The sequence below is a fragment of the Streptomyces sp. NPDC048664 genome, from assembly GCF_040650555.1.
GTDB lineage: Bacteria > Actinomycetota > Actinomycetes > Streptomycetales > Streptomycetaceae > Streptomyces.
Window position 1 is genome coordinate 1 of sequence record NZ_JBEZHK010000024.1, and the last position, 56071, is coordinate 56071.

The following is a 56071-nucleotide window of genomic DNA, read 5'->3' on the forward strand; positions in this document are numbered from 1 at the left end:
GTACTTCGACTCCGTGGTGCGGGAACGCACCTACGACGCGGCCGTGGCGGCCGCCGTCGCCGGCGGCCGGGGCCCCAGGTGCCTCTCTCCCCACTCCCGAACGCGCCACGCTGGTGACACGCGGGTGTTCGGCGAAGGCTTAGTGTGGTGCCCGGGTACGCCGATCAGGGCTACCCGGACCGGAACCCCGGCCCGATTCCGGCGGGCCGGGGGTCCCGTTCTGCACGTCACTTCACGAGGTGCGACTCGGGGGCTCAGTCGTCCCAGTTGCCGCCGCCGTTGTCGCCGCCTCCCCAGCCGCCGCCACCGCCGCCACCGCCGTGGCCGCCACGGCCGCCGCCGTAGCCGCCACCACCGTTGTAACCCCAGTGGTCACGGACGACGCGGAAGCTGCCCACCACACCGTGCCTGACCTTCACACCGCCGCGGACGTGGCGGGGGAAGAGGCCGTTGCTGGAGCTGTGGGGACCGACAGTGGCGATCGGCGCACCGTTGTCGCAGGTGGCGCCGTTGAAGACCTCGACGGTCTTCCAGCTGTCGTTGCGGACGTTGAGGCTGTTGGACCCGAGGCCGCTGACCACGGTGATGCAGCCACCCGGAGCGGCGGAGTAGTCGCGCTCGTTGATGTGGATGCGACCGTAGTCGTAGTCGTAACCGCGGTCACCGCCACGGTCACCGCCGCGGTCACCACCCTCGTTGCCCTTGCCGTTGTCGTTGTTGTTGTAGCCGTTGTTGTTGTTGCCGTTGTTGTTGCTGTTGCCGCTGTTGCCCTCCGGAGCGGCGGCAGGGGCGACCGGGGCGGCGGCGACCTGCTGGGCCACCGGAGCCGCCTGCGCCGGCTCGGAGGCCGCGGAGGCGTACGTGATACCCGTGGCCACCAGGGCCGCGCCAGCCGCGAACGCGGCGGTTACAGCGATGGAACGCGTTGCCATGTCACTTCTCCTGTCTCAGACACGTCGGCTGTGATGAGCCGATGCGAGATTGAACGTACAGACGATCTCTAAATCCGTCATGTCGGACATGCCGACAATATGAAGAAGCATCCATTCGGAGCAGCCTCGGCATTGACGCCGTGTCATCGTCGGCCCCATGACCTGCGCGGATGTCCGCGCCACCCGGCCTGACACACCGTCCGGCACCGACACGCCGGCATCCGGACGGCGTGTCGCCCGACGTCCGGACGCGACGGCGCGCGCCGCACGCGAAGAACGCGCCCGAGGCGGCCGAGCCCAACTCCCCTCCCCCGCAGGACCCAGGAAGCGACGCAGCCCGGAGCACGAGTCGAATCACCTTGCTCCATAAGGGAGTTGACGGCGCATCGACGCCGGGACCGCCGTTCGGCCGTCTCCGGTGGCGCGCCCCGGGCGATGCGGGCTTGCTGGTACCAGGAGGCCGAGGGCCCCGAGGATCCCGAGGAGGAGGGAGCCGCGCATGAGGAGCGCACGGCAGGGGCGGCAGGCACTGGAGACCCCGCGCGCCGCCGGGCTGGCCGGCGTCGTCTTCGCCCTGCTGGTCGCGGCGGCCATCGTCCTGATCCGCCTGGGGATCCCCCAGGACGCCGCCGCCGTCGGCGCCGGCGCCTTCACCGACTCCGTACGGCGCGGGGCGGTACGGACGGCGCTCGCGCTGGTGCCGTTCGCCGGCATCTTCTTCCTGTGGTTCGTGGGGGTGATGCGGGCCCATGTCGGTGAGGCCGAGGACAAGTTCCTCGCCACCGTCCTGCTCGGCAGCGGACTGGTCTTCGTGGCCACGATGTTCGGGGCCGCCGCCGCGGCGAGCGCCGTGCTGGCCACGGCGCGGACCCCCGGCACCACCCCGGGCCTGCCCGCCTGGGACTTCGGCAGGCACTTCGCGTACTCGCTGATGATCGGCTACGCCATGCGGATGGCGGCGGTGTTCACCTGTTCGATGTCGGTCATCGGCCACCGTCTCGCGATCCTGCCGCGATGGCTGACCCTGCTGGGTTTTCTCAGCGCCGTGACGCTGCTGTTCGTCTCGCCCAAGGTCCCCTGGTCGGAACTGGTCTTCCCCGCATGGTCGCTGCTCATCAGCCTCCACATCCTCGCGGTGAGCGGCCGTCCGCGCCCCGGCACCGCGTCCGGCCCCTGACCCCGTCACCGTTCACTCGTTCGGCGCCCCTGGGCGAGCGCCGCGCCCCCGCTCGGCCGAGGCTTGCCGAGGGAGAGGATGTCCGCCGTCCGGAGGTGGCCGCCCAGCGGGCGGCGCCCCTGCGGACCTGGCCGCCGAAGGGGCCGAGCGCCGATGAGACTTGTCGTCGATCTCAACAAGTGCCAGGGATACGCGCAGTGCGCGTTCCTCGCGCCGGACGTCTTCGCCATGCACGGCGAGGAGTCGCTGGTCTACGACCCGCGCGCCGACGACGGGCAACGGGAGGAGGTGGCGCGCGCCGTCGCGGCCTGCCCGGTCCAGGCGATCACCGCCGAAGGGCTCAGGCCCCCCGAGGCCGCGGGCGCCGCCGCCCGGACGGGGGCGTCCGATGCCCGCTGAGGACTTCCTCGGATGGCTCAGGAGCGAGGGCCGCATCGTGGTCGTGGGTGCCTCCCTCGCCGGCCTCAGAGCCGCCGAGACGCTGCGCGCGGAGGGGTTCACCGGCTCCCTCACCATGATCGGTGACGAGCCCTACGAGCCGTACGACCGGCCGCCGCTGTCCAAGGGGGTACTGCTCGGGAAGGCCGACCCCCGCCACACCGACCTGCCCCGCCGCCGGGACATCGACGCCAAGTGGCGCCTCGGTGTCGCGGCGACCGGCCTCGACATGGCGGCCAAGCGGGTGCGGCTGGCCGACGGGGACGAGGTGGAGTACGACCGGCTGCTGATCACGACCGGCGTGCGGGCCAGGCCCTGGCCGAAGGAGGAGGAGGCGCGGCTCGACGGGGTCTTCGTGCTGCGCACCCGCGACGACGCGATCCACCTGGAACGGCGGCTGAAGGGCTCGCCGCGCCGGGTGTTCGTCATCGGCGCGGGCTTCACCGGTTCGGAGATCGCCTCGGCCTGCCGGGAGCGGAACATCGCGGTCACCGTCGCGGAGCGCGCGGGCGCGCCACTGGTGGGCGCCCTCGGCGGGGTGGTCGGGGCCGTGGCGGCCGAGATGCACCGGGAGAACGGGGTGGACCTGCGCACCGGTGTCGGCGTCACCGCTCTGGAGGGCGACACGGTGGGCCGGGTGCGCGCGGTGCATCTGTCCGACGGCAGCGTCGTGGAGGCGGACGTCGTGGTCGTCTGCCTCGGGGCGACCCGCAACACCGAGTGGCTCGCGGACTCCGGGCTCGGTGCGGGGCCGCGCGGCATCGCCTGCGACGCCGGCTGCCGCGCCTTCGACGTACGGGGCATCGTCACCGACGACGTGTTCGTGGCCGGAGACGTCGCCCGCTCCCCGCACCCCCTGTTCAGCTACCAGTTCCTCTCCCTGGAGCACTGGGGCAACGCCGTCGCCCAGGCCGAGGTCGCCGCCCACAACATGATCAGCGCCGGCACCGACCGCCGTCCGCATCTGTGGGTGCCGGCCTTCTGGTCGTCGCAGTTCGGGGTGAACATCAAGTCGGTCGGCGTGCCGTCCATGGCGGACCAGGTCATGGTCACCCAGGGGTCGCTGGCCGAGCGCCGGTTCGCCGCCGCCTACGGCTTCCAGGGCCGCGTCATCGCGGCCGTGACGTTCGACAACACCCGGTGGCTGCAGTTCTACGAGCGCCTGATCGAGACCGCCGCGCCCTTCCCGGTGGAGTTCCCGACGGTGGACCGCCGCCCCGAGGGCAGGCAGCCGGTCCCGGCCGACTTCCCCGACCCGTCCCTGCCGAGCCACGGCCCGACCGTGACGCTCAGCGGCTACTCGCCGTCCGACCGGCGCCTGGTCTTCAACCCCGCCCGCCACTGACCCGGCGGGAGCGCCCCACGCCCACCGAACGCCGAACGCATCGAGGACCCTTCATGACGACACAGACCAAGACACTCCTGCGTCAGATCACCGACTACGCCAACCGCGCCGACCCGTATCCGCTCTACCACCGCCTGCGCGAGACGCCGGTGCTGCACGAGGAGGAGGACGGCCCCTACCTCGTCGGCTCGTACCACGACATCCTCAGCCTGCTGCACGACCCGCGGATCAGCTCCGACGCGACCAACCTCGCCGCGGCGGGCGACGACGAGCTGAGCGGCCCGGAGAGCACGGGGCTGCCGCCGAGCTTCATCCGGCTCGACCCTCCCGAACACGACCGGCTGCGCAGGATCGCCAACCGCCCCTTCGGGCCGCCGCACAGCCCGAACCGGGTCAACTCGATGCGCGGTGACATGGAGCAGATCGTCGCCGAGCTGATCGACGGCTTCGGGGACGCCCGCGAGATCGACCTGGTCGACCAGTTCGCCTACCCCTTCCCCGTGACCGTCATCTGCCGGCTGCTGGGCGTGCCGCGCGAGGACGAGCCGCGCTTTCGCGCCTGGGTCGACCCGCTGGTCGCCAGCCTGGATCCGGACACCCGCGGAGGCGACTCCTCGCATCAGGAGGCGGCGCAGCAGGCGCGGCTGCAACTGGGCATGTACCTCAACGGGCTGGTGGAGCAGCGCGCCAAGGACCCCCAGGACGACATGCTGTCCGAGCTGGTGACGAGCAAGGGCCCGGACGGCGCCATGACGACGATGGAGGTGCTGAGCACCGCGGTGCTGCTGCTGATCGCCGGTCACGAGACGACGGTCAACCTGATCACCAACGGCATGCTCACCCTGCTGCGCCACCCCGAGTACCTGGACGAGCTGCGCGAGGACCCCGGCCTGTCGGTCGACATCGTGGAGGAACTGCTGCGGTTCGAGCCGCCGGTGCAGCTCGTCCCGCAGCGCACCTGCATCGCGGACATCGAGGTCCACGGCGTCACCATCCCCAAGGGGGCGCGGATCTGGCTCGTGCTCGGCGCGGGCAACCGCGACCCCGAGCGCTTCGAGGACCCCGACCGGTTCGACCCCCACCGCGGGGACATCCAGCACCTCGGTTTCGGCAGTGGCGTCCACAGCTGCTTCGGCGCGCCACTGGCCCGCCTGGAGGCGCAGATCGCGCTGACCGAACTCGCCCGCCGGTTGGGGAGTCCGCGTCTGGTCGAGGACCCGCCGCCGTACCGGCAGAACGCGGTCCTGCGCGGCCCGCGCCATCTCAGGATCGCCTTCGACCAGCTGCTCCCGTAGGACGTGCCGCAGGCCCCGGCTCGGGTCCGCTCCCGCGTCACGCGGCCTGCCTGCCCACCGGGGTTCCGGCGCCGGAACCCCCCGTTCAGGAGGCGAAACGATGGTCCGCAGCGTTGTCGTGGGCATCAACGGATCCCCGGAGAGCCGCGCCGCCGGCGACTGGGCGGCACGGGCGGCCGAGGCCCGTGGCCTGCCGCTGACGGTGGTGCAGGTCCGGGAGCCCTTGCCGGACCTGATGGCCCGCGCCCCCATGCTCGGTGCCGAGACGGAGCAGCACTTCAGTGAGCGCGGGCCCCGTGCGACGGCGGAGGACCTGCGCGGGCGCCACCCGGGCCTGAAGATCGTCGAGGAGCAGGTGACGGGCCGCCCCGCCACGGCGCTGGTGGAGGCCTCCGAGGGCGCCGACCTGCTGGTCCTGGGGTCCCGGGGGCTGGGCGGGCTCGGCGGGTTCCTGGTCGGGTCGGCGAGCCTGGGCGTGATCGCCCGCACCGAGGTCCCGGTGGTGCTGGTCCGCGCCGGATCGACCACGGCGCCGCGGCAGGACGGGCCGGCGGCGGACCCGGCCGGTGCCGTGGTGCTCGGGCTCGACGTCACCAGCCCCGACGACTCGGTGATCGCGTTCGCCTTCGAGGAGGCCGACCGCCGTGCCCGCCCGCTGCAGGTCGTCCACTCCTGGAACCTGCCCTCCTTCTACGCCCAGCGCCTGCCGGGAGGCCGGGCCTCCTGCGAGGAGATGGCACGGGAGCAGACGGAGGCGCTCACCGGCGTGCTCGGCCCCTGGCGGCTGCGGTTCCCCGGCGTCGAGGTGGCGGCCGAGTCCCGTCCCGGCGGGGCGGCGGACCGCCTGGTCGACACCTCGCGGGAGGCCTCGCTGGTCGTGGTCGGCCGCCGGGTCCGGCGCAGCGCCCTGGGCCCCCATATCGGGTCCGTCACCCACGCGGTGCTGCATCACGCCGCGGCCCCCGTCGCCGTCGTCGCCCACGACTGACGCTTCCCGGGCCCGGCGGCCGACGGGCCCGTCCCCCGGTCCGCACCGCCGACGTCCCGCCGGTCCCGGCCCCCTTCGCCCCGCAGCCTCAGGAGCATCCGCATGAAAGCCGCCGTCGTCCGGGCGTTCGGCCAGCCCCTGGTCCTGGAGGACCGCCCGGACCCCCAGCCCGGCCCCGGTCAGATCCGTGTCCGTGTGGAGGCCTGCGGTCTGTGCCACACCGACATCCACGCCGCTCTCGGCGACTGGCCCGCGCAGCCCCTGCCGCCCTTCGTCCCCGGCCACGAGGGCGTGGGCATCGTCGAGGAGTGCGGCGCCGGAGTCACCCACCTCACGTCGGGGCGGCGGGTCGCCGTGCCCTGGCTGGGCTGGGCCTGCGGACGCTGCGAACACTGCCTGGGCGGCTGGGAGTCGCTGTGCCCCCGGCAGGTGAACACCGGCTACGGCTGCGACGGCGCCTACGCCGAGAAGATGCTCGCCCACGCCGACTTCGCCCTGCCCGTGCCCGACGGCCTGTCCGCCGTGGAGGCGGCCCCCCTCGTCTGCGCCGGTGTCACCGCCTACAAGGCGCTCAAGGTCGCCGGCGTCCGCCCGGCACATCTCGTGGCGGTCTGCGGCATCGGAGGGCTGGGGCACCTGGCCGTGCAGTACGCCAAGATCGCCGGAGCCCGGGTCGCGGCGATCGACGTCGTGGACGACAAGCTCGAACTCGCCAGCGAACTCGGTGCCGACCTGGTCATCGACGCCCGCACCCAGGATGTCGCCCACGTCCTGCGCGGCCAGGGCGGCGCCCACTGCGCCCTCGCCCTCGCCGCCGACGACACCGCCTTCGAGGCCCTGCACGCGGGACTGCGCCGCGGCGGCACCCTGGTCATGGTCGCGCTGCCCGCCCACGGGTCCCTGCGGGTCCCGGTCTTCGACACCGTACTCAAGGGCATCTCGGTCACCGGATCCATCGTCGGCACCCGCCAGGACCTGGCCGAGGTGCTCGGGCTGCACGCCGCGGGCCGTACCCGTGTCGTCTTCGAGACCCGCCCCCTGACCTCCGTGAACGAGTCCCTCCACGACGTCAGGACCGGGCAGGTGAAGGCCCGCGTCGTCTTCGACCTCGGCGCGGCGCGGTGAGCGGCGCGGGCGGCCTGCCGCTGGTCGTCGGTGTCGACGGCACCGAGGCCGGCCTGCGCGCCGTGGACTGGGCGGCGGACGAGGCGAGCCTGCGCGGTGTGCCGCTGCGCCTCGTCCACGCCTCCGTCTGGGAGCACTACGAGGGTGTCTCGCTCGCGCAGGGCGCGGCCCGGCCCGTCGAGCAGGTGATGGCCGAGGCACGCGTGGACGCCGCGGCCCGGCGCGCGCGCGAGCGGCGCCCCCGGCTGGAGGTGTCGGCGGCGGTGCTGGCCGAGGAGCCCGCCCGGGCGCTGCTGCGGGAGGGCCAGTACGCGTCCGCGCTCGTCCTCGGCTCCCCCGACCGGGGCGGCGTCGCGGGGCTGCTGCGCGGTTCGATCGGGGTGGCGGTCGCCGGGCACGCCCCCTGCCCGGTCGTCGTGCTGCGCGGCGGGAACCGTGCGACGGCACCCGGGGGGTCCGCGGCGCGGGGACGCGTCGTGCTGGGCGTCGGCGCCGGTCCGGCGGGGTCGGCGGCGGTGCGGTTCGCCCTGGCGGAGGCGGGTCTGCGGCGGGTGCCGCTGGAGGCGGTCCGCGCCTGGCGCGCCCGCCGGCCCGCCGGTGCGGGGGCCGGGCGGTCGGGTCAGGCCGTGCGGGTGCTGGAGGAGGCGCTGCACGACGCCCCGTCCGGGATCGAGGTGCGTCTGCGGGCCGTCGAGGGTTCGGCGCCCAGGGCCCTGGTGCACGCCTCGCACGAGGCCGGCCTGCTGGTGGTGGGCGCCCGGCGCCGCCGTGGCGGCTCCCGGCTGCGGCCGGGGCGGGTCGACCACACCGTGCTGCACCGTTCCGCGTGCCCGGTCGCCGTGGTGCCCGAGAACGCCCCCGGCACGTGGCCCGCCGAGGACGAGGACGGGTGAACCGCTGGGCAGGAGGGCCCGAACCGTCGCGGTCGGCACCGCTCCTGACGGTCCGACCGGGGTCCCGCGCGAGCCGATCGCGGTCGGCACGAAACCTCCGTCCCCGTTCCGCCATCTCCTGAAGGGGACCCGCGGGGTCCCTCGCACCGGCTGCCACCGTCCGGTGGGATCGGGAGCCGAAGGGAAGGCGCGTGCCCGTCATCAGTCAGCGGGTTCATCTGGTGCTGCTCGGTGCCTGGACGATCATCTGGTTCGCCGTGGTCGAACGGCACGGCGGCTTCTCCTGGCACTATCTGCGGGTGGGCGGGCAGCTCATCTACCAGAACCCCTCGCGTGAGGGCGACGGCGGCCTCAACCTGTACGCCCACCACCCCGAGTTGCAGATGGGGCCCGTGAGCTTCCTGGTGGCGGGGCTGTTCAACCCGTTCCACGAGGGCGTGGGCCAGTTCCTGGCCGCCGCCCTGATGTCGTTCCTCGGCCTGGTGGTCCTGGTCCTGGCCGGGCGCAGCGCCGCCTGGTACTTCCTGGGCACCGGAACCAACCACCAGCGGCTGCGTCAGCGGGTGCTGATCGCGGGACTGGCCTTCATCCCGATGTGGATCGAGGTCTCGGTGCGCTTCGGCCATCTCGACGACGTGCTGGCACTGTTCTTCACCGCGCTGGCCGTGCACTCCCTGACCCGGGGCAACGCCGCCGGGACCGGTGTCTTCCTGGCCCTGGCCATGGATTCCAAGCCGACCGCGCTGGCCTTCCTGCCGCTGCTGCTCGCCCTGCCGAGGGGCCAGTGGCTGCGGGCCGGGCTGTGGTGCGCGGGCCTGGTCGCGATCGTCTGGCTGCCGTTCTTCGTCGGCGCCCCGCACTCGCTGGCCGCCGCCCATTTCACCATCCCCAACCAGCCCGCCTCGGCCCTGCGCTGGCTGGGCGTCGGCGACCCCCGCACCCCTTCCTGGGACCGGCCCGCCCAGGCGGCGCTCGGGCTGGCCCTGGGGGGCCTGGGTGTGTGGCGGGGGCGCTGGCCGGCGGTCGTCCTGCTCGGCGCCAACGCCAGGATCGTCCTGGACCCCAGCGTCTACACGTACTACACGGCGTCCGTGCTGCTCGGCACCCTGATGTGGGACGTCATCGGTCAGCGCCGGCTCGTGCCCTGGTGGAGCTGGATCGCTCTGCTCGCCCTGTACGGCAGTGTCTTCACCGTGCCCGACGACTCGGCCCGGGGCCTGATCCGGCTGGGCTTCGTGGCGGTCTCGACGGCGTACGTCCTGTTCTGGCCGGTACGGGACCGGGGCGACCGGCGGCCTCGCTCGCGGGCCCGCCCGCGCGGGGCGGTGGTGCCCCGGGCGCGCGGTGGCCGCAGGGCCGGTGAGGAGGCAGGGTGGAGGGCATGAGCCCCCGCGACGGTCCATGGCAGCCGTGGCAGTCCTCGCACGCGCTGCTGCTGCTTCCCGTCACGCTCATCGTGGTGATCACTCTGGTGGACATCCACTCCCCCGAGTCCGTCCATCTGGGGCCCGCCCTCGTGATCGCGCCCGCGCTCACCCCGTCCTTCGCGGGTCCCCGGCTCACCGCGCTGGTCGGAGCACTGGCGGTGGGGGCCCAGGTGCTCATCGGGTTCCTGCACGGCGGGCTGACCACCACGAACCACATCGTGCAGGTCTGCACGCTGGCCGCGTTGTCGGCCATGATCGTGGTCTACTGCGCCGTCCGGGACCGGCGCCGTGAGCAGCTGGCCCAGGTCCGCTCGGTGGCGGAGGCCGCCCAGCACGTCCTGCTGTGGCCGCTGCCCGAGCAGATCGGCCCGCTGAAGGTCGCCTCGCTGTACCTGGCGGCGGAGGACGAGGCCCAGATCGGCGGCGACCTCTACGCGGCCACCCGTACCGACGACGGGGTGCGGGTCCTGATCGGCGACGTGCGCGGCAAGGGGCTGCCCGCCATCGGCGAGGCCGCGCTGCTGCTCGGCGCCTTCAGGGAGGCGGCGCACCGGCACACCGGCCTGGCGGAGCTCGCGGCCGCCATGGAGGAGAGCGTCAACCGGTATCTGGCCGACTTCGAACCGGTCGAGGAGTTCGGTGAGCGCTTCGCCACCGTGCTGCTGGTGGAGATCCCCGACGACGACCACATCACACGGATGACGAGCTGCGGCCACCCCGCGCCGCTGCTGCTGAGCCCCGGCAACGCGGTCACCGTGCCGAGCGTGCATCCGGCCCCGCCCATGGGCATCCGGGTGACGTCGGCGGCGGACTACACCCTGGACGTGTTCTCCTTCGAGCCCGGCGACACCCTGCTCCTCTTCACCGACGGCGTCATCGAGGCGCGGGACGGCGAGGGCCGCTTCTATCCGCTCGCCGACCGTGCCGCGCGCTGGACGGACGCGAGCCCGGAGTCGATCCTGCACCACGTCCGGCGCGATCTGCGCGACCACACGAGCGGAAGCCTCGACGACGACGCCGCCCTCATCGCCCTGAAGCGCACGTCCACCGTCCACCACGTCCGCCCGCACGGGCGGATCATCCACGCGGACGGGTTCAGGCACCACTCCCGCCACGGCGGCTGACCGGCGGTGGGGCCGGCGGGCGGTGGACTCCGTGTCAGCCGTCGATCAGCGCGGCGAACCGTTCGGCGCCGATGTTCCCGCCGGAGACGACGACGCCGATCCTCGCGGGGAGCGGATCGATCCGGTGGGCCAGCAGGGCGGCGAGCCCGGTCGCGCCGCTGGGCTCGACCACGATCTTCATACGGTCGAAGGCGAACCGCGTCGCGTCGAGGATCTGGGCGTCGTCCACGAGGGCGATGCCGTCCACCAGCTCCCGGTTGACGGAGAAGGTGAGCTCGCCGGGGGTCTCCGCGGCCTGGCCGTCGGCGATGGTGCGGGGCACCGGGATCGACACGCGCCGGCCGAGTTCCAGGGACCGCTTGGTGTCGTCGCCCGCCTCCGGTTCCACGCCGAGGACGCGGATGCCCGGCACGGCCGCCTTGGCCGCGATCGCGCTGCCCGCGAGCAGGCCGCCGCCGCCGACCGGGACGACCAGGGCGTCCAGCTCGCCCGCCTCCTCCAGGAGTTCCAGGGCCGCGGTGCCCTGGCCGGCGATGACGTGCGGATGCTCGTAGGGCGGAATGAGCGCGAGGCCCCGCTCGGCGGCGAGCGCCTGGCCGATGGCGGTCCGGTCGCCGGTGTAGCGGTCGTAGGTGACGATCTCCGCGCCGTAGCCGGCCGTCGCCTCGATCTTGGCGCGCGGCGTGTCCTCGGGCATGAGGATGACCGCCGTCGTGCCCAGTTCCCGGGCGGCGAGCGCGATGGCCTGCGCGTGGTTGCCGGAGGAGTACGCGGCGATCCCCTTCGCCCGCTGCTCGGCGGTCAGCCGTGAGGCGGCGTTGTACGCCCCGCGGAACTTGAACGACCCACCGCGCTGGAAGTTCTCGCACTTGACGAAGACCTGCGCCCCCACGAGTTCGTCCAGCGTGCGCGACCGCAGTACGGGGGTGCGGTGTGCCACGCCCTCGATCCGTGCCGCCGCCTCACGGACGTCCTCGGCCGTCACGGGCAGGGTCGCGTTCCTCACGTCGGTCATGCCTGTACTCCCTTGTGCGCGGGGGCGGGGTCGCCCTCGGGTGCCGGCGCCCCCGGCTCGGTCCTGTTCCTGGTCCTGGCGAGGTAGTTGTAGGCGGAGGCGCGCGAGATCCCGAGCCGTTCGGCGACCTGCTGGGCCGCTCCGCGCACCGCGAAGACCCCCCGGTCGTCCAGGCTGCGGAAGAGCTCCAGCCGTTCGGCGCGGCTGAGTTCGGCCCAGTGCTTGTTCTGCCGCAGCTGGTGGGCGTCCACGATCGCGTCGACCACGGAGCCGATGTCGTCCCCGAACGTGGTCGTGGGCGCCCCCACGGGGTCGGTGACACCGGCGAGTTCGCCGAGGAGGGCGAACGCCTGGTTCACGGCGGTGATGTCGACGTTGACGCACAGCGCCCCGAAGACCGCCCCGGCCGAGTCGCGCAGCAGCATCGTCGAGGACTTGACCAGTTTTCCGGAGTCCGTGCGGGTGACGTAGTTCAGCTCGTCGGCGGCCTCGTCACCGCGCGCGAGGAGGCCCACGCCGATCTCGCTCATGGATCCGCCGACGGTACGGCCGGTGACCGTGCCGGCGAGGGCGACCACGGACCGGTGCGGCCGACGGAAGTCGTGGACGACCACCTCGCAGAGGGAGCCCAGGGTCGCCACGATGCCCTCGACGACGGGCTTCAGCGCCGCGATGATCGCGTCCTGCTCCTCTTCTCGTCCCCGCACGCCACCCTCCCCTTGTTCTGGACCTGGAGTCTAGACGACTGGACACAGTTTCCAAAACGTTGACGGTGCGTCACTCAGCCGCTCCGCAGGTCACCTGGCGCAGCGAAAGTCACAATTACGTATCGGACATTTGGCGCCTCAATCTTCACGCGAGCCACACAAGTTGGCTAGGTTGTCCGGCGGGCCGCATGACTGCCTCCGGCGAACAGCGCCGGGTCGCGCGGCCTCCGCCGGGGTGAGAACGGCTCAACCGCCCGCCGGGGCAAGGGCCGTAGGGCGCGCCTTCCGGAACCACCCGCCCGCACACACCCTTTGAGCCCGGCCAGCCGAGGGGCACCCCTCACCGCCGACGCGGCGGGCGGAGCACGGAAGGAGTACGTCCCTATGGCGCCGGAGCGCACGGCCGACGAGCCGAGCCGGGCGGAGGTCCAACGGCGGATCCACAGCCTGTACGAGCGGGCCGAGACCGACAGCGGGACCTTCAACGCCACCCGGGCCGTCGCGGCCGGAACGCGCGATCGGGTCGGTCCCGTCGCCGAGAGGCCGCGCAGGCAGGCGGATCCCGCGCTCGACTCCCTCGCCAAGGAGTGGTTCGCGGCGGCGCGCGCGAGCATGGGCCCGACCGTTGCGGCGGCGCTGCCCGCCCCGGTACGGCCCACCGTCGAACGCCGGCTGCCGGAGCAGGCCGCGGGGCCGACGGGCGGAGCGGCGGTGCGCCCTCTCGAACTGAACGCCGGGCCTCGGGCCGCGCTGCCGGCCGCGGGGCCTGAGCGGAGCCCTCGGGAACTGACGTCGGGGGCGGCCCTGGCCCTGCCCGCCGCGTCACCGCTGCGGGGCTCCAAGGAGGGCAACCAGCGCAAGCTGGCCGCCGCCCGGGAGCTGCTGGCCGGGCACGTCGCACGGCGGACCCCGGCCCTCGCGGCGGCCGCGCGGCCACCCGCGCTGGAGGCACCGCGGGAGAGCGGGCCCACGTTCGAGTCCACCAGCGCCCTGGCGGCGGTCGAACCGCTCGCCCTCCCCCGCGGCACGGAGACGTTCGGCACGGGCGGCTTCGCCGGCACCACGTCCGGCACGACCGACGTCCGCACGAACACCACCCCGGACGCCTTCGACACGGGCGGCCTCAGCACCGGCAGCTTCGACACGGGCACCCTCGGCACGGGCGCGCCCAGCACCGGTGGCTTCGACACGGGCACCCTCGGCGCGGCCGGCCTCAGCACGGGCGGCCTCGACGCGGGAGGCTTCGACACCGGCACGTTCGGCACGGGCAGCCTCGCCCCCGGCGGCTTCGACACGGGAACGCTCGACACGGGTTCCTTCACCACCGACCCCCTCGGCGCAGGCGACGCCCTCGGCACGGGGCCCTACGACACGGGCAGCCTCGCCTCCGGCGGCTTCCACACCGGCACGTTCGGCACGGGAACGCTCGGTGCGGGTGGCCTCGACGCGGCCGGCCTCAGCACGGGTGGCCTCGACGCGGGCGGCTTCGACACCGGCACCTTCACCCCCGATGCCCTCGGCGCGAGCCCCCTGAGCGCGGGCAGCTTCGAGACGGGCACGCCCGGCGCGGCAGGCTTCGACATCAGCACGCCCGGCGCGGGCGGCTTCGACACCGGCGCCCTCATCACCGGTCCCCTCGGTGCGGACAGCCTCACCTTCGACGCCGGTCCCCTCGGCGCGATCGGTGCCGACACCGGCACGTTCGACACGGGCGCCCTCGGCGCGGCCGGCCTCACCTCCGGCGCCTTCGACACCGGCACCCTCGACACCGGCCCCCTCGACGCTGGCAGCTTCGGCACCGGCACGCCCGACACGGGTGGCTTCGACACCGGCACCTTCGACACCGGGGCCTTCGCCGCGGACGCGCTCTCGCGTGCCATCGACGGCGGTCGGGAGTCCGCGCACGAGTCCAAGGCCTCGCGGGCGCTCGGCTTCGCCCGTGCGCAGATCGGCAAGCCCTGCGTGTGGGGTGCGGCCGGCCCCGGCTCGTACGACGCCGCCGGTCTCACCCAGGCCGCCTGGCGGGCCGCCGGGGTCGCCCTGCCGCGCACCGCCGAGGAGCAGGCGGCGACGGGGGCACCGGTGCCGCTCACCGATCTGCGGCCGGGGGACCTCGTCTTCTTCTACGACACCGCCGGGCACGTCGGTCTGTACATCGGTGACGCCCTGATGATCCACGCGCCCGGCCCGGGCGCCACCCTCCGCGAGGAGTCGATCTTCTTCGCCGGGACCGCCGCGATCCACGGCGCGACGCGCCCCGTCTGACCCCCGCCTCGGCCGCCCGCCGCCGACATGCGGTCGGCGGCGCGGCGTAGGAGCGTGGGGGTGTGCGAAGGGTGCGTGCCAGACCTCGGCGCCGGGCAGGAGAGCAGCGGAGCTGGCTGCGCGGCGCCCCGCCCCCGTGGTGGGTTCGGATCATGCCCCTGGCCCTGCTGGCGGCCGTGTGCGTCATCACCCTGGTCAGCAAGAGGCCGCTGGACATCGGCTTCCTGCTCGGCGCGATCCCCCCGCTGGCCGTGTTGTCGTACGGCCCGGTGGCGACCGCGATCCTCGGCGCCCTGGTGATCGGGCTCCAGCACACCCGGGTCTTCCACCTCGACCATCCGGGCAACACCGACCTGCTCACCATCGGCTTCGTCTCGGTGCTGAGCGTGTTCGTGTCGTACGTGCGCAGCCATCGCGACGCCCAGCTCGATCTGGAACGCACCGTCGCCGAGGCCGCCCAGCACGCCGTCGTCCCGCCGCTGCCCGCGCGGGTGGGCCCGGTGCGCTGCACCGGTCTGTACCGGGCGGCGCAGAGCGGGACGCTCGTCGGCGGGGATTTCTTCGACGTGCGCCAGAGCCCCCGGGGCGTGCGGGTGGTGATGGGGGACGTGCAGGGGCACGGCCTCGCGGCCGTCTCGACGGTGGCGTCGCTGCTCGGCGCGTTCCGGGAGGCGGTGCTCGACCAGCCGGCCCTGCCCTCGGTCGCCGCGCGCCTGGACCGCAGGCTGTGCGTGGACTCGGCGGAGAACCGGCGCCCCGAACTGTTCGCGACGGTGGTGCTGCTGGAGTTCAGCCCCGACGCACGCGCGGTGCGCATCGTGGCCTGCGGCAGCCCGCCGCCCCTCCTGCTCCACGACGGGAAGGCCACCGAGATCGAGGTGACGCCCGGCACTCCTCTCGGTCTCGGGCTGAGCCCGGGATCGTCGTACGAGGAGGCCACCGTGCGTCTTCAGCGCGGCGACCGGCTCTTTCTGGCCTCCGACGGCATCTGGGAGGCCAGGGACACGCGGGGTTCGTTCTATCCTCTGATCGACCGGCTCCCCGATCTCGCCGACGACGACCCCGTCGTCACGACCCGGCGGGTCTGGCGGGACCTGGTGCGGCACTGCGGGGAGATCCGCGACGACGTCACGATGCTCCTCCTGACTCCGGAGCCCGTCAGCCCGGTGTGAGACCCCCCGCGGTGACCTCCGGATTCCGCACCCCATAAGATCCCCTTATGGGGTCATAGGAGGGACCCGCGTACCAGGTTAGGTATGCCTTAGTTTAAGGTTCCCTTTGATCCTTCCGTCATCGCCCGAAGGGAACCTGATCATGCCTCGCCCCCTGCGGGTAGCCATAGTCGGAGCCGGCCCGGCCGGAATCTACGCCGCGGACGCGCTGCTGAAGTCGCAAGCGGCCACCGAGCCCGGCGTGTCCATCGACATCTTCGAGCGGATGCCGGCCCCGTTCGGCCTCATCCGCTACGGCGTCGCCCCCGACCACCCGCGGATCAAGGGCATCATCACGGCCCTGCACCAGGTGCTCGACAAGCCGCAGATCCGGCTCTTCGGCAATGTCGACTACCCCACCGACATCAGCCTGGACGACCTGCGCGCGTTCTACGACGCCGTCGTCTTCTCCACCGGCGCGACGGCCGACCGCGACCTGGACATCCCCGGGATCGAACTCGAGGGCTCCTACGGCGCGGCCGACTTCGTCTCCTGGTACGACGGCCACCCCGACGTGCCGCGGACCTGGCCGCTGACGGCCGAGAAGGTCGCCGTCCTCGGTGTCGGCAACGTCGCCCTGGACGTGGCACGCATCCTGGCCAAGACGGCGGACGAACTCCTGCCCACCGAGATCCCGCCGAACGTCCACGAGGGGCTCCAGGCCAACAAGGCCCGGGAGATCCACGTCTTCGGCCGCCGGGGCCCGGCGCAGGCCAAGTTCAGCCCGATGGAGTTGCGGGAGCTGGACCACTCCCCGAACATCGAGGTCATCGTGGACCCCGAGGACATCGACTACGACGACGGGTCCATCGCCACCCGGCGCGGCAACAAGCAGGCCGACATGGTCGCCAAGACGCTGGAGAACTGGGCGATCCGGGACATCGGCGAGCGGCCCCACAAGCTGTTCCTGCACTTCTTCGAGTCGCCCACCGAGATCCTCGGCGAGCAGGGCGAGGTCGTCGGCCTGCGCACCGAGCGCACGGCGCTCGACGGCACGGGCAACGTCAAGGGCACCGGCGAGTTCCACGACTGGGACGTCACCGCGATCTACCGGGCGGTCGGCTACCTCTCCGACTCCCTGCCCAAGCTGCCCTGGGACATCGCCTCGGGCACCGTGCCCGACGAGGGCGGCCGGGTCATCGAGGACAACGGCGCCCACCTGACGTCCACCTACGTGACCGGATGGATCCGGCGCGGCCCCGTGGGCCTGATCGGGCACACCAAGGGCGACGCCAACGAGACGGTGGCGAACCTGCTGGACGACCACGCGAACGGACGGCTGCACACGCCCACCGCACCCGCGCCCGAGGCCGTGGAGGCGTTCCTCGCCGAGCGGAACGTCCGGTTCACGACGTGGGAGGGCTGGTACCGGCTCGACGCCGCGGAGAAGGCGCTCGGCGAGCCGCAGGGCCGGGAGCGCGTGAAGCTCGTGGAGCGCGAGGACATGCTCCGGGAGAGCGGCGCGTAGGACGCCGGGAGCGCCGTAGGACCACGCGACGTGCCGGGCGGGGGGATTCCCTCGCCCGGCACGTCGCGTCCGGCGTCCCGGCGCCGGGCGGCCCGCGCCTGCCCGCGGGGGCCTCCGGGCGGAGCAGTCCCGCGCGACACGGCAGGGCGCGCGTACGAGGGTGGACGCATGACCTCGGGTCCCCCACCCCGCAAGGACGCTCCATGATCGAGGCTCGCTCTCTGACCAAACGCTACGGCGACCGCACCGCCGTGGACGATCTCAGCTTCACCGTGCGCCCCGGCACCGTGACCGGCTTCCTGGGACCCAACGGAGCCGGGAAGTCCACCACGATGCGCATGCTCCTCGGTCTGGACGCGCCCACCCGGGGCCGGGCCGTCGTCAACGGCAGGAGGTACGCCGAACACCGCGCCCCGCTGCACGAGGTCGGCGCGATGCTGGAGTCCCGCTCGGTGCACACCGGGCGCAGCGCCCACCACCACCTGCTCGCCCTGGCCGCGACCCACGGGATCCCCCGGCGGCGGGTGGACGAGGTGATCGACCTGGTCGGGCTGCGCGAGGTGGCCAGGAAGCGGGCCGGGGGCTTCTCCCAGGGCATGGGGCAGCGGCTCGGCATCGCCGGCGCCCTGCTGGGCGACCCGGCGACGGTGATCCTGGACGAGCCCGTCAACGGCCTCGACCCGGAGGGCGTCGTGTGGATCCGCACCCTGCTCCAGGGCCTTGCCCGCGAAGGGCGCACCGTCCTGGTCTCGTCGCACCTCATGGCGGAGATGGCTCTCACGGCCGAGCACCTGATCGTGATCGGCCGGGGCCGGCTGATCGCGGACACCTCCGTGGCGGAGTTCGTCACACGGGCCACCGGGGACGTGGTGCGGGTGCGCACCGGCGAGGCGGAGCGGCTGCGCGGACTGCTGGAAGGACCGGACGTGACGGTCACCGCGCGGGAGCCGGGCGTGCTCCAGGTGGCCGGACTCGGCGGTGAGCGGATCGGGCGGATCGCGGCCGAGCACGGGATCGCCCTGGCCGAGCTGACACCGCAACAGGCATCGCTGGAGGAGGCGTTCATGGAACTGACCCGGGACGCGGTGGAGTACCGGACCACGGCGGCGCCACGCGCCACGTCGGGCGGGGAAGGGCTGGCGGCATGACGACGGCAACGGCGTCTCCCGCGGCGCGGCGGGGCCGGGTCACCCAGCCCCGGGTGATCCACTCGGAGTGGATCAAGCTGTGGTCGCTGCGGTCCAGCCTGTTCACCCTGCCGGCCGCCGTCGTCGCGATGGTCGGACTCGGCTGCCTCCTCAGCTACTTCACCGCCGCCCGCTGGGACGACCTCCCGCCCCAGGAGCGGCTCGCCTTCGACCCGACCCTGGTGAGCCTGCGCGGCATGTACCTCGCGCAACTGGCCGTCGGGGTGCTGGGGGTCGTGGTGGTGAGCGGGGAGTACGCGACCGGGATGATGCGCTCCTCGCTGGCCGCGGTGCCCCGCCGTCTTCCGGTGCTGTGGGCCAAGGCGCTGGTGTACACGGCTGTGACCTGGGTCCTGATGACGGCCGCGTCGCTGGGTGCCTTCCTGGCGGGCCAGGCCGCGCTGTCCGGCCATGGGCTGAGCACCTCGCTCGGTTCGCCGGGCGTGCTGCGCGCGGTGCTCGGCGCCGGTCTGTACCTGACGGCGGTGGGGCTGCTCGGGGTGGCGTTCGGCGCGCTGATCCGCAGCACGGCGGGCGGGATCGCCACCCTGTTCGGCCTGCTGCTGGTGCTGCCGCTGCTCGCCCAGGCGCTGCCGTCGTCCTGGCTGGACGAGGTGAACCCGTATCTGCCGAACATGGCGGGCCAGAGCGTCGTCCATGTCCACCAGGAGCCGCACACCCTGGCCCCCTGGCCGGGATTCGCCCTGTTCTGCGGGTACGCGCTGGCGGTGCTGGCCGCGGCGGCCGTCGCCCTCAAGCGCAGGGACGCCTGAGCGCGACCGCTTCGGCGGCTCGCGCGATCTTCCGCCGGGGGCGGGGCCCGGGTGATGCTTGCGCGTGAGGAGCTCGACCACGACAAGGGGGGCCGCATGGCAGTGGACGACGGTACCGGGGTGGACGTGAAGCCCGTCGCGGGCCACATCGGGGCCGAGATCGCCGGGGTGGATCTGGCCGGGCCGCTGGACGACGCGGTGGTGGCGGCGATCCGCTCGGCTCTGCGGCGCTGGAAGGTGGTGTTCTTCCGGGACCAGAAGCTGGACCACGCCGCGCATGTCGCCCTCGCCCGGCGCTTCGGCCGACCCGTCGCCCCGAGCAGGCGGGGCAGCGTCTCGCCGGCGGACTTCCCCGAGGTCGAGACGACGGCCGACCGGCTGGAGCTCGGCGGCCGGTACGGGATGGACCACGACGAGTGGCTGCGGCGCAGGCGCCACACCCTGCTGCGGGGCTGGCACTGCGACCACGGCGCCCGGATCGATCCGCCCGCGGCCACCCTCCTGCGCGCCGAGAGCGTGCCGCCGTACGGCGGGGACACCCAGTGGGCCAGTCTGGCCGCCGCCTACGCGGGCCTGTCCAAGCCCCTGCGGGACTTCGCCGACGGGCTGCGCGCCGAGCACCGCCTGGGCGTGGGCTACCAGCCGCGCGCCGGCGACGACGCCTACCTGCGCCACCTCCTGGACCATCAGGTGGCGAGCGAGCACCCGCTCGTGCGGGTGCACCCGGAGACGGGCGAACGGCTGCTGAACGTCAACGGCTACTACGTCGAGCAGATCGTGGGGCTCTCCCGCGCCGAGAGCGCGCACCTGCTGGACCTGCTGCTGGAGCAGGCGACCCGTCCCGAGTACACGGTCCGCTTCCGCTGGGAGCCCGGCAGTGTGGCGTTCTGGGACAACCGGGCGGCCATCCACCTCGCCCCCGGCGACCTGGTGACGCCCGAACACCCCCGCGTCATGCATCGGGTGATGCTCGCCGGAGAGGTGCCCGTGGGCCCGGACGGCAGGCCCTCGACCCCTCTCACCGGCACGGAGCCCGGCCGCTGGTGACGGCGGACCGCTCGGCGGCGACGGGCCGATCGACCGGAACCACCTCCTTTCATGTCCGGTTCGTTTCTTGTCGGTTTCGGTCACGTCCGGCGGCGTCCTGGGCTACATTCGAGCCCGCCGATCCCGCATCCATCGGCGATGACGCAAGCAAGGCTCGGGGAGCGGCGCATGCTTGACTTCGGCAACTCCCGGGCACTCGCCCCGGACGGAACGGGATGGCCCGCCCGACCGGCACGGCCCGCCCTGACCGGCGGCCTCGCGGACAGCGTCTTCGACACGGCGGCCCGGGACCCGGGGCTGGCGCAGATCGCCCGCCGCGCCGATCCGGGCGACGGCGTCTGGAGCCCGATGACCGCGGGCGAACTGCGGGACGAAGTGGTCGCGGTGGCCAAGGGGTTCATCGCCTCCGGCATCCGCCCCGGCAACCGCGTGGCCATCATGGCGCGCACGTCGTACCAGTGGACCCTGCTCAGCTGCGCCCTGTGGGCGGTGGCGGCGGAGGTCGTGCCGATCTATCCGACCTCCTCGCACGAACAGGTCGAGTGGATCCTGAAGGACTCCGGCAGTGTCGCCGTGCTGGTCGAGGACGAGCCGGGGGTCATGACGGTCGGGTCCGTGTGCGCCGGGCTGCCCCGGCTGCGGCACGTGTGGCAGCTGGACGCCGGGGCGCTGGAGACGCTGGTCGCGCACGGGCGGCCGGTCCCGTCCACGACCGTCGACTCCCTGCGGCGGATCGTGCTGCCCGACTCGACCGCCGTCATCGCCTACACCTCGGGCTCGACCGGTCCCCCGCGCGGCTGCGCGCTCAGCCACCGCAATCTGGCCAGCCCCTGCGACGCGGTCCTGGACGGCTGGGGGCATACGGCGGCGCCACCGGGCGAACAGCCCTCCGCGCTGGTCTTCCTGCCGTTCTCCCACGTGTACGGGTTGATGGTGCAGGGACTGTGCCTGCGGGGCGGGCTGCTCATGGGCCATGAGCCCGAGCTGCGCGCCGACGTCCTGGCCTCCTCGCTGCTGACCTTCCGGCCCACGTTCCTCTGCGCGGTCCCGTTCGTCTTCGAGAAGCTCTACAAGACGTTCCTGCGCACCGCCGAACAGGCGGGCCGGGGCGCCCTGTTCGAGCGGGCCGCGCGCACCGCGCGGGAGTACGCGCTCGCCGTCGAGCGGCAGCGGCTGGGGCGGGGGCACGGGCCCGGGCTGGATCTGAGGCTGCAGCACGCGCTGTACGACAGGACGGTCTACCGCAGGCTGCGCGACACGCTGGGCGGCCGGGTGTGCCGTGCCGTCTCGGGCGGGTCGCCCCTGAGCCGCGAGCTCGGACTGTTCTTCGCGGGCATCGGCATCTTCGTCCACGACGGCTACGGACTCACCGAGACGGGCGGCGGGATCACCGCGCAGCCGCTGGGGCGGGAGAAGTCGGGGACCGTGGGACGCCCGCTGCCGGGCATGGAGGTCCGGGTCGCGCCGGACGGGGAGATCCTCGTGCACGGGCCCGCGGTCTTCCAGGGCTACGTCAACGACGACCTGGGCACCCATACGGCACTGAGGGAGGGGTGGCTGGCCACGGGCGACCTCGGCGAGGTCGACTCCGAGGGCTATCTGTCCATCACCGGGCGGAAGAAGGACATCATCGTCACGAGCGGCGGCAAGAGCGTCGCGCCCGCCGCGCTGGAGGAGCGGCTGCGGGCGCATCCGCTCATCCACCAGGCGGTGGCCGTCGGGGACGACCGGCCGTGCGTGGGCGCGCTGATCACCCTGGACCCCGACTTCCTCGCGCACTGGCGCGCCGTGCGGTTCGCGCAGGCGGACGGAGCGGGGGGCCAGGGGCGGGAGGACCACGAGGAGCGGGCCCTTCGCGAGGAACGCGAGGAGACCGCGCTGCGGCAGGAGGTCGCGCGGGCGGTCGCCGCCGCCAACTCCACCGTGTCGCGCTCGGAGTCGATCCGGGTGTTCCGCGTGGTGCCGGAGCCGTTCGACGTGGCGAGCGGGTTGCTGACACCGTCGATGAAGCCGCGGCGGGACGCGATCGCGCGCCGGTACGCGGCGGAGATCGAGGCCATGTACCGGGCGGCCGCGCGGGTTCCCCGGGAGCGGAGGCTGCCGGAGCCGGCGTGGGACGACTCGGACGACGTGTTCCGCCGGTAGCCCCGCCGGCGGCCCCGAGGAGGGCTCTGCGGCCCACGGCCTCGACGGACGATCACGGCTTCCGTACGGGGTCGGGATGCGGGGTGGGGGGCGGGCGGCGCATTCTTGCTGTGACAGGCAACCGACGGCCCGGGCGAGGGCAGATCGATGCAAGGGAGCGCCGAGCGCGCGGACAGCGCGCCCGGGACGCCGACCGCCGTGCTGACCGGCGCCGTGGCGGACGCCGTACACGCCGCCGGCGGCTTCGCGGGCGGGGTGTACCTGCGCTCCGCCACACCCGCCGTGCTGCGTCTGGCCGTCCTCGCCGGACTGCCGGGGCCGCTCTTCGGGCCGTGGTCGCGGCTGCACCTGGACCGCCAGTTCCCGGTGTCGGACGCCTACCGGCACGGCACCCCGATCGTCCTCGCCGACTCGGCGGAGACGATGCGGCGCTACCCGCAGCTCGCCGCAGGGCTGCCGTTCCACTTCGGCTCGGTCCATGTGCCGGTGCTGAGCGGAACGACGACGTACGGCGTCCTGAGCGTGCTGCGGACCCCGGTCGCGGACCGTACCGAGAAGGTGCCGGAGCGAAGCCGGATGACCACCGTCGCGGACCGCCTCGGCACAGCCCTCAGCACCTTGGAGGCGGACGGCGTGCCGGTGACCTGGGACGCGGAGCCCCTGTGCGTGCGGCCGCCCGCCGTGGGCCTGGACCCCGGGCTCATCGGGCGCTTCAGCTGGGACCCGGACGGTGCGGCGCTCACCGCCGACGACGCCTTCCGTCGGCTGACCGGGTGCGGCGAGGACGGCGCCGCGCGCTCAGCCGACGACCTGGCCGCCGCCCTCTCCGCCGACGACGTCCATCTGGTGCTGACCGCCCTGCGGGAGGCCGCCGCGGGCACCGCGCCGCCCGGCCCCCTGCGCGTACGGTCCGGCAGCGGCCGGCAGCGGATGCTGGAGCTGTGGCCCGAACGGGCGGCGGGGTCGAAGGGCACCGTGGGCGGGCTGGTGGTCGAGCCGGGGCCCGGCAGCCCGGCGGAGGGGGCCATGGACCTCCTGCCGAACGGTGTCTTCGCCTTCGACCGGATCGGCCTGATCACCTACGTCAACCCGAAGGCCGCCGAACTGCTGGGCGCCGCGCGCTCGCAGCTGGTGGGCAGGCCTCTGTGGGAAGCCCTGCCCTGGTTGGACCGGCCCGCGTACGAGGACCACCTGCGGGCCGCGCTGCTGGCACCGGAGCCGGTGCACTTCCAGGTACGGCGGCCCACGGCGGACGAGGACGGCAGCGGCCTGACGCTGTCGGTCTATCCCGGTCCGGACGTCCTGACCTGCCGGGTCGTGCCGCTCGGGCAGAGCGCCGAGGCGCCCACCCTGGGCGAGGCGGCGGCCGCGGTGGCGGGAGCGGTGGGCGCGTGGGACACCCCCGCGCCCGTGTACCGCCCCGTCGCCCTCGCCATCGCGCTGTCGGAGGCGGTGACCGCCCGGCAGGTGTCCGAAGTGGTGATGCGGGAGCTGCTGCCCGCGTTCGGCGGCGGCCGACTGGCCATCTACCTGCTGCACGAGCGGCATCTCCACCTGGCCTGGGAGACGGGTTTCCCACCCCGGTTCCTGTCGCAGTTCGAGGGGGTGGGCCTGGACGTCAAGCTGCCCGGCGTGGAGACCCTCACCACCGGCCGTCCCCTGTTCTTCGAGTCCATGGACCGGATGGCGGCGGCCTATCCGGGCATGCCGCTCGACACCACCGTCGGCTCCCGGGCCTTCCTGCCGCTGATCGCCTCCGGGCGCCCCGTCGGCTCCTGCATCCTCGGCTTCGAGCGCCCGCGTGCCTTCAGCTCCGAGGAGCGCACGGTGCTCACCGCGCTGGCCGGCCTGATCGCCCAGGCGCTGGAACGGGCCCGGCGCTACGACTCCGAGACCGCCCTCGCCCGCGGCCTCCAGGAGGCGCTGCTGCCGCACCGGCTGTCCACCCATCCGCAGGTGGAGACCGCGGGCTGCTATCTGCCGGGCACCCAGGGCATGGACGTGGGCGGCGACTGGTACGACGTCATCGAGGCCGGCGACGGGCTGGCCCTGGTCATCGGCGACGTCCAGGGGCACGGGGTGCAGGCGGCGGCCACGATGGGCCAACTGCGCAGCGCGGTGCGGGCGTTCGCCTTGAGCGACCTCGCCCCGCATCAGGTGATGAGCGGGACCAACCGGCTGCTCATCGACCTCGACCCGGGCCAGTTCGCCAGTTGCGTCTACGTCCGGCTGGACCCGGTCACCGGTCACGCCCGCGCCGTGCGGGCCGGGCATCCCCAGCCCCTGCTGCGCGCCCCCGAAGGGCAGACGGAAGTCCTCGACCTGCCGGGCGGACTGGTCCTCGGCGTGGATCCGGGCGCCCGGTACCCGGTGACCCATCTGCGGCTGGAGCCGGGGGCCGTGCTCGCGCTGTACACCGACGGGCTGGTGGAGCAGCCGGGCACCGACATCGACGACGGGGTCGAGATCCTGCGCAGGGCCCTGAGCCGTGCGGGCGAGGTCGGCGACCGGCACGGCGGCGCGGTGCTCGCGGACATCGCGGACCGGCTCATCGAGCGGGCGTGCCGCACCCCCGACCGCCCGGACGACATCGCGCTCCTGCTGGCCACCCGCCGCCACCCGCCGCCCGGTTCGTACGACGCCGCGCAGGACGAGCCGCCGGGGTGAACGCCGCGTCGCACCCGGGGCGGCGGGAGCCGGGGGCCGTTGCGATGATGATCTCCGAAGGACCGGCCGCCCCCTGCGGCCGGACGCCGGCACAGGCAGGAGCACCCGGCATGACCTCCACCCGTGGGACGTCCGTGGCCATCACCACCGAGGACGGCACCGCCGACGCCTACCTGGCGCACCCGGACGACCAGGGCCCGCACCCCGCGGTGCTGCTCTACATGGACGCCTTCGGGCTGCGCCCCAGCCTGAAGGCGATGGCCGACCGGCTGGCCGGGCACGGCTACACCGTCCTCGTACCGAACGTCTTCTACCGCGCCGGGCGGGCGCCCGTGGTCGAACTCCCCGAGTTCATCGACCCCTCCGAGCGCCCGGAACTGTTCCAGAGGATCATGCCGCTGATGCAGGCGCTGACGCCGGAGCGGGCCGACCAGGACGCCGAGGCCTACCTGGACTGGCTCGCCGACTGCCCGCAGGCGGCCGACGGCCCGATCGGTGTGACCGGATACTGCATGGGCGCCCGACTGGCGCTGCGCACCGCCGCCGTCCGTCCGCAGCGGGTCGCCGCCGTGGCCGGGTTCCACGGCGGGCGCCTGGCGGCGGACACGCCCGACAGCCCGCACCTGGTGGCCGACCGGGTCACCGCCGAGGTGTACTTCGGGCACGCCGACGACGACCCCTCCATGCCGCCCGAGCAGGTCGAGCGGCTGGACAAGGCGCTGACCGAGGCCGGCGTCCGCCACCGCAGCGAGGTCTACTCGGGCGCGCCGCACGGCTACACCCAGGTCGACACCGCCCACTACGACCGGGAGGCCGACGAGCGCCACTGGAGCGAGATGCTGGCGCTCCTGGACCGGACCGTGCGGGGCGCGGACCAGGCGTAGGCCGGCCCCGTCCGCGCGTCAGGCGGGCGGGACGACCGCCACGGGGCAGGGCGCGTGGTGCACCAGGGCGTGGGCCACGGAACCCACACGGGGCCCCACCGCCCGGGAGGCGTGCCGGCCGACCACCACGAGCTGCGCGTCCGCGGCCGTGGAGAGCAGCACCTGCGCGGCGCTGCCCATCTCCACGTGCTCGATGACCCGCACGCGCGGGAAGCGCTTCCGCCAGGGCTCCAGCGCCTCGTCCAGGGCCTTGCGCTCGATGGGTTCGAGTCCGCCGGCCTCGTCCAGGAGCTGCATCGAGGCGGGGCTGTAGGCGAACACGGGCGGCAGGCTCCAGGCCCGTACGACCCGCAGGTCCGCGCCCCTGGCCGCCGCGGCGGCGAAGGCGACCTCGAGGGCACGGGCGCCGTCCTCGGGGGCGCCGTGCTGGCCCACGACGACCTCCCGGCCCGCGGCCTCCGCCGCCGGCCGGTCGTCGGAGCGGACCAGCACCACGGGCCCGGCGGCCTCGGCGATCACCTGCTGCCCCACGGAGCCCACGAGGAACCCCACCACGGCGCCGTGTCCGCGCGAGCCCAGCACCAGCAGGTCGGCGCCGGCCGCCTCGGCGACCAGGAGGTCGACCGCCGGGCCCTCCACCGCCTCGGCGACCACGGTCAGTTCCGGATGCCGCGCGGTGGCGGCGGCGCGGGCCTCGTCGACGGTCCGGCGCGCCCAGCCGGCGACGGCGTCGCGGTCCGCGCTCGGCACGATCTCGTAGGGCTCCCACTGCCAGGCGTGCACGATCCGCAGCGGACGGTCGCGGCGCACCGCCTCGCGGGCCGCCCACGCCGCCGCCGCGGCACTCTCCGGTGATCCGTCCACTCCCACGGTGATGGGGCGGGTCATGTCGCTGCCTCCCTGTTCACGAACTGCACACTCCCCACGCTACCGATCCGCCCGCTCCCGGAGTTCAGGAGCGAAACCGGTGAATCGACCTTACGATGGGCGGGACGCCGACGAGTTCGGGGCGGGAGACTTTATGGCACAGGCTGCCAGCGCAGCGGCACGGACCGTCATCCTGACCGTGGACGACGACCCCGGGGTCTCGCGCGCCGTGGCCCGTGACCTGCGGCGCCGGTACGGCCAGTCGTACCGGATCGTGCGTGCCGAGTCCGGCGCGAGCGGGCTGGAGGCCCTGCGCGAGCTGAAGCTGCGGGGCGATCTGGTGGCCGTCATCATGGCCGACTACCGGATGCCCCAGATGAACGGCATCGAGTTCCTCGAACAGGCCCTGGACGTCTACCCCGGCGCGCGCCGGGTGCTGCTGACCGCGTACGCGGACACCAACGCGGCCATCGACGCGATCAACGTCATCGACCTCGACCACTACCTCCTCAAACCGTGGGATCCGCCGGAGGAGAAGCTCTACCCGGTCCTCGACGACCTTCTCGAGGCGTGGCGCACCTCCGACTACCGGCCGGTCCCCGCCACGAAGGTGGTGGGACACCGCTGGTCGGCGCGCTCGTCGCGGGTGCGGGAGTTCCTGGCCCGCAACCAGGTGCCGTACCGCTGGTTCTCGGTGGACACACCGGAGGGCGGGCGGCTGCTGGCCGCGGCCGGACAGGACGGGGAGCGGCTGCCGCTCGTCGTCACCCCGGACGGCACCCCGCTGGTGGAGCCGGACGAGGCGGAACTCGCGGTCCACGTGGGGCTCGCGACGACACCGACCACGGACTTCTACGACCTCGTGGTCATCGGCGGCGGACCCGCCGGGCTCGGGGCGGCGGTGTACGGGGCCTCGGAGGGGCTGCGGACGCTGCTGGTGGAGCGGTCGGCCACCGGCGGGCAGGCCGGCCAGAGTTCACGGATCGAGAACTACCTGGGCTTCCCTGACGGGGTGTCGGGTGCGCAGCTGACGGACCGGGCACGCAGGCAGGCGAAGAAGTTCGGCGCGGAGATCCTCACCGCGCGCGAGGTGTGCGCCCTGGAGGTCAACGGCGCGGCGCGCATCGTGCGGTTCTCCGACGGGTCGGCGATCGCCGCGCACAGCGTGATCCTGGCGACCGGGGTGTCGTACCGGCAGCTGCAGGCGCCGGGGCTGGCGGAGTTGACGGGGTGCGGCGTCTACTACGGCTCGTCGCTGACGGAGGCTCCGGCCTGTTCGGGGCAGGACGTCTACATCGTCGGCGGCGCCAACTCCGCGGGGCAGGCGGCGATGTACCTGTCCCGGGGCGCCAAGTCGGTCACCCTGCTGGTGCGGGGCCCCTCGCTGTCGGCGACGATGTCGCACTACCTGGTCGAGCAGGTCGCGGAGTCGCCCACCATCACGGTGCGCGCCGCCACGGTGGTGGAAGCGGCCCACGGCGAGGGCCACCTGGAGCAGCTGACGTTGCGGGACACGACGACCGGTCACGCCGAACTCGTCGACGCGCAGTGGCTGTTCGTGTTCATCGGGGCGGCCCCGCTCACGGACTGGCTGGAGGGGACGGTGCTGCGGGATCGGCACGGCTTCATCCTGACCGGCCCCGACATGACCAGTGACGGGCATCCGCCGCCCGGCTGGGAACTGGAGCGTCCCCCCTACCATCTGGAGACCAACGTCCCCGGCGTGTTCGTGGCGGGCGACGCCCGCGCCGAGTCGGCCAAGCGGGTCGCCTCCGCGGTGGGCGAGGGCGCCATGGCCGTGATGCTCGCCCACCGGTATCTGGAGCAGTCATGAACGCACCACGCGGGACGACGCCGTGAACGGCCGCACCGTGTCCTGCGACCCGACCGAGCTGAGGACGCTCTTCCTGTTCGAGAAGCTGGACGACGCCCAGTTGGCGCGGCTGTGCCGGGAGGGCCGGGTCGAGGAGTTCGAGGCCGGCCCGGTGTACACCGAGGGCGACGCGGCGACCTGCTTCTTCGTCCTGCTGGACGGGACGCTGGTGCTCACCCGCCGGGTGGGCGCCGACGACGTGGAGGTCTCGCGGTCCTCGCAGCGCGGCGTGTACGCGGGCGCCTTCCAGGCGTATCTGGGCGAGCGGGCACGGGGGGCGAAGTACACGGGATCGATGCGGGTCACCGAGCCCTCGCGGTTCTTCGTGCTGCCCGCCGACACCTTCTCCGCGATCATGCGGGACTGGTTCCCCATGGCCGTCCATCTGCTGGAGGGGCTGTTCTTCGGCTCCCAGAACACCCAGCAGGTCATCAACCAGCGGGAGCGGCTGCTGGCTCTCGGCTCCCTGTCCGCGGGCCTGACCCATGAGCTCAACAACCCCGCGGCCGCGGCCGTCAGCGCCACCGCGGCGCTGCGCGAGCGGGTCGCCGGGATGCGGCACAAGCTGGGCGTCATCGCCCATGGACGCTATGAGCCGGAGTCGCTGCTGACCCTGGTGGAGGTGCAGGAGCGGACGGCGGAGCAGGTCGCCAAGGCGAAGCCGCTGAGTCCGCTGGAGGCGACCGACCGCGAGGACGCGATCGGCGACTGGCTGGAGGACCACGGCATCGGGGACGCCTGGCAGCTCGCGCCGACCTTCGTGCAGGCCGGGCTCGACACCGACTGGCTCGACCAGGTCGCAGCGGCGGTGGACGAGCGGACCCTGGAGAGCGCGGTGCGGTGGCTGAACTACACGGTGGAGACCGAACTCCTCATGAACGAGATCGAGGACTCCACGACCCGGGTCTCCACGCTCGTCAACGCGGCCCGGCAGTACTCCCAGCTGGACCGGGCGCCGTTCCAGAACGCCGACGTGCACGAACTCCTCGACAGCACGCTGCTGATGCTGTCCGGGAAGATCGGTAAGGGCGTCACCGTGGTCAAGGACTACGACCGCAGCCTGCCGAGCGTTCCCGCCTACCCGGGTGAACTCAACCAGGTGTGGACCAACCTCATCGACAACGCGGTCTCGGCCATCAACGACACAGGGCACGAAGGGACGTTGACGGTGCGGACCGCACTGGACCGCGACCGGCTGCTGGTCGAGTTCCGGGACACGGGCACCGGGGTGCCGGCGGACATCCGCAACCGCATCTTCGACCCGTTCTTCACCACCAAGCCGGTGGGCCACGGCACCGGGCTCGGCCTGGACATCTCCTGGCGCATCGTCGTCAACAAGCACCACGGCAGCCTGGACGTCCGGTCGGTGCCGGGCGACACCCGCTTCCAGGTCCGGCTGCCGCTGGGTGCCCCGCAGTCCGACGCCATCGAGCCGGAGGCGGCCGAGCCGTCGGCCTTCGGCGCCTCACCGGAGGCATCACCGGAGGGATCATGAGCACACCGAACGGCATCGACCCGGACACCCCGCCGAGCGGAACCGGCTGTGTGGAGTGCGACGCGGCGGGCGGCTGGTGGTTCCATCTGCGCCGGTGCGCGCAGTGCGGGCACATCGGCTGCTGCGACGACTCCCCGGGCAAGCACGCCACGGCGCACTTCCAGGCCACCGGCCATCCGTTCATCCGCAGCTTCGAGCCGGGTGAGGACTGGTTCTGGGACTTCACCACATCCGAGTTGTACGACTCGGGGCCCGAGCTCGCTCCCCCGCTCAGCCACCCCTCGGAGCAGCCCACACCGGGGCCGGCGGGCCGGGTGCCGGCCGACTGGGCGCAGACGATCGGCTGAATCGGAGCCCCGGCCGGGGCTGCGACCGGGGCCGCGACGGTGACCGACGGTAACCTACCCGCGAGTAGAACCAGGCCTCGTTTTCGCACGTACGGGCGAGGCGCGCGGAGTCGGCAGAAAATCGGCCGGCGAAATCGCCGTGCGTTGAACACCCACCGTCACGCCCGCCGTACCACCTTGCGACGCGACAGTCCGCTGCGCAGCGAGGGATGACGATGGACCACGGGCAGGGCCCCACACAGGAGTTGATCGCCGGGCGGTACCGGCCGCTCGACGTCGTCCACGAGGAGCCGGGCCGCAGTGTCCGGCTGGGTGAGGACATCGGGCTCGGGCGCCCGGTCTCGCTCATCGGGTCATGGCCCGCGCCCGCGGGCCCCGACGACCAGGTCGGCCGCAGGGCCACGCGGATCCTGCGCGCCTCGGAGGCGATGGAGCTGCACTGCCCGGGCCGGGTCGCGACCGTCCTCGACGTGGTCGACACGGGCGGTGTCCTGTGGCTGGTGACGGACCGGATCGAGGGGACACCGCTCGGGTCGGTCCTGGAACGCGGCCCCGTCGGCGTCGTCCGCGCGGCCCGGCTCGGCCTGGGGATCGTCGAGGTGCTGGAGGCCGCGCACCACCAGGGGACGACCCACGGCGACCTGAGCCCCGGCCAGGTGTTCGTGCGGAGGGACGGCGGTGTCGTGCTGACCGGGTTCGGGCTGGTGGGCGCGTCCGTGACCCAGCGGCTCACCGCGCCCGCCTACGCCTCCCCCGAGCAGGCGCGGGGTACGAGCGCGGGCCCCGCGGCCGACCAGTGGGCACTCGGGGCGCTGCTGTACGCGATGGTGGAGGGGCGTCCGCTGTTCAAGGACCGGGGCCCGGTGGAGGCGACCCTGCGCGGGGTCGAGCGGCTGCCACTGCGCTCCCCCACGAGCGCCGGCCCCCTGGCGCCCGCCATCACGGGACTGCTGCGGCGGGACGCGCGGGAGCGGGTGCCGATGGCGGTGGTGCGCGCCTCACTGACCCGGATCGTGAACGAGGAGGTGGACGAGGGCGCCGCGGGTACGTCGGTGCCGCGGTGGACGGAGGCGTGGCGTCTGGCCCATCGGGCGGGCGGCGCGTGGCGGCGTCCGGCGGTACGGCGGTCGGTCCTGATCGGCGGGGGGCTCGTCGCCGCCGGCTGCGTCGCGGTCCTCGTCACCGCGAGCGGCTCGGACGGCGGGCACGACGCGACGGCGGGTCCGCTGCCGTCGCGCTCCGGGGCGGGAACCGCCCCGGCAGCCCCGAGCGCCCCGACCGCCGCGGCCCCCACCGCGACGCCGTCCGGCGGCGGCGCCACCGGCCGCGGCGCCTCGCCCTCCACCACACCTCCCGCGCCCCCCGCCCCGGTGTCGCCGAGCCCTTCACGCGGCGGCAACCCGGACGCGGGCTTTCGGACCTTCGTGGCGCCGGAGGGCTTCTCCGTCGACCTGCCGCAGGGGTGGTCGCGCATCCGCACCCAGAAGGCGGCCGAGGGAACCTACCGGATCACCTTCGGGGCGAGCGGGGATCCGCGCACGCTCGCGGTGACCGCCAGCGTGACCTCCAGCACCGACCCGGTCGCGGTCTGGGAGAGCGTGGAGCCCTCCCTGAACAGCACGTACGCCGACTACGCCCGGGTGGGCGACATCCGGCCCGTCACCTACCAGGGCCACCCGGGCGCCGACATGGAGTGGCTGTCGACGCTGGACGGGGTCCGCTCGCGCACGTTCGGGCGGGGCTTCCTCCCCGGCGACGGCCGCGGGTTCTCGCTGCGGTGGACGCGGCCGGCGGCGGGGGCGGGCAGCGCCGCCGACCAGCAGGCGCTGAAGGTGATCCTGCGGACCTTCCGCCCCACCACCGGCTGACCCCGGGGGCGCTCACCTGCGGCACTCCGGGCCGCGGCCGTCCGCCGGGCGCGCCGCCAGCCACAGGGCGATCGCCTCCGCGATCGGCTGGCCGGTCTCCAGCTCGACGAAGCCGAACTGGCCGCCCTGGTTGCACTCCAGGAACCACCACAGCCCGTCCTCGTCCTCCGCGAAGTCGAAGGCGGCGTAGGCCAGTCCGGACAGCGACAGGTACTCGCGGACGGACTTCGCGACGCGGTCGGGCACCTGGACCTCCTCCCAGGGGTGCCCGGTGTCGCCGACCCGTCCGTCGACCTGTCCGGGCTCCGCCCTCTTGCGGGCCCCGAACAGCCGGGACCCGACGCAGGTCAGCCGGATGTCGGCCCGTTTGGCGATGTAGCGCTGCAGCAGCGCGGGACCGGCCGCGACGGAGGAGAAGTCGGCGCCGGAGCCGACGAGCGAGGTCGGCAGGGTCAGCGCCGGCTCTCCCGGAGGCGGCCCCGAGGCCGACTTCACGACCACGTCCCCGTTCTCCTCGGCGAACTGCTGGGCCACCCGCGGAGCCGTGGTGATGACCGTCGGCGGCACGGCGAACCCGGACAGGTGCGCGACCCTCAGCTGCCAGGGCTTGTAGCGGGCCTGGTCGGCTTTGCGGGGGTGGTTCATCCACCGGGTGGGGGCCGAGTACAGCATGCCGTACAGGGCCTGGCGGGTCTCGGCGGTCAGCCAGGGCGAGGGGTGGGCGGCGTGCGCCGCCGGTTCGCCCGGCCTGCGCACCCACACCGAGCGCAGGCCCCCCATGCTCAACACGTGCCCGCCCGCCGAGAGGTGGCCGTCGAAGTCGCCATGGGCGTAGTCGGCGGACAGGACCGCCCGGCCGGGGATGTCGGCGGGGTCCAGGCGCATCACGGGAACGCTCCGCTCATGCAGCCGGGCCACCACCATGTCGGCGGTCACGTCCTGCTCCGACGTGAGGATGAGGACCGTCATGCGCGCACGGGCCGTCAGTCGTCGAAGTGCGTCTGCGAGCCGGCGGTCGAGGTCGTGGTGCCCGCCGCGAGGAGCAGTTCGCGGTCGCTGACGGCGGGCCGGCCGTCGGCGAGCACGTTCAACTGCAGGGAGGAGTCGAAGTGATACGGCGTCACCACGGCCTCGAACCCTCTGGGCTGGGCGTAGTCGAGGGTGAACGGTCGCACGGCAAGCCTCCACGATGTCTCGTTGTCTCTTCCCAACCCTTTACGTCTTCTTCTCGTAGCGAATTCATCACGGTCAGCCATACCTGGGTGAAGGTAGTCACATCGGCGGGTGTCAACTCCCTTGCCCGGTATGGCGTCCCGGCGAGCCGGGTACGCGATGTCAGTGCCCTCGGACACAATGCGCCCTGAAGATCATCCCGTTCGTCCCACCGGACGACTCTCCGTCCACCCGTGCCCGAAAGGCTGAACCACCATGACGCGCCCTCGGCTCAGTTCCCGTGCTGCCGAAGTGCTGCGCCTGATCACCCACCAGGACGCGCCGGTGTTCCTCACGGTGCACGCCAACGGGCGGCGCCGATGGGGCTGCTGGCAGTCGGGCGGGCGTCCGACGGCGCTGCCCACCGACGAGTGCGACGCGCTGCACACGGCGGGGCGGATCCTGCTCGGCGACCCGGTGGTCGACCGGGCCAAGACCACCTACCGGGTACGGGCGGTCGCCAGGGGCGCGTACCGCGTGGCGCACCCCGCCCGTATGAGTGCCTGAGCCGGGCGGCACCCGCCCGGTCGCACCGTCCGGCCCGCCACCACGGCTACCAGCGGTCCTCGACCTGGTTCTTGATCCGGCGGTCGTACAGTTCCTCGATCGCCTCCAGCGTGTCCCGTGGCAGTGCGGGCAGATGGCCGACCGCCGCGTTGGCGTGGGCCTGCTCCGCGTTGCGCGCGCCGGGGATGACCGTGGTCACTCCGGGCTGCTGGATGATCCAGGCGAGCGCCAGCTGCGCCGGCGTCCAGCCCTCGGGGGCGAGCGCGGCGAACTCGGCGGCCGCCTGCACGCCCGTGGCGAAGTCGACGCCGGAGAACGTCTCGCCCTGGTCGAACGCCTCGCCGTGGCGGTTGAAGGACCGGTGGTCGTTCACGGGGAACACGCTGTCGCGGGTGTACCTGCCCGACAGCAGGCCGGAGGCCAGCGGCACGCGGGCGACGACGCCCACGCCGGCCGCCCGCGCCGCCGGGAGGACCTCGCGCAGGGGCTTCATCCGGAACGGGTTGAGGATGATCTGGACGCTCGCCACGTGGGGGCGGGCGATCGCGGTCAGCGCCTGCTCGCAGGTCTCCACGCTCACGCCGTACGCGGCGACCCGCTCCTCCGCGACCAGCGTGTCCAGAGCGTCGTACACCTCGTCGCTGGAGTAGACGGGCGTCGGCGGGCAGTGCAGCTGCACCAGGTCGAGGCGGTCGACACCGAGGTTGCGGCGCGAGCGGTCGTTCCAGGCGCGGAAGTTGTCCAGGACGTAGTTCTCGGGGAGCTGGTCCAGGCGGCGGCCCATCTTGGTCGCCACCTCCACATGCACGTCGGGCCGCCCCAGCAGGAAGGCGGCGATGGTCTGCTCGCTGCGCCCGTCGCCGTAGACGTCGGCGGTGTCGAAGAACGTGACGCCGGACTCCGCCGCCGCCTCCAGCACCTCGTGGGCGTCCTTGTCGTCGACGTCGCCCCAGTCCGCTCCCAGCTGCCAGGTGCCCAGGCCGATCACCGACGCGTGCTGCCCCGACCTCGCGAATGCTCGCTCTTCCATGCCGCCCAGTCTGGCACCCGGCCCGGCCCGCACCCGTGCTCGGCACGCCCCTCGGCGCGCGCCGCACACGCGCTCGGCGCACGCGGGGGGACGTTCAGCCCCGGTTCTCCAGCCGCAGCTCGACGTCGACCTCCTGGTCGCCCGCGACCACGCCCAGCTGGTGGACGAGGAACGTCTCGTCGAGCAGGCGCCGCAGACGCTCCACCGCCCGTGGCTCGCCCTGGAGTTCGGCCGTCACCGGACCCGACAGGGCCCCCGGGGCCGACGTCCCGCCGGGGATCTCCCGCGACATGTCGAAGGTCCCGGTCCACACGGAGGGCCGGGCCTGATGGCAGTCCTGCGGCATGTCCTCGGCGCGGCGGTCCGAGCCGAAGTGCCGGCACAGTTCGGCGAACAGCTGACCGGCGTCCGACGCCGAGCAGTCGCTGATCACCACCTCGACCTGCGGTGCGTGCGCTGCGTCCGAGTCCACGGCCCGCTCCTCTCCTTGGCTGACCGGCCCGGATACGTCCGGTCCGATGCCCCCACGCACGACGGTACGGCGCGGGGAACGCGACCGCCTGTCGGGACGCCGGCCGCCCGATCCCTGGTAAGCCCCCTGGTCAGCGCGTTTGGTGAGCTATGTTGAAAAGCGTCAGGACACGGAGGAGGAGGTCCGGTGACATCGCCGCAGAAGGCACGCGCCCAGGCTTCTGCCATCACTGCGGGGAGGGCGGCCCCCGAGACGGGTGCCGCGCCGACGTCCCAGCTCAGGCAGTTGTTCGATGGTCCACGGCTGTCCCCGGGACATCGCCGGATCGCCCAGTACCTGATCGAGAACATCACCGAGGCGGCGTTCCTGTCGATCACGGACCTGGCCGAGCGGGCCGGCGTCAGCCAGCCCTCGGTGACCCGGTTCGCCGCCGCCGTCGGCTTCAGCGGGTATCCCGCCCTGCGGGAGAAACTCCAGTCCATCGCCCTCGGCGCACTGGGCAGCGGCCCGAGCACGCCCGCCGAGCACCGCAGCAACGAATTGCAGTCCGCCGTGGACGCCGAGATCGAGAACCTGGAGAACCTCCGCCGGGACCTCGGCGATCCCGGGCAGGTCATCGGCACGGGCCGCGCGCTGTCCGCGTCGACGCCGCTGACGGTGCTGGGCCTGAGGATCTCCGGCTCCCTCGCCGAGTACTTCGCCTACGCCGCCCGGCGCATCCACCCGGACGTACGGCTGGTGACCCGGGGAGGCAGCGTGGCCTACGACGCCCTGCTGCAGTCCCGGGAGGCGGGCGGTACCTGGGTGCTGGCGTTCGCGATGCCCCGGCACGCCCAGGAGACCCTGACCGCGGTACGGGTCGCGCGCACGGCGGGCCTGAAGGTCGCCCTGATCACGGACCTGGGCCTCGGGCCGCTGGCCGACGAGGCGGACGTCGTCTTCGCCACCGGTACGGGCTCGCGGCTGGTGTTCGACTCGTACGCGGCCCCGGGGCTGATGGCCGCGGCGCTGCTCCAGGCCATGACCGACGCCGACCCGGAGCGGACCCAGGCGCGCCTGGAGGAGTACGAGCAGGTCGCCGACCAACATCAATTCTTCCTCAAGGACTGACGGTCCGGCCGCCTCACATGACGGGATGTTTCCACCCGAACCACGCATGAATTTTTTCATGTCCTTGCGTACCCATCGGTATATATAAATACTGCTCGCGGATCGCGCTCCCGTTCTCCGGGACGCGCCGCATGGACGACCGAGGCAGTCCGCTCCTACCCACGGGCCCCGGGCGTCCGTACGGGTCCCGCTGCGCGGGCGTCCGCGGCGGCGGCTCCGGCCCTCCCCTAGACCGGAGCCGCCCCCAAACTGCCGCAGCATCCTGAGCCGACGTGACCCGGAAGCGAAGATCATGGCCTTGATGACGACCTACTCGCCGACCAGCTCCGACTGGCCGTGCCAGGTCAAAGCACCCGGCAGCTACGACTGGGAGCGCTCGGCCGCCAGGTGGCTGCGCGAACTGGTGCCCGCTCGGTACGCCAGCTACCCGTCCCTGCTCCGCCACCCCGTGCTGCTCGCCCGCCATGCGCAGATCCAGGTGCAGCAGGAGGTGCGGGTGGCCCGCACCGCACTCCAGACGGCCCGCGCGGAGCTTCCCGCGCTCGGTCTGCCCGAGTCGGTCATCGAGACCACGATCAGGATGTACGCGGCCGAGGTCATGCAGCTCCAGCACATCGCCCGCAGCGTGCGGGCGGTCAGCCAGGCCCTGGTGGACAACGGCACCTCCCGCGGCCACTGACCGCCGGGGCACGACGGCCGGCGCGACCGTGCGCGAGCGTGTGAGTCCGGCCCCGCAGGGGCACTGTCCGCCGTGAACCCGGGCATCCGTAGGGGTGGACGACTCCTACGGATACCCGGAGCTGCGGATGGACTCCACGACCTGGACCGTGCTCGTAGTGGCCGCGGTGCTCGCCGCGGCCGTGCTCGGCCTGGCGCTGGCGCTGCTGCTGCGCCTGGTGCGCACGCGCCGCGACCTGCGCCGGGCCGGACTGCCCACCGGGCCTCGCTGGGTCTTCTGGGGCGCGGTCCTCTATCTGGTGCTGCCCACCGACCTGCTGCCCGATCCCGTCTACCTGGACGACATCGGCGTACTGCTGCTCGCCCTGCGCTCGATGCGCTCGGCCCTGCCGGCAGGGGAACCCGGGCCGGGTGCCGGGGCGTTGTCCGACTGACGGGCCGGGGGCCGCGAGGCCGCGGCGCGTGGCCCGGGGAGGCCGGGCAGGTCTGAGGGACGGGGGCGTCGGATGACGGCGGATTTCGCGTGCAGGGCGGGGGCCGTGCTGACGGCGGGCGGCACGGGAGGCATCGGGGCGGCGGTGGTCAGGACCCTGGCCGAGCGTGGCTGCGACGTCGCGTTCACCTACCGCGCGAACGAGGAGGCGGCCCGGTCGCTCGCCGCCGAGGTGCGCGGGGCGGGGCGGCGCTGCCTCGCCCTCCGGCTCGACCTGGCCGACGAGAGGGCCGCGGCGAAGGCGGTGGACGACACGGGCGAGGCGTTCGGGGCCATCCACACCCTCGTCCACGCGTCGGGCCCGCACGTGCCGATGACGCATCTGAGCCAGGTCTCCCCCGGTCGGTACCGGGCGCAACTGGAGGCGGACGCCGTGGCGTTCTTCAACCTGGTGCATCCCGCGCTGCCCTGGCTGCGGGAGAGCCGGGGCAGCGTCGTCGCCGTCACCACGGTCGCCACCCGCCGCTTCCCGGTGCGGGACGGGCTGTCGTCGGGCACGAAGGGCGCGGTCGAGGCGGTGGCCCGGGCGCTGGCCGCCGAGGAGGGCCGCTACGGGGTGCGGGTGAACTGTGTGGCCCCCGGCATGCTGTCGGACGGCATGGCGAGCCGGCTGATCGCCGACGGTGACCTGGACGAGAGGGCCCTGGAGGCGGCCCGCCGGAACATTCCGCTGGGGCGCTTCGGCCGCGCTCAGGACGTGGCGGAGGCCGTCGCGTTCCTCGCCTCGGACCGGGCGGGGTTCATCACGGGCCAGGCGCTCGGGGTGGACGGCGGGTACAGCGTGTGAGCGGATGCCGCCCGCACCGCGGCGGGCGGGCGGCATCGTGCGGGCCTCAGCCGGACGCGTCGCCCCGGTCGCCCCGGTCGTCCCCGTCGCCGCCTCCCTCCCGGCCGCCGGGACGCCGGTGCGGCGGCTGGTCCGGCGCGGGGAGGGCCGCAAGTCGCGGGATGTCGAGCGTGCGGGGCTTGTCGACGTCGAGCGTGACCGCCTCCCCGTGGTGGTGGACGGTGAGCGGCTCACCGCCGAGCAGGGTGTAGGTGGCCGCGCCTCGGCCGATCTCCACCCGCAGCCCGCGGCCCCCGAGTTCCAGGCGGAAGGCGAGCCGGCTGAACCTGTCCGGCAGGCGCGGCGCGAAGGCGATCCGCTCGCCGTGGTGGCGCAGTCCGCCGAAACCCGCCACGAGCGCCATCCAGGTGCCGGCCAGCGACGCGATGTGCAGCCCGTCCCTCGTGTTGTGCTCCAGGTCCTCCAGGTCCATCAGCGCGGCCTCGCGCAGATACTCGTAGGCGAGCGGCAGATGGCCCGTCTCCGCCGCCATGACCGCCTGGCAGCACGCCGACAGGGAGGAGTCCCGCACGGTGAGGGGCTCGTAGTAGGCGAAGTTGCGCGCCTTGTGCTCGGCGTCGAAGAAGGGGCCGCAGGTGTACATGGCCAGCACCAGGTCCGCCTGCTTGACCACCTGCTTGCGGTACAGGTCGAAGTAGGGGAAGTGCAGCAGGAGCGGGTACTGGTCGGGCCGGGTCCCGTCGAAGTCCCAGCGCTGGTAGCGGGTGAACCCCGCGTGCTGCTCGTGGACGCCCAGGGTGTCGTTGTACGGGACGTGCATCGCCTCGGCGGCGTCCCGCCAGGCGGCGCTCTCCTCCTCGTCGGCGCCCAGTTGCGCCGCCCGGCGCGGATGGCGCTCCACCGCGTCGGCGGCGGCCAGCAGGTTCGCCCGCGCCATCAGGTTGGTGTAGGTGTTGTCGTCGGCCACCGCGCTGTACTCGTCCGGGCCGGTCACCCCGTCGAGGTGGAACGCGCCGTGGTGGTCGTGGTGGCCGAGCGAGCGCCACAACCGGGCGGTCTCCACCAGCAGTTCCACCCCGGTGTCGCGTTCGAAGGCCGTGTCGCCGGTGACCGCCGTGTAGCGCACGACGGCGTCCGCGATGCCCGCGTTCACATGGAAGGCGGCGGTGCCGGCCGGCCAGTAGGCGGAGCCCTCCGAACCCTCGATGGTCCGCCAGGGGAAGGCCGCTCCGCGCAGCCCGAGTTGGACGGCGCGCTCGCGGGCGGCCGGGAGCGTGCTCTGCCGCCAGCGCAGTGCCTCGGCGACCGCGTCGGGCGAGGTGTAGGTGAGCAGCGGCAGCACGAACATCTCGGAGTCCCAGAAGGCGTGGCCGTCGTACCCGGAGCCGGTCAGCCCCTTGGCGGGGATGGCGCGCCGCTCCGCGCGGGCTCCGGCCTGCAGGACGTGGAAGAGGGCGAACCGCACGGCCTGCTGGATCTGCTCGTCGCCGTCCACCTCGACGTCGGAGCGGGCCCAGAAGTCGTCCAGGAAGGCGCGCTGCGCCTCGACCAGGCCGGTGAAGCCCTCGCGGGTGGCGGCGGCCAGCGCGGCGTCGACCTGGTCGCTGACGGCGGGCAGCGACCGGGTGCCGGACCAGCCGTGGGCCACGAACTTCTCCACACGCAGTCGCTCACCCGGCTGGAGCGCGCTGGCGACGGTGAGGCGGGCCAGGTCGCCGCTCGCCTCGCTCTCGGTGGTGGTGGGCTCGGGGCCGCTGACGGTGTGATCGGCCGCCGCGCCGACCCTCAGACCGCTGCGGCGGGTGCGGTGCACGAGCCGCAGCCGGGCGTCCTTGGCGAAGTGCTCCTCCGACTCCAGCGGTGACTGGAGCACGGCGGCGGCGCGTGGGTCCCCGTCGTGCCCGGGCAGTTGCTCGTTCGCCACGAGTTCGGACTGCACGACGATCCGCACCGGTGCGTCGACGGCCTCCACCTCGAAGGCGACGGCGGCGATGGCGCGCTGGGTGAAGGAGACCAGCCGGGTGGAGCGCACCCGGACCGTGGCTCCGGCCGGCGAGGTCCACTCGCAGGTCCGGGTGAGCAGGCCGGTGCGCAGGTCGAGTTCGCGCTCGTGCGCGCGCAGCCGGCCGTAGCGCAGGTCGAAGGGCTCGTCGTCCACGAGCAGGCGGATGATCTTGCCGTTGGTGATGTCGATGACGGTCTGGCCGGACTCCGGATAGCCGTAGCCCGCCTCGGCGTAGGGCAGCGGATGCACCTCGTGGACACCGTTGAGGTAGGAGCCCGGCAGTCCGTGCGGTTCCCCCTCGTCCAGGTTGCCGCGCCAGCCGACGTGCCCGTTGGACAGCGCGAACACGGACTCGCTCTGGGGAAGGACGTCGGGGTGGAAGCCGCGCTCGCGCAGCGTCCAGGGCTCGACGGCGTAGGAGGTGTGGGTGATCACGGGCGCTCCCCCGTCCCCGTCAGCTCCTCCAGGTCGCGTACGACGGTGTCGGCGCCGTGGGCGCGCAGCGCGTCCGCCTGGCCCACGCGGTCCACGCCGACGACGTACCCGAAGTGGCCCGAGCGCCCGGCGTCCATGCCGGCGAGGGCGTCCTCGAAGACGGCGGCGTCCTCGGGGCGGACGCCCAGGTCGTGGGCGGCGGCCAGGAAGGTGTCGGGGCGCGGTTTGCCCGGCAGTCGCCGCTCGGCGGCCACCACCCCGTCGACGCGGACGTCGAAGAGGTGCTCCGCGCCGATCGAGCGCAGGACGTCGCGGCAGTTGGCGCTGGAGGAGACGACGGCCGTGCGCAGCCCGGCGGAGCGAGCGGCCTCGACGAAGCGGATGGTGCCGTCGTACGCCTGGACGCCCTGGGTGCGGATCAGTTCGAGGAGAAGGTCGTTCTTGCGGTTGCCGAGGCCGTGGACGGTCTGCCGGTCGGGCGGGTCGTCGGGGGTGCCCTCGGGCAGCTCGATGCCGCGGGAGGCGAGGAAGGCGCGCACGCCGTCCGCGCGGGGCCGCCCGTCCACCTGCTCGTCGTAGTCGGCGTCGTCGAAGGGCCGGAAGCCGTCCCCGTCCCGTTGGCGCAGGAAGTCGTCGAAGACGCGTTTCCACGCGGCCGCGTGGACGACGGCGGTCTTGGTGATGACCCCGTCGAGGTCGAAGAGGCAGGCTTGGATACCGTCCGGAAGACCGAGCTTCGTCATGGAAGCCACCTTCCCCCGAAGGGTGATCAACAGAGGGTGGCGCGTGTCACAGTCCCGCCCGTACAGGGCGGCGTGCGCGGGGCCGGTGCTCAGGAGCGGCTGCCGCGTCTGCCCCGGTGCCGGCGGCCGAGGGCGTGCAGGTGCTCCAGCGCGGACACCACCACGGTGCGGCCGTACCAGTCGAGCCAGGCGCCCGCCTCGCCGCCGATGAGGTCCAGTGCCGCGACCTGGGCCGGCGTCAGGCCGTCGATGGTGCGGTCCAGATGGGCCGAGACCATGCCCACGCACCTCCCCGACGCGCTGGTCAGCGGCGCGCTGTGGCAGGCGAGGCTGCCCTCGCGCAGGATCACCCGGCGCGCGGGCTCGCTGAACACCGGATCGGTCGCGACGTCGCGCACGGTGACCTGGGTGACCTCGCGCGCGGCCCGCGCGCAGGAGGTGCCCTCGATCCCGACATGGCCGAAGAAGTCCACGAACTCGGCGCTCAGCCCGGTGTGCTTCTCGATGCGCAGACCGCCCTCGGCGCGGTCGGCGGTCTGCACGTTGCCCATGTCCGCGTCGACCACCACGAGGGTCCGGCTCAGCACGGCGCCCAGGACCGCGCCCCGGTCGCCGCTGCGGGCCCTGCCCTCGCGGTCGAAGGTGAGCCGGGGCTCGGAGCTGCGCGCCTGCCGGGGGAACCACAGGGGTGCGCCCGGGTCCGGGCGCGGGGTGAGGGTCACGGCGCCCGCCAGGGTCCGCAGCTTGACGTTGGAATGCTGCGAGGCGCGCTGGAGCAGCGAGAACGCGCTCTCGGAGTCGGGCAGCGCATAGCGCTCCCGCAGGATCCCCTGGGCCTCGGAGATGAGCGGATGCGCGCGCAACCGGGCCCGAAGGTGCCGGACCTCGGCGCCCAGCCGGTCGATCTCCGCGCTCTCCCCGCGGGCGAACTCCCCATGTCCGAACGGTCGCGACTCGCTCATACGAGGCCCTGGCCCCTTTCCCTGCCCTTGTCCGTGCCCTGGTCGGGGGCGCTCGTGCGCGGGCGGCACTTCGTGACCGGCTTCCCCCGATCGCGCCGGGTACGCGTGACCCGCTCTCGCGCGAGGGGCGAGGCCTCTGCTGCAATGGGGGATGACCTTCGACGACCTCCTGGAGCGGGCCGCGTCCCTCGCGCACCCCGGCGGGCGCGTGCTGCTGGGTGTCACCGGCGCCCCCGGGGCGGGCAAGACGACCCTCGCCGAGCGGCTGGTGCGCGAGCTGAACGGCGACGGGCCGCCGTGGGCGGCGCGGGTGCCGATGGACGGGTTCCACCTGGCCGACGCCGAGCTGGACCGGCTGGGCCGCCGTGACCGCAAGGGCGCTCCCGACACGTTCGACGCGGCGGGCTATGCGGTGCTGCTGCGGCGGCTGCGCGAGGAGGAGCACGCCGAGACCGTGTACGCGCCGGGGTTCGAACGGGTCCTGGAGCAGCCGCTCGCGGGAGCCGTCCCCGTCGCCCCGGAGGTGAGGCTGATCGTGACGGAGGGCAACTACCTGCTGCTGGGCACGGGTGCCTGGGCCCGGGTGCGCGAGTGCCTGGACGAGGTGTGGTTCTGCGAGCTGGACGAGGAGGAGCGGGTACGCCGACTGGTCGCCCGGCACGAGGAGTTCGGCAAGCCGCACGACGAGGCGGTGGCGTGGGTGCGGGGCACGGACCAGCACAACGCGGACCTGGTGGCGGGGACCCGCGATCGCGCGGACCTGGTGGTGCCGGCGTCGGCGCTCGTGACCCGCGCGCCCGACCGCACGCGCCGGGCACCGTTCGCCGCGCGGTGACGGGCGTGCCGCGCCAGGGGAGTGCGCGGCACGCCCGTACCGCTGGGCGGACACGGGGCGTACGGCTCCGGTGCTGCGGCACCAGGTGAGCGGCCGCCGTACGCGGGGGCCCGTGTGCGCGGTCTGCGGCTGTCCCCGGTCACTGGTACGCGGCGCCGCGTCCCCTTGTTCACCGGACGGAGCAACCAGTGGGCGGTCCGGGCGCGCGAAAGGGCGCGCGACACCCGACGCTCATACCCCCTAGGGGTACAGTGGCGGCGGACGGACCGTCAGGGCGAAGGGCATCCTCATGTGGCACGAGATCGTGCGCGCGCTGTCCATCACCGGCTCGATGACCTGGGAGATCACGTGGGCGCTGATCCTGGGGTTCACCCTGTCCGCGGTGGTGCAGGCGGTGGTGCGCCGGTCGACGGTCGTCAGGCTGCTGGGGGACGCCCGGCCCCGCACGCTCGCCCTGGCCGCGGGTCTGGGCGCGGCCTCGTCCTCGTGCTCGTACGCCGCGGTCGCCCTCGCACGGTCGCTGTTCCGCAAGGGCGCCGACTTCACCGCGGCGATGGCCTTCGAGATCGCCTCGACCAATCTCGTGGTCGAACTGGGCGTGATCCTGGCCCTGCTGATGGGCTGGCAGTTCACCGTGGCGGAGTTCGTGGGCGGCCCCTTGATGATCGTGGTGCTCGCGGTGCTCTTCCGCCTGCTGCTGCGGGAGCGGCTGCTGCGGTCGGCCCGGGCGCAGGCCGAGCGGGGGCTGGCGGGCTCGATGGAGGGGCATGCCGCGATGGACATGTCGGTGGGCGGCGCGGGCGGCCTGTGGCGCCGGCTGATGTCCCGTGAGGGTCTGACGTCCGTGGCGCACATCTTCGTCATGGAGTGGGCGGCGATCCTGCGCGACCTCGTGGTGGGCCTGCTGATCGCGGGCGCCATCGCCGCCTGGGTGCCGGACGGGTTCTGGCGCACGTTCTTCCTGACCGGCCATCCCGCGGCGGCCAAGGCGATCGGCCCGCTCGTGGGGCCGCTGGTGGCGATCGCCTCGTTCGTCTGCTCGATCGGCAACGTGCCGCTCGCGGTGGTGCTGTGGAAGGGCGGCATCAGCTTCGGCGGGGTGATCGCCTTCATCTTCGCCGACCTGCTGATCCTGCCGATCCTGAACATCTACCGGAAGTACTACGGGGCGCGCATGGCGGTGTTCGTCCTCGTCACCTTCTACGGCGCCATGGTGGTGGCGGGCTACACCGTGGAGTTCCTCTTCGGGGGGCTCGGCCTGATCCCGGACCAGGCGGACGCGAGGATTCCCGAGGAGGGGGTCCGCTGGGACTACACGACCTGGCTGAACATCGCGTTCCTGCTGCTCGCCGCGGGCCTGGTCGTGCGGTTCCTGCGCACCGGCGGCCGGGCCATGCTGGGGATGATGGGCGGTGGCCCCGAACCCGGCGGGCACCACTGAGCCGGACTCCCCTCGGCGGCCGTCCCGCCTTCCCCGATGTCGGCGCGAACCCCGATGATGAGGCCATGAGACGACGGGTGCGCACCGACCAGCACTGGGCCTCGCAGCCGGATCCCCTGCTGGCCCTGGCGCGGCAGGATCTGGCGTTCTACGACCGTCAGGGCGCCCGCGCCCGACGGGAGCACTACGCCACGGAGATCGGGGCGCTGCTCGCCACGTCCTGCACGGTCGTGGCCGCCGGACTGCACGCGCCCGCCTGGCTGACGGCCCTCGTCGCCGGGAGCGCCGTCTTCTTCACCGGTCTGCGCCAGCTCCTGAACCCCGCCCCGCGCTGGGTGCTGGCGTCGCGGTCCCGCGAGACCCTGCGCCGCTCCGTGGACCGCTATCTGCTGCTGCCCGCCGCCGAACGCGACGACGCGGCACGGGCGGCGCTGCGGGCGGCGGTCGAGGAGGTCGGCGCCGAGGAGCTGAGGGAGTGGTCCGACCGGCAGCGGCAGGGGTCGGCGCCGCCGGCTCCGGGCGCGGGGGCCTGAGCGGGACGGCCCGGTGTCACGGCGTCACGGCGTCACACGGATCCCCACGGTGCCCTGTTCGCCCCGGCGCAGCCGGCTGCCGAGGAGGGTGAGGCGGCCGAGGATCCCGTACTTGCGGGCGATCAGCCGCCGGTAGCGGGCGGTGGTGGCCGGGTCGCAGATCTCGGCGGTGGCGGGCACCTGCTCGCCGGTCGGGTTGCCGCGCAGATCGCAGGGGCCGACCAGCACGTCGGACCGGGCCCTGATGCGCTTGACCTTCCAGGAGTCCGCGGCGGTCCACACTCCGAGGGCGTCTCCGTCGCGCACGACCCAGACCGGGGTGGCCACCGTGGTGCCGTTCTTGCGGTAGCTGGTGACCAGCAGGTACTTGCCCGTCGCGAGTCGGTCGAGGGTGGCAGCGTCCATGGGGGAAGTGTAGGCACCCGACGCGTCGTTCGTCCGCCATGGGGAAAGGCGCCGGTGCGGACGGCATGTCCGCACCGGCGCCCTCCCCCGCGCGCGTGGGCGTCAGGACAGCTGGCCGTCGTAGTCGGGCAGCTTGAAGGTGCGCTCGGCGTGGCCGCCCACCAGGTCGGTGTCGTTGTTGCCGACGTTCGCGATGATCGTGTAGCCGTGCGACTCGATCTCCGCGCGCTTGCCCGTCTTGTAGGTGCTGACCTCGTCGAACAGATCCGGGAGGTCGCGCACGTACAGGCCGTCGACCGGGTAGCCCACGGTCTTGAGGTTCCACTTGCTCTCGGCCGCGATGATGCCCGGGCGCGCGGTGACGAAGAAGACGGACACCCCGCGGGACTTCGCGTACTGCGCCAGCGCGAGCGAGGGCTTCACCGCCGGGGTGGGCAGCGCGTACCAGGGGTGGAAGTTCGTCTCCAGCGTGGTGTTGTCGATGTCGAAGACGATCGCGAGCTTCTGTCCGGCGGCGTTCGCGGTGCGCTGCTGGACATACGGCATCGCCTGGTCGACGACCGTCTTCACGTCGTTCTGCCAGGTGGCGTAGTCGACGCCGGAGGCCTGGGCCGCCGCCACGCTCGCCGTGGTCGGGGCGGGAGCCGCGGAAGCGGTACCCGCCGCGGTCACCGTGCCGCCGATGCCCAGCGCCACCACCGCCGAGATCGCGCCGATCCGGCGCCCAACTCCCCGTCGTGTCATGCCCGTCCTCATCTCTACGCGAAATCACAGCACGGCGGCGACGGTCCGAGCCCGTCGCCGCACCGGTCATGTTCACGCCCAAGGATGACCGAAAGGCCACAGAAAAGTTACTCCCAGGTAGACAGTTACTCGCGAGTAAGTTCCTGACCGCTCCCCGGTGAACGCCCCGGGCCGGGCGCACGTATGGAACGAGGGCTCTCGAACACCGGGGCGCCCCGCGGCGGTGACGCCGCGCTGTTCGGGTTCGGGAGCCATCGATGAGGCATGCACGACGACGGATCGTCCGGCGGGGAGCACGTGTCGCCGCCCTCGGCGGAGTGCTCCTGGGCGGCCTGATGGTCACCCAGGCCCTGGCGAGCGAACCGTCCGACGCCCAGGCCCCTCGCACCACGTCCGCTCAGGCCGCCCCGGACACCGGCGGCGCGCTGGTCGCGCGGCTCGGCACCGCGCACACCGCGGGCAGCTGGATCGGCTCCGACGGCAGGCCGGTCGTCGCGGTCACCGACCGGGCCACGGCGGACCGGGTGACGGCCGCGGGCGCCCGGGCGCAGATGGTGGGCCACAGCATGGACCAGCTCAAAACGGCGACGCGGGAGCTGAGTTCCGCGCCCAGGGTGCCCGGCACCGCGTGGGCCCTGGACTACCGGACCAACCGGGTCGAGGTGGAGGCCGACAGCACCGTCTCCGCCTCCGACTGGTCCCGGATGACGCGACTGGCCCACGGCATCGGCGACTTCGTGCGGATGCGGCGCACCGAGGGCCGGTTCACGACCCGGGTCAACGGCGCCGAACCGGTCTTCTCGACCAGCGGCCGCTGCTCGGCCGGGTTCAACGTGACGCGCGGGCGGACCGCGTTCGTCCTGACCGCCGGGCACTGCGGGCCCGGCGGCACGACCTGGTTCGCGGACAACACGGGGGGCAACCAGCTGGGGCAGACGGTGACGTCCGAGTTCCCCGGCACCGGGGACTTCTCCCTCATCCAGTACGCGGACGGGCAGCCGGCACCCGGGGGCAACGTGATCGCCATCGGCGGCGGGCGCGGAGTGCGGATCACGGCGTCCGGCGATCCGGTCGTCGGGCAGAAGGTCTTTCGCAGCGGCAGCACGAGCGGCCTGCACGACGGCGAGGTGACCGCGCTGGACGCGACGGTGAACTACCCCGAGGGCGCGGTGACCGGTCTGATCCAGACCACGGTCTGCGCCGAACCGGGCGACAGCGGCGGCCCGTTGTTCTCCGAGGGCATCGCGCTCGGGGTGACGTCGGGGGGCAGCGGGGACTGCCGTTCGGGCGGCACGACGTTCTTCCAGCCGGTCACGGCGGCGATGTCCGCGCTCGGGGTGCAGCTCGCGGGGCAGTCGCCGTCCCCGTCCGGCGCGGCGGGGCGGTCGGCCGCCTCGCCGGGCCCGGACACCTCCGCCTCGAAGGGCGCCGGCGTGGCGCCGGGATCGTCGGTGCCGGGGGCAGCGGCGCCGGGCGCCGTGCAGGCGGTCGGCACCACGGCCGGGGCCGGCGACCTGGTGTCGCGGATCACGGATCCGCGCAACGTCGGCCCGGGTCTGCTGGTGATCGCGGGAAGCCTGGCCGCCCTGGCCGCCACCCGCTGGATCCGCACGGAGCAGGATCGCAACGCCTACCGTCGGGCCTACTCGGGCACCTGGGGGTGAGTCGTGGGGTCCGGAGCCGGAGCCCGGTCGTCGTCGGTGCGTGGAGCCGGCCGCCGCCGGGCGAGGGGCCCGCGAGTCATGGCCGGGCGGGGCGGTCAGGCCACCTGCGTCGGGTCGGGGGAAGCCGCCGCCCATTCCAGCACGAGCCGCTGGTACTCCCGCCGCTCCTCCATGCTCAGCGTCCCGCCGCTCCGGAACCACAGGGCCCGGATCTCCTCGTTCACCTGTTCCGCGGAGCGTTCCGCAGTGGTTTCAGGAGTGGTGGACATGTCGTGAAGCATACGGGGCCCAGCGTGAAGGCACTGTGAGCAAACTGGCAGCTTCCGGCATTACGGACGTGAAGCTGATCACTTCTCGTCGCCGTTCGGGCACGGCATGGTCCGGCCGCCGTCGACGGCCGGACCACATCGGCCTCACGTGCCGGGCTTGCGGCCGTAGACGAAGACGTCGTCGCCGGTCCTCAGCAGCGACCAGTACTTCTTGGCGTCGGTCGTGGTCATGTTGACGCAGCCGTGCGATCCCGGCGGGTTCCACATGCTCAGGCCCACGGAGTGGAAGGCCTGCCCGCCGTCGAAGAACTGGCTGTAGGGCATGGCCACGTTGTACAGGTTCGAGACGTGGTGCAGATGGCGCCAGTAGATCTTCTTCAGGCCGGTGCGGGTCTCGTAGCCGTCACGACCGGTGCGCACCGGGACGGGGCCGTAGACCAGACGGCTGCCGTCCTGGATCCAGCTGAGCTGGAGCGTGAGGTTCACACATGCGATGCGCCCCTTGTTGGTGGGGCACTTGTGGTCCTTGTTCGGGTTCTTGCCGACGGCCTTCTGCTTGTTCATCAGGTCCATCACGCCCCAGGTGACCGAACCCGCGTAGCCGATCGCCGGGCTGATGCCGTGCTTGTTCTGGAAGGCCTGGATCGCCCTGCAGTCGGCGCTGGACTGCCTTCCGTCGACCGGGCGGCCGAGGAACTTCTCGACCTGTTTCTGGTGCGGACCGGTCTGCGTGCTGCAACCGGCCGCGCTCGCCGGCGCGGTGCCGAGCGCGAGTGTGAGCGGGGCCACCATCGCGGTGATCCCCAGTGCGACGGCTCCCCGTCGTCGTATGTCGCCCATGGCGGGCCCTTCGTCCTCGGTGCGCCGAGCGGCGCTGTCCCTGCGTTCCCCGTTTCCAGCCATGTAGACCGGTCGGGGACCGCGCGGGTTGCACGAGAAAGTGGTCCGCGACGAAAAAGTGACATTCGGCCCGAGCGTGCCGGGCCGGGCCGGGCCCCTCAGCGCTCCAGAAGCGCGAAGAGCTCCTCCCACCGGGAGGTGACGACCTCCGGGGCGAATCGCCGCACGTTGCGGCGGGCCGCGTCGCCCATGGTGTCGCGCAGGGTCTCGTCCGACATCAACCGCACCAGGTGGCGGGCGAGTTCGCCGGTGTTGCCGTGCCGGGCGAGCAGCCCGTCCTCGCCGTCCCTGATGATCTCGCGTACGCCCGGGGAGCAGTCGAACGCGGCGCAGGGCACACCGCAGGCCATGGCCTCCAGCAGGACCAGCGGGAAGCCCTCGCCGCGGGAGGACTGCACCAGAACGGACGACCGTGCCAGCGCCCCGGTCACGTCCGCGGTCTGTCCCGCCCACTCCACCGAGCCGTCCAGGCCCAGCTCGGTGCACCGGCCGCGCAGCGTGTCCTCGTACTCCCCCGCGCCGTGGACGCGCAGGATCCAGCCGGGCTGGCGGGGCGCCGCCTCGGCCCAGACGTCGAGCAGCAGGTCCACGCCCTTGGCGTGGCTGAGCCGTCCGATGCTGGTGACCACCTTCTCGGTGCGCGGGGAGGCGGTGGCGGGCATCACGGGGAGCGGGTTCGGCATGAACCCGACGTTGTTGAGGCCCTCCCCCACCCACCGGTCGGCGTCCTCCTGGGTGAGGACCAGCAGCCGGTCGACGTCCTCGTAGTACGTGCGCACGCGGGCGAAGCGCGAGGAGCGGCGGGAGGCCTCGAAGGACTCGTGGCTCATGCCGATGACCGGGTGCCCCGCGGTGTCCGCGAGCGCCACCCACTCCATCGCCCACACCTGGGTCACGATGATCACGGCACCGGGCCGGGCCGAGCGGAACACCGAGGACAGCCGCCCCGCCGCCGCCCGCATCTCCTCCCGCTGCCGCCGCAGGGCCGGGTCGAGGCGGCCGAGCGGGGCGCGGGCTCTGCGGCGGCCGGGAGGCCGGCGCGCGTAGAGGGTCAGCGTCTCGACGCCCGTCTCCTCGTCGAGGTCCATCGGCACCTCGGGCGGCGAGATCCCGACGATCCGGACCCGGTGGCCGCGCCCAGTGAACAGCTGGGCCATCTGGGCCTGCCAGCGGCCCACCCCGCCCAGCTCGTTGACCTCGTTGGCGACGAAGATGATCTCACGCTGTGTCATCGGGTCTCTCCCGCGGGGCCGAAGAAGCGGTCGACGACACGAGCCGCCGCGTCGCCCCGGTCGTACTCGCCGTACCTGTCCACGAACTCCTTGAGCCGCGCCTCGTACTGGTTGCCGACGGCCGCGAGGTCGGCGAGCACGGCGAACAGCTCGTCCTCGGTGCGCACCACGGGGCCCGGGGCCTCCTGGAGGAGGTCGAAGTAGGTGCCGCGGATGTCCTGCGCGTACTCCTCCCAGTCGTGGGCGTAGAACACGAGCGGCCGGCGCAGCAGCGCGTAGTCGAACATCACCGAGGAGTAGTCGGTGACGAGGGCGTCCGCGAGCAGGAGGAGCGGGGTGATGTCCGGTTCCCCGGTGGCGTCGACCACGCGGCCCTGGACCGACGGCGGGAGCGAAACCTGGTTCAGGTAGTGGGTGCGCACGACGAGGGTGCAGCGGTCCCCGAAGCGGTCGGCGAACCGCTCCACGTCGAAGGGGAACTCGAAGGCGCGTACGCCGCCGTCCTCGCGGGTGCGGAAGGTGGGCGCATACAGCAGGACGCGCCGGTCGGGGGCGATGCCGAGGCGTTCGGCGAGCGCGCGCGCCGCCGGGTCGGGCGCGCGGGGGTCGCGGGCCGCGCGGACGAGGGCGTCGTTGCGGGGGTAGCCCGTGCGCAGCAGCTTCCGCTCCGGGATGCGGTAGGCCCGGGCGAGGGTGCGCACGTCGTGCTCGCTGCGGACCAGGAAGTGGTCGAACCGGTCCAGCGCCTCCTGGTAGGCGCTCTGCTCCTGTTCGGACATGACCCGGCAGCCGGGCTCGTCGAATCCCATCTTCTTCAGCGCCGAACCGTGCCAGGTCTGGATGTAGGTGGTCTCCGGGCGTTTGGCCAGCCGCAGCGGGAAGCCCTGGTTGTCGATCCAGAACTCCGCCTGGGCCAGCGCCCTGAGGTAGCGCCAGGACCAGCGGCGCACGAGTTCGGCCTCCTCGGGGAAGCCCTCGGGCCGCTGTCCGGCGTAGGACCAGATGGCGGTGATCGGCACCGCGCGGCGGCGCAGTTCCTCGTGGATGGCGCGCGGGCTGTCGCTGTACTGCCGGCCGAGGTGGCTCTCGAAGACGACGGTGCCCCTGCGCACCGGGAGCAGCCGGGCCATGCGCCCGTAGACCTGCACCTTGCGCGCTCCGGAGGTCAGGTCCCTGCGCAGTGCGCGTGCGGTGCGGTAGGCGCCCTTGAGGGTTCGGGCCGCGGGACCGTGCAGATGCCGGTCCACGACGGCGCGTCCGCGCTGGGCGGCGCTGCCGTCCTGGATGAGCCTGAAGGCGAGGTGTCCCTTGGCGGAGACCTGGGGGGCCAGCCGGTCGGCCACCAGCCGGCTGAGCCGGGGCCGCACCGGCACGGACGGCGCGCCGTCCAGGGCGGCCGGGCCCGCGGTGAGCCGGGACGTGGTGCGCCGGCCGTCGGCGTTCAGGTGCAGGCGGACGTCCCACACCTCGTCCACGACGCCGAGGGGGCGCAGCCGGCGGGACAGCGGGAGGGCGGCCCGCCAGGTGATGGTGTCGCCGTCGTGGCGGACCGTCTGGACGGGGAACCGGAAGGTCCGCAGGCTGCGGCGGCGGGCCCGGAACTCCAGCTCGGCGCTCAGGCGGGCGTCCTCGGGGACCGTGCGCAGCGGATTGACCAGCGCGCCCTGAAGCACCATCACCTCGCCGTGGACGTCGTAGCCGGTGAGCAGGTTGCGCAGGAACATCCGCTCCAGTGGCCTGCCGTGGTAACCGAGACCGGTCACGTCCATGATCTGGCGGGTCCTCGGGTCCTCCAGGTGCTCCGCGCACCAGTAGACGCGGCCCTCGCGCTGCACGAGCGGCATGGAGATCTTGTCCCGGTTGAGCAGGGTGTCGACCGCCGGCATCAGGTTGTCCCAGTCCTCCGTCAGCAGCAGGTGGGCGCAGATCGCGTGCAGCGGGTCCAGCCGGTCGTAGGCGGCCCGGGGGAAGTCCTGGAGGTATCCGCGGGCCAGGTCGGCGAAGCGGTGGCGGAAGCCGTCGTCCAGGAACGGCAGATCGCGCAGGTACAGGACGAGGTCGTGCTTGAGGAACTTGACGTCCTTGTGGAGCTTCAGTTCGCCGAGGGCGCGGCGGTCCAGTACGGCGTCGATCCGGCGGTGGATCTCCAGCCGGTCCGTGAAGTTCTCGATCTCGTGGCGCCGGTTGCTGATCGACTTGTCGGCCGCCTTGTCCGCCACGTGCCAGAAGTACACCGTGTGGGGGATCAGGGTGATCCGGCCGGCCGCGAGATAGGCCTCGGCCGAGAACAGCAGGTCCTCGTAGTGGATGCCGTGCGCGAAGGCGAGCCGGTTCTCCACCAGGAAGTCCCGCCGGTAGCACTTGTTGGTCGACAGGGTGTCGTAGACGAACAGGTCGGGCAGTTCGGCGATGGACTCGACGGTGCGCGTGGAGCGGTACAGCCAGGGGTACCAGGGGACGCGCTTGTCGTGGCGGCTGTCGGTGTGGACGCGGACGCAGAGTCCGCAGACCAGGTCGGCCCGGGTGCGGTCGGCGGCCTCCACGAGGTTGCGGCACGCGTGGGGTTCGAGGGTGTCGTCGCTGTCCAGGAACATCACATAGCGCCCCCGGGCCAGGGCCGTGCCCCGGTTGCGCGGCTCCCCGCAGCCGCCGCTGTTCTCGGCCAGCCGGACGGCCCGGACCCGCCCGGGGTGCTCGGCGGCCAGCCGCCGCGCGACGTCGTAGGAGGCGTCCGTGGAGCAGTCGTCGGCGATGACCACCTCCACGTTGCGCAGCGTCTGGGTGAGCACGGAGCGCACGGCCGTCGTCAGCCGCGCGGCGTCGTTGTAGACGATGACGACGACACTCATGTCCGGGACGCCGTGGCCCTTGTCCGAGTCGCCGACGCTCCTGTCCGGCTCGGTCCCGCCGGGGCCGGGGGTCTCGATCGGCATGGCCACCTCTCGTGTCTCGTCTCGGATCGGGCCGGCCAGGACGGCGGACCGCCGCCGTGTGCGGGGGGCGCGGGGCGTCAGTACACCGGGTAGTCCGGGGTCCACTGGGTCTCCCCGACGGCGCGCCTCAGCTCCTCCTCGGTCGCTCGGGGGGCCACGCCGTCCTCGACGGCGGCGAGCGCGGCGGCCACCGCGATCTCCCGCGCCGCCTCCCGCATGCCGCCGACCGTGGGGAGCAGCGGCGGAGGGCCGGGCAGGTCGGCGGCCTCCTCGGCCGCGCGCCGGGCGACGGCCCGTGCGGCGGCCACCAGCATCCGGTCGGTGACCCGGGTCGCCCCGCAGGCCGTGACGGCCAGACCCATGGCGGGGAAGATGTACACGTTGTTCGCCTGCGCCACCGGCGCCTGCCCTCCACCGTCCAGCTCCAGCGGCGGGAACGGCGAGCCCGTGGCGATCAGCGCCCTGCCCTCGGTCCAGCGGACGAGATCCGCGGGCTCGGCCTCCGAGTGCGAGGTCGGGTTGGACAGCGGGAAGATGACGGGCCGCTCGCAGTCGGAGGCCATCCGGCGCACGATGTCCTCGCTGAACGCGCCGTGCGCGGTCGACAGTCCGATGAGCGCCGTCGGCCGCACCCGGCGCACGACCTCGGCGAGCCCGGTGCCGTCCCAGTCGTCGCTCTCGCCGTCCGCCCGCGCGTACACCCGCTGTTCGTCGGTCAGATCGGAGCGCGAGGCGGCGAGCAGCCCGACGACGTCGACGAACCAGAAGCGCCGGACGGCCTCCTCGGCGGTCAGTCCCTCGTCCACCATGGCGGTGCGGATCATGTCGGCCACGCCGACGGCGGCCGAGCCCGCGCCGAGCACCACCACCCGCTGCTCGGTCAGCGGCACGTCGGAGACCTGGCAGGCCGTGGAGAGCGCGGCGAGCACGACGGCGGCGGTGCCCTGGATGTCGTCGTTGAAGGTGAGCAGCCGGTCCCGGTAGCGGGTGAGGATCGGCCGGGCGTGCGCGGTGGCGAAGTCCTCCCACTGCAGCAGCGTGCCGGGCAGTTCGGTCTCGACCGCCGAGACGAACGCCTCGATCATCTCGTCGTACTGACGGCCGGTGAGCCGGTGCTCCCGGCGGCCCAGATAGCGCGGGTCGGCGAGCAGTTCCTCGTTGTCGGTGCCCACGTCGAGCAGGATCGGCAGGGTGCGGGCCGGGTGGATGCCGCCGATGGCGCTGTAGAGGCTCAGCTTTCCGATGGGGATGCCCATGCCTCCGACGCCCTGGTCGCCGAGGCCGAGGATGCGCTGGCCGTCGGTGACCACGATGACGTCGACGGCGCCGTTGTAGGGGCGGTTGTGCAGGATCTCGGGGAACCGGTCCCGGTCCTCCCAGCTCAGGAACAGTCCGCGGGGCCTGCGGTAGATCTCGCTGAAGCGCTGGCAGGCCTCGCCGACGGTGGGCGTGTAGACGACCGGCAGCATCTCCTCCAGGTGCCCGATGAGCAGGCGGTAGAAGAGCACCTCGTTGGTGTCCTGCAACTGCCTCAGGTAGATGTGCCGGTTGATGGGCTTGCCGTAGTCGAGGAAGGCGTGGCGGGCCCGGGCGGCCTGCTCGTCCAGGGTCTCCACGGCGGGTGGCAGCAGCCCGTCGAGTTCGAGTGCCCTGCGCTCCTTCCGGGTGAAGGCGGTGCCCTTGTTCAGCAGGGGATCGGCGAGGATCGCCGTGCCGCGGGCGGTGGTCTGCGGGGTGAGGTGCGTCATCGCGTGATCCAGTAGGGAGGGGTGGAGCATGTTCTTCCCGTCCGCCCGCCCCCGTACCTTCCACACGCCCGACGGGACCAATGACTTCACCTGATGGTCGGATCATCCGTCATGGGAACCGAGGAGCGGGGCGGGCACGTTCTCCGGACATGGCGATCATTCACCGGACCACGCTGAGTCCCACCAAACTGGAGCTTGTCGCACCCTGGCTGACCACCAGGCCCTGGTACCGGGGCGCGGGCGCCGCGCCCGTGCTGTCCCGGTCCGGCGGGTTCCGGTTGGACGACCCGCGCGGGGAGGTCGGGCTGGAGTTCATGGTCGTCACCGACGAGTCGGGCGAGCGGCCCGTCTCCTACCATGTGCCGCTCAC

General features: G+C 73.3%; 49 protein-coding genes and 1 pseudogene (1 of these 50 cut by a window edge). 32 read left to right on the forward strand and 18 right to left on the reverse strand.

What is annotated here, in order from left to right:
• Positions 1 to 254: 254 nt before the first annotated feature.
• Positions 255 to 932, reverse strand: a complete 678-nt coding sequence (locus tag AB0C59_RS24070; protein ID WP_363007851.1) for a hypothetical protein — start codon at positions 930 to 932, stop codon at positions 255 to 257.
• A 499-nt stretch (positions 933 to 1431) separates the two neighbouring features.
• Between AB0C59_RS24070 and AB0C59_RS24075 the strand changes: the two genes are divergently transcribed.
• The 9 genes from AB0C59_RS24075 to AB0C59_RS24115 all read left to right on the forward strand — a co-directional run bounded on the left by AB0C59_RS24075 (position 1432) and on the right by AB0C59_RS24115 (position 10744).
• Positions 1432 to 2109 (forward strand): hypothetical protein, encoded by a 678-nt coding sequence (locus AB0C59_RS24075; RefSeq protein ID WP_363007853.1) that lies wholly within the window; start codon positions 1432 to 1434, stop codon positions 2107 to 2109.
• Between the two features lie 153 nt (positions 2110 to 2262).
• A complete protein-coding gene (locus AB0C59_RS24080) occupies positions 2263 to 2508 on the forward strand; it encodes a ferredoxin (RefSeq protein WP_363007855.1) in 246 nt (81 codons plus the stop codon).
• Positions 2498 to 3892: an FAD-dependent oxidoreductase gene (locus AB0C59_RS24085; protein ID WP_363007857.1), complete on the forward strand. Its 1395-nt coding sequence runs from the start codon at positions 2498 to 2500 to the stop codon at positions 3890 to 3892. The genes AB0C59_RS24080 and AB0C59_RS24085 overlap by 11 nt, the downstream gene beginning before the upstream one ends.
• A gap of 53 nt (positions 3893 to 3945) precedes the next feature.
• Positions 3946 to 5187 (forward strand): cytochrome P450, encoded by a 1242-nt coding sequence (locus AB0C59_RS24090; protein WP_363007859.1) that lies wholly within the window; start codon positions 3946 to 3948, stop codon positions 5185 to 5187.
• A gap of 100 nt (positions 5188 to 5287) precedes the next feature.
• Positions 5288 to 6175, forward strand: a complete 888-nt coding sequence (locus tag AB0C59_RS24095) for a universal stress protein (protein WP_363007861.1) — start codon at positions 5288 to 5290, stop codon at positions 6173 to 6175.
• A gap of 102 nt (positions 6176 to 6277) precedes the next feature.
• The gene (locus AB0C59_RS24100; RefSeq protein ID WP_363007863.1) at positions 6278 to 7300 is read left to right on the forward strand and encodes a zinc-dependent alcohol dehydrogenase; all 1023 of its coding nucleotides are present in this window, start codon (positions 6278 to 6280) and stop codon (positions 7298 to 7300) included.
• Positions 7297 to 8193, forward strand: a complete 897-nt coding sequence (locus tag AB0C59_RS24105) for a universal stress protein (RefSeq protein ID WP_363007865.1) — start codon at positions 7297 to 7299, stop codon at positions 8191 to 8193. The genes AB0C59_RS24100 and AB0C59_RS24105 overlap by 4 nt, the downstream gene beginning before the upstream one ends.
• 191 nt (positions 8194 to 8384) lie before the next feature.
• Positions 8385 to 9578, forward strand: coding sequence for a hypothetical protein (locus AB0C59_RS24110; RefSeq protein WP_363007867.1), 1194 nt, complete (start codon positions 8385 to 8387; stop codon positions 9576 to 9578).
• Positions 9575 to 10744 carry a PP2C family protein-serine/threonine phosphatase gene (locus tag AB0C59_RS24115; RefSeq protein ID WP_363007869.1) on the forward strand — a complete coding sequence of 390 codons (1170 nt, stop codon included), beginning with the start codon at positions 9575 to 9577 and terminating at the stop codon, positions 10742 to 10744. The genes AB0C59_RS24110 and AB0C59_RS24115 overlap by 4 nt, the downstream gene beginning before the upstream one ends.
• Before the next feature lie 34 nt (positions 10745 to 10778).
• Here AB0C59_RS24115 and AB0C59_RS24120 read toward each other — a convergent pair whose 3' ends face one another.
• Together AB0C59_RS24120 and AB0C59_RS24125 are read right to left on the reverse strand one after the other, a co-directional pair.
• Positions 10779 to 11759: a threo-3-hydroxy-L-aspartate ammonia-lyase gene (locus tag AB0C59_RS24120; protein ID WP_363007871.1), complete on the reverse strand. Its 981-nt coding sequence runs from the start codon at positions 11757 to 11759 to the stop codon at positions 10779 to 10781.
• The gene (locus AB0C59_RS24125; RefSeq protein WP_363007873.1) at positions 11756 to 12466 is read right to left on the reverse strand and encodes a PAS domain-containing protein; all 711 of its coding nucleotides are present in this window, start codon (positions 12464 to 12466) and stop codon (positions 11756 to 11758) included. The genes AB0C59_RS24120 and AB0C59_RS24125 overlap by 4 nt, the downstream gene beginning before the upstream one ends.
• Before the next feature lie 1896 nt (positions 12467 to 14362).
• On the opposite strand from AB0C59_RS24125, the pseudogene AB0C59_RS24130 reads away from it, so the two are divergent.
• From AB0C59_RS24130 to AB0C59_RS24170, 9 genes and pseudogenes are all read left to right on the forward strand, one after another.
• Positions 14363 to 14731, forward strand: a pseudogene (locus AB0C59_RS24130) (C40 family peptidase); the annotation flags it as partial.
• A gap of 152 nt (positions 14732 to 14883) precedes the next feature.
• Positions 14884 to 15903 carry a PP2C family protein-serine/threonine phosphatase gene (locus tag AB0C59_RS24135; protein WP_363007875.1) on the forward strand — a complete coding sequence of 340 codons (1020 nt, stop codon included), beginning with the start codon at positions 14884 to 14886 and terminating at the stop codon, positions 15901 to 15903.
• 142 nt (positions 15904 to 16045) lie between these two features.
• On the forward strand, positions 16046 to 17410 hold the full coding sequence (locus tag AB0C59_RS24140; protein WP_363007877.1) for an FAD-dependent oxidoreductase: 1365 nt from the start codon (positions 16046 to 16048) through the stop codon (positions 17408 to 17410).
• Between the two features lie 203 nt (positions 17411 to 17613).
• Positions 17614 to 18558: an ATP-binding cassette domain-containing protein gene (locus AB0C59_RS24145; RefSeq protein ID WP_363007879.1), complete on the forward strand. Its 945-nt coding sequence runs from the start codon at positions 17614 to 17616 to the stop codon at positions 18556 to 18558.
• Positions 18555 to 19370, forward strand: a complete 816-nt coding sequence (locus AB0C59_RS24150; protein WP_363007881.1) for an ABC transporter permease — start codon at positions 18555 to 18557, stop codon at positions 19368 to 19370. The genes AB0C59_RS24145 and AB0C59_RS24150 overlap by 4 nt, the downstream gene beginning before the upstream one ends.
• Positions 19371 to 19466: 96 nt before the next feature.
• Complete coding sequence (locus tag AB0C59_RS24155; protein WP_363007883.1) at positions 19467 to 20417, forward strand: TauD/TfdA family dioxygenase; 951 nt, start codon at positions 19467 to 19469, stop codon at positions 20415 to 20417.
• A gap of 168 nt (positions 20418 to 20585) precedes the next feature.
• A complete protein-coding gene (locus AB0C59_RS24160) occupies positions 20586 to 22562 on the forward strand; it encodes an AMP-dependent synthetase/ligase (RefSeq protein ID WP_363008051.1) in 1977 nt (658 codons plus the stop codon).
• A 147-nt stretch (positions 22563 to 22709) separates the two neighbouring features.
• A complete protein-coding gene (locus tag AB0C59_RS24165; RefSeq protein WP_363007886.1) occupies positions 22710 to 25229 on the forward strand; it encodes a SpoIIE family protein phosphatase in 2520 nt (839 codons plus the stop codon).
• A gap of 110 nt (positions 25230 to 25339) precedes the next feature.
• Positions 25340 to 26113 (forward strand): dienelactone hydrolase family protein, encoded by a 774-nt coding sequence (locus tag AB0C59_RS24170; RefSeq protein ID WP_363007888.1) that lies wholly within the window; start codon positions 25340 to 25342, stop codon positions 26111 to 26113.
• Positions 26114 to 26131: 18 nt separating this feature from the next.
• Here AB0C59_RS24170 and AB0C59_RS24175 read toward each other — a convergent pair whose 3' ends face one another.
• Positions 26132 to 27001 (reverse strand): universal stress protein, encoded by an 870-nt coding sequence (locus AB0C59_RS24175; RefSeq protein ID WP_363007890.1) that lies wholly within the window; start codon positions 26999 to 27001, stop codon positions 26132 to 26134.
• Between the two features lie 133 nt (positions 27002 to 27134).
• On the opposite strand from AB0C59_RS24175, the gene AB0C59_RS24180 reads away from it, so the two are divergent.
• The 4 genes from AB0C59_RS24180 (at position 27135) to AB0C59_RS24195 (ending at position 32563) form a co-directional block, all read left to right on the forward strand.
• A complete protein-coding gene (locus AB0C59_RS24180; protein ID WP_363007892.1) occupies positions 27135 to 28814 on the forward strand; it encodes an FAD-dependent oxidoreductase in 1680 nt (559 codons plus the stop codon).
• 22 nt (positions 28815 to 28836) lie between these two features.
• Positions 28837 to 30348, forward strand: a complete 1512-nt coding sequence (locus AB0C59_RS24185; RefSeq protein ID WP_363007894.1) for an ATP-binding protein — start codon at positions 28837 to 28839, stop codon at positions 30346 to 30348.
• On the forward strand, positions 30345 to 30695 hold the full coding sequence (locus AB0C59_RS24190; RefSeq protein WP_363007896.1) for a UBP-type zinc finger domain-containing protein: 351 nt from the start codon (positions 30345 to 30347) through the stop codon (positions 30693 to 30695). Before AB0C59_RS24185 ends, AB0C59_RS24190 begins: the two co-directional genes overlap by 4 nt.
• 215 nt (positions 30696 to 30910) lie before the next feature.
• Positions 30911 to 32563 carry a serine/threonine-protein kinase gene (locus AB0C59_RS24195; protein WP_363007898.1) on the forward strand — a complete coding sequence of 551 codons (1653 nt, stop codon included), beginning with the start codon at positions 30911 to 30913 and terminating at the stop codon, positions 32561 to 32563.
• Positions 32564 to 32575: 12 nt separating this feature from the next.
• On the opposite strand, the gene tgmB is transcribed toward AB0C59_RS24195, so the two are convergent.
• A complete protein-coding gene (gene tgmB, locus AB0C59_RS24200; RefSeq protein ID WP_363007900.1) occupies positions 32576 to 33532 on the reverse strand; it encodes an ATP-grasp ribosomal peptide maturase in 957 nt (318 codons plus the stop codon).
• A 14-nt stretch (positions 33533 to 33546) separates the two neighbouring features.
• Positions 33547 to 33738 carry a putative ATP-grasp-modified RiPP gene (gene tgmA / locus AB0C59_RS24205; RefSeq protein WP_363007902.1) on the reverse strand — a complete coding sequence of 64 codons (192 nt, stop codon included), beginning with the start codon at positions 33736 to 33738 and terminating at the stop codon, positions 33547 to 33549.
• A gap of 253 nt (positions 33739 to 33991) precedes the next feature.
• Here tgmA and AB0C59_RS24210 point away from each other — a divergent pair, with 253 nt between their 5' ends.
• Positions 33992 to 34282, forward strand: coding sequence for a hypothetical protein (locus AB0C59_RS24210; RefSeq protein WP_363007904.1), 291 nt, complete (start codon positions 33992 to 33994; stop codon positions 34280 to 34282).
• A 46-nt stretch (positions 34283 to 34328) separates the two neighbouring features.
• Here the strand turns inward: AB0C59_RS24210 and AB0C59_RS24215 are convergent, their stop codons facing one another.
• Both AB0C59_RS24215 and AB0C59_RS24220 read right to left on the reverse strand, forming a co-directional pair.
• Positions 34329 to 35312, reverse strand: coding sequence for an aldo/keto reductase (locus AB0C59_RS24215; protein WP_363007906.1), 984 nt, complete (start codon positions 35310 to 35312; stop codon positions 34329 to 34331).
• A 94-nt stretch (positions 35313 to 35406) separates the two neighbouring features.
• Complete coding sequence (locus AB0C59_RS24220) at positions 35407 to 35784, reverse strand: hypothetical protein (RefSeq protein WP_363007908.1); 378 nt, start codon at positions 35782 to 35784, stop codon at positions 35407 to 35409.
• A gap of 186 nt (positions 35785 to 35970) precedes the next feature.
• Between AB0C59_RS24220 and AB0C59_RS24225 the strand changes: the two genes are divergently transcribed.
• The 4 genes from AB0C59_RS24225 to AB0C59_RS24240 all read left to right on the forward strand — a co-directional run bounded on the left by AB0C59_RS24225 (position 35971) and on the right by AB0C59_RS24240 (position 38852).
• Positions 35971 to 36894 carry a MurR/RpiR family transcriptional regulator gene (locus AB0C59_RS24225; RefSeq protein ID WP_363007910.1) on the forward strand — a complete coding sequence of 308 codons (924 nt, stop codon included), beginning with the start codon at positions 35971 to 35973 and terminating at the stop codon, positions 36892 to 36894.
• Positions 36895 to 37186: 292 nt separating this feature from the next.
• Entirely contained in the window at positions 37187 to 37573 is a 387-nt protein-coding gene (locus AB0C59_RS24230) for a hypothetical protein (protein ID WP_363007912.1), read from the forward strand.
• A gap of 127 nt (positions 37574 to 37700) precedes the next feature.
• Entirely contained in the window at positions 37701 to 38006 is a 306-nt protein-coding gene (locus AB0C59_RS24235) for a YkvA family protein (RefSeq protein WP_363007914.1), read from the forward strand.
• 72 nt (positions 38007 to 38078) lie between these two features.
• Positions 38079 to 38852 (forward strand): SDR family oxidoreductase, encoded by a 774-nt coding sequence (locus tag AB0C59_RS24240; protein WP_363007916.1) that lies wholly within the window; start codon positions 38079 to 38081, stop codon positions 38850 to 38852.
• Between the two features lie 46 nt (positions 38853 to 38898).
• On the opposite strand, the gene AB0C59_RS24245 is transcribed toward AB0C59_RS24240, so the two are convergent.
• From AB0C59_RS24245 to AB0C59_RS24255, 3 genes are all read right to left on the reverse strand, one after another.
• Positions 38899 to 41292: a glycosyl hydrolase family 65 protein gene (locus tag AB0C59_RS24245; RefSeq protein ID WP_363007918.1), complete on the reverse strand. Its 2394-nt coding sequence runs from the start codon at positions 41290 to 41292 to the stop codon at positions 38899 to 38901.
• Positions 41289 to 42035, reverse strand: a complete 747-nt coding sequence (locus AB0C59_RS24250) for a beta-phosphoglucomutase family hydrolase (protein WP_363007920.1) — start codon at positions 42033 to 42035, stop codon at positions 41289 to 41291. The genes AB0C59_RS24245 and AB0C59_RS24250 overlap by 4 nt, the downstream gene beginning before the upstream one ends.
• Before the next feature lie 89 nt (positions 42036 to 42124).
• On the reverse strand, positions 42125 to 42997 hold the full coding sequence (locus AB0C59_RS24255; RefSeq protein ID WP_363007922.1) for an ANTAR domain-containing protein: 873 nt from the start codon (positions 42995 to 42997) through the stop codon (positions 42125 to 42127).
• A gap of 151 nt (positions 42998 to 43148) precedes the next feature.
• On the opposite strand from AB0C59_RS24255, the gene AB0C59_RS24260 reads away from it, so the two are divergent.
• From AB0C59_RS24260 to AB0C59_RS24270, 3 genes are all read left to right on the forward strand, one after another.
• Positions 43149 to 43832, forward strand: coding sequence for a nucleoside/nucleotide kinase family protein (locus AB0C59_RS24260; protein WP_363007924.1), 684 nt, complete (start codon positions 43149 to 43151; stop codon positions 43830 to 43832).
• 289 nt (positions 43833 to 44121) lie between these two features.
• Positions 44122 to 45273, forward strand: coding sequence for a permease (locus tag AB0C59_RS24265; protein ID WP_363007926.1), 1152 nt, complete (start codon positions 44122 to 44124; stop codon positions 45271 to 45273).
• A gap of 65 nt (positions 45274 to 45338) precedes the next feature.
• Positions 45339 to 45806: an SLATT domain-containing protein gene (locus tag AB0C59_RS24270; protein WP_363007928.1), complete on the forward strand. Its 468-nt coding sequence runs from the start codon at positions 45339 to 45341 to the stop codon at positions 45804 to 45806.
• A 24-nt stretch (positions 45807 to 45830) separates the two neighbouring features.
• Here AB0C59_RS24270 and AB0C59_RS24275 read toward each other — a convergent pair whose 3' ends face one another.
• Both AB0C59_RS24275 and AB0C59_RS24280 read right to left on the reverse strand, forming a co-directional pair.
• Positions 45831 to 46211, reverse strand: a complete 381-nt coding sequence (locus AB0C59_RS24275; protein ID WP_363007930.1) for a PPOX class F420-dependent oxidoreductase — start codon at positions 46209 to 46211, stop codon at positions 45831 to 45833.
• Between the two features lie 102 nt (positions 46212 to 46313).
• The gene (locus tag AB0C59_RS24280; protein WP_363007932.1) at positions 46314 to 46955 is read right to left on the reverse strand and encodes an HAD family acid phosphatase; all 642 of its coding nucleotides are present in this window, start codon (positions 46953 to 46955) and stop codon (positions 46314 to 46316) included.
• Between the two features lie 257 nt (positions 46956 to 47212).
• Here AB0C59_RS24280 and AB0C59_RS24285 point away from each other — a divergent pair, with 257 nt between their 5' ends.
• Positions 47213 to 48619 (forward strand): S1 family peptidase, encoded by a 1407-nt coding sequence (locus tag AB0C59_RS24285; RefSeq protein WP_363007934.1) that lies wholly within the window; start codon positions 47213 to 47215, stop codon positions 48617 to 48619.
• Positions 48620 to 48714: 95 nt separating this feature from the next.
• Here AB0C59_RS24285 and AB0C59_RS24290 read toward each other — a convergent pair whose 3' ends face one another.
• The 5 genes from AB0C59_RS24290 to AB0C59_RS24310 all read right to left on the reverse strand — a co-directional run bounded on the left by AB0C59_RS24290 (position 48715) and on the right by AB0C59_RS24310 (position 55701).
• A complete protein-coding gene (locus AB0C59_RS24290) occupies positions 48715 to 48900 on the reverse strand; it encodes a hypothetical protein (protein ID WP_363007936.1) in 186 nt (61 codons plus the stop codon).
• Between the two features lie 132 nt (positions 48901 to 49032).
• On the reverse strand, positions 49033 to 49728 hold the full coding sequence (locus AB0C59_RS24295) for a L,D-transpeptidase family protein (protein WP_363007938.1): 696 nt from the start codon (positions 49726 to 49728) through the stop codon (positions 49033 to 49035).
• A 158-nt stretch (positions 49729 to 49886) separates the two neighbouring features.
• On the reverse strand, positions 49887 to 51020 hold the full coding sequence (locus tag AB0C59_RS24300; RefSeq protein ID WP_363007940.1) for a glycosyltransferase: 1134 nt from the start codon (positions 51018 to 51020) through the stop codon (positions 49887 to 49889).
• Entirely contained in the window at positions 51017 to 53869 is a 2853-nt protein-coding gene (locus tag AB0C59_RS24305) for a bifunctional glycosyltransferase family 2 protein/CDP-glycerol:glycerophosphate glycerophosphotransferase (RefSeq protein WP_363008053.1), read from the reverse strand. The genes AB0C59_RS24300 and AB0C59_RS24305 overlap by 4 nt, the downstream gene beginning before the upstream one ends.
• A gap of 161 nt (positions 53870 to 54030) precedes the next feature.
• Complete coding sequence (locus tag AB0C59_RS24310) at positions 54031 to 55701, reverse strand: NAD-dependent malic enzyme (RefSeq protein WP_363007942.1); 1671 nt, start codon at positions 55699 to 55701, stop codon at positions 54031 to 54033.
• Positions 55702 to 55850: 149 nt separating this feature from the next.
• Between AB0C59_RS24310 and AB0C59_RS24315 the strand changes: the two genes are divergently transcribed.
• Positions 55851 to 56071 carry the beginning of a 1,4-alpha-glucan branching protein gene (locus AB0C59_RS24315; RefSeq protein ID WP_363007944.1) on the forward strand. Its footprint extends 460 nt past the window's final position, so the window shows 221 of its 681 coding nt (coding positions 1-221); its start codon is at positions 55851 to 55853; its stop codon lies beyond the right edge, outside the window.

Bases quoted from the DNA above. Each gene is read 5' to 3' on its own strand.
- AB0C59_RS24070 (WP_363007851.1), bottom strand. From the start codon at position 932: ATGGCAACGCGTTCCATCGCTGTAACCGCCGCGTTCGCGGCTGGCGCG.
- AB0C59_RS24075 (WP_363007853.1), top strand. From the start codon at position 1,432: ATGAGGAGCGCACGGCAGGGGCGGCAGGCACTGGAGACCCCGCGCGCC.
- AB0C59_RS24080 (WP_363007855.1), top strand. From the start codon at position 2,263: ATGAGACTTGTCGTCGATCTCAACAAGTGCCAGGGATACGCGCAGTGC.
- AB0C59_RS24085 (WP_363007857.1), top strand. From the start codon at position 2,498: ATGCCCGCTGAGGACTTCCTCGGATGGCTCAGGAGCGAGGGCCGCATC.
- AB0C59_RS24090 (WP_363007859.1), top strand. From the start codon at position 3,946: ATGACGACACAGACCAAGACACTCCTGCGTCAGATCACCGACTACGCC.
- AB0C59_RS24095 (WP_363007861.1), top strand. From the start codon at position 5,288: ATGGTCCGCAGCGTTGTCGTGGGCATCAACGGATCCCCGGAGAGCCGC.
- AB0C59_RS24100 (WP_363007863.1), top strand. From the start codon at position 6,278: ATGAAAGCCGCCGTCGTCCGGGCGTTCGGCCAGCCCCTGGTCCTGGAG.
- AB0C59_RS24115 (WP_363007869.1), top strand. From the start codon at position 9,575: ATGAGCCCCCGCGACGGTCCATGGCAGCCGTGGCAGTCCTCGCACGCG.
- AB0C59_RS24120 (WP_363007871.1), bottom strand. From the start codon at position 11,759: ATGACCGACGTGAGGAACGCGACCCTGCCCGTGACGGCCGAGGACGTC.
- AB0C59_RS24135 (WP_363007875.1), top strand. From the start codon at position 14,884: ATGCCCCTGGCCCTGCTGGCGGCCGTGTGCGTCATCACCCTGGTCAGC.
- AB0C59_RS24140 (WP_363007877.1), top strand. From the start codon at position 16,046: ATGCCTCGCCCCCTGCGGGTAGCCATAGTCGGAGCCGGCCCGGCCGGA.
- AB0C59_RS24145 (WP_363007879.1), top strand. From the start codon at position 17,614: ATGATCGAGGCTCGCTCTCTGACCAAACGCTACGGCGACCGCACCGCC.
- AB0C59_RS24150 (WP_363007881.1), top strand. From the start codon at position 18,555: ATGACGACGGCAACGGCGTCTCCCGCGGCGCGGCGGGGCCGGGTCACC.
- AB0C59_RS24155 (WP_363007883.1), top strand. From the start codon at position 19,467: ATGGCAGTGGACGACGGTACCGGGGTGGACGTGAAGCCCGTCGCGGGC.
- AB0C59_RS24160 (WP_363008051.1), top strand. From the start codon at position 20,586: ATGCTTGACTTCGGCAACTCCCGGGCACTCGCCCCGGACGGAACGGGA.
- AB0C59_RS24165 (WP_363007886.1), top strand. From the start codon at position 22,710: ATGCAAGGGAGCGCCGAGCGCGCGGACAGCGCGCCCGGGACGCCGACC.
- AB0C59_RS24170 (WP_363007888.1), top strand. From the start codon at position 25,340: ATGACCTCCACCCGTGGGACGTCCGTGGCCATCACCACCGAGGACGGC.
- AB0C59_RS24175 (WP_363007890.1), bottom strand. From the start codon at position 27,001: ATGACCCGCCCCATCACCGTGGGAGTGGACGGATCACCGGAGAGTGCC.
- AB0C59_RS24180 (WP_363007892.1), top strand. From the start codon at position 27,135: ATGGCACAGGCTGCCAGCGCAGCGGCACGGACCGTCATCCTGACCGTG.
- AB0C59_RS24190 (WP_363007896.1), top strand. From the start codon at position 30,345: ATGAGCACACCGAACGGCATCGACCCGGACACCCCGCCGAGCGGAACC.
- AB0C59_RS24195 (WP_363007898.1), top strand. From the start codon at position 30,911: ATGGACCACGGGCAGGGCCCCACACAGGAGTTGATCGCCGGGCGGTAC.
- tgmB (WP_363007900.1), bottom strand. From the start codon at position 33,532: ATGACGGTCCTCATCCTCACGTCGGAGCAGGACGTGACCGCCGACATG.
- AB0C59_RS24210 (WP_363007904.1), top strand. From the start codon at position 33,992: ATGACGCGCCCTCGGCTCAGTTCCCGTGCTGCCGAAGTGCTGCGCCTG.
- AB0C59_RS24215 (WP_363007906.1), bottom strand. From the start codon at position 35,312: ATGGAAGAGCGAGCATTCGCGAGGTCGGGGCAGCACGCGTCGGTGATC.
- AB0C59_RS24230 (WP_363007912.1), top strand. From the start codon at position 37,187: ATGGCCTTGATGACGACCTACTCGCCGACCAGCTCCGACTGGCCGTGC.
- AB0C59_RS24235 (WP_363007914.1), top strand. From the start codon at position 37,701: ATGGACTCCACGACCTGGACCGTGCTCGTAGTGGCCGCGGTGCTCGCC.
- AB0C59_RS24240 (WP_363007916.1), top strand. From the start codon at position 38,079: ATGACGGCGGATTTCGCGTGCAGGGCGGGGGCCGTGCTGACGGCGGGC.
- AB0C59_RS24250 (WP_363007920.1), bottom strand. From the start codon at position 42,035: ATGACGAAGCTCGGTCTTCCGGACGGTATCCAAGCCTGCCTCTTCGAC.
- AB0C59_RS24255 (WP_363007922.1), bottom strand. From the start codon at position 42,997: ATGAGCGAGTCGCGACCGTTCGGACATGGGGAGTTCGCCCGCGGGGAG.
- AB0C59_RS24260 (WP_363007924.1), top strand. From the start codon at position 43,149: ATGACCTTCGACGACCTCCTGGAGCGGGCCGCGTCCCTCGCGCACCCC.
- AB0C59_RS24265 (WP_363007926.1), top strand. From the start codon at position 44,122: ATGTGGCACGAGATCGTGCGCGCGCTGTCCATCACCGGCTCGATGACC.
- AB0C59_RS24270 (WP_363007928.1), top strand. From the start codon at position 45,339: ATGAGACGACGGGTGCGCACCGACCAGCACTGGGCCTCGCAGCCGGAT.
- AB0C59_RS24275 (WP_363007930.1), bottom strand. From the start codon at position 46,211: ATGGACGCTGCCACCCTCGACCGACTCGCGACGGGCAAGTACCTGCTG.
- AB0C59_RS24280 (WP_363007932.1), bottom strand. From the start codon at position 46,955: ATGACACGACGGGGAGTTGGGCGCCGGATCGGCGCGATCTCGGCGGTG.
- AB0C59_RS24285 (WP_363007934.1), top strand. From the start codon at position 47,213: ATGAGGCATGCACGACGACGGATCGTCCGGCGGGGAGCACGTGTCGCC.
- AB0C59_RS24290 (WP_363007936.1), bottom strand. From the start codon at position 48,900: ATGCTTCACGACATGTCCACCACTCCTGAAACCACTGCGGAACGCTCC.
- AB0C59_RS24295 (WP_363007938.1), bottom strand. From the start codon at position 49,728: ATGGGCGACATACGACGACGGGGAGCCGTCGCACTGGGGATCACCGCG.
- AB0C59_RS24300 (WP_363007940.1), bottom strand. From the start codon at position 51,020: ATGACACAGCGTGAGATCATCTTCGTCGCCAACGAGGTCAACGAGCTG.
- AB0C59_RS24305 (WP_363008053.1), bottom strand. From the start codon at position 53,869: ATGAGTGTCGTCGTCATCGTCTACAACGACGCCGCGCGGCTGACGACG.
- AB0C59_RS24310 (WP_363007942.1), bottom strand. From the start codon at position 55,701: ATGACGCACCTCACCCCGCAGACCACCGCCCGCGGCACGGCGATCCTC.